Here is a 57,671-nt window from a genome sequence, read left to right on the forward strand (position 1 = left end):
TGACCGGTGATTCCGGGATATCACCCAAAATCGGTCACGATAAAACGGAATGAGCGGTCACGTTAGCCCGGAACAGGCGGTCACGTTCAAACGGAATGGGCGGTCACGATGGGCCGGAATATGCAAACGCTCCGAACCGTCTTCAACCAGATAGTTTTGCACACTGTGATCGGCAGAAAATTGGCTCTTTGACTGGCTACGCAACATGTCCTTGAAGCGCTTGGAGCCATCCTCGACCAAATAGGTGTTCACGTCGCTAGGTGTAGGCAAGGCAGATAGCGATGCTCTGCTCTCAGCTGTCTTTGTGCGTAATTCAATAAGACGCTGCGCACCATCCTCAGCATGAGCAACACTAAAAGCGGAGCCAATCAGCACGGCGGCTGATACCAGCCCTGCCAAGACATTAGAAGTTGGGTGATTTGAAACTTTCATTTTGTGTACCTCCAGAACCATTTCGACTTGAGGCGGACTTCTTATATGAGCGCCTTCAAGATTCCTGCAGAGCAAGCGCTTTGGCTTTCTGCTTGGTTGGTAATGTAAAGAATCGGCGAAAAACGCGGTACACACATGCTGTCGAGTGAATGCCTAATCCTGTGAGGTTGGATTTTATTTGGTTCTGGTGGTGACGCGATAGCGCCGTTTTACGGGTCTTTAAGGCAAGATAAAACAATGCTCCCCAATCGTTGCCTATTTCTGGTTGCCTATATGTCCCAAGAAAGCGCTCTGGTATCGCCGTGATGCAAGAGAGACTTGGCTATCCGCTGACGGAGAAAAATCAATGGGGGTTGTGCAGGTTTTAACGGTGGAATAGTGATTGGTTATGCCACAGCCGCCTGATGTAAATGGCTGAGGTAATTACGCAATGTGGCAGGTCGTTCCACATCGGTAGGCCTGAGTGACGCGGGTAGTGCCGAATAGTCTCTCTCATCCTTTACTAGTACGAGGGCTGAGATGTACGGTATTTTTTAAAATTCTCCGCTTGCTCAAAGATCTCTTTATACACTTCATCCCTATCCACCGGCGGGTAGCCATGCTTGGCCAGCAGCAGTATCAGGTCTACTTTCAACTCGGCTTTGATGTCCTCGCGTTGACTCCAGTCGGTGTACCGCACCTTGTCGTCCACCACGGTTTTGACTTCGGCGGCGAGGGTTAGCAGCTTGTCTTCTGGGTAGCTGAAGTCGTACTTGGCGGCTAGCTCTTTGAGAATGTCGTAGAAGGCTTTTTCTTCCAGATCAATGCCCAGATCGGCGTAGGAGTCGCGCTCTGATTTCAATGCTTGAATCAGGTCAACGATCTTGTTTGAAAAGTCTTCAAGCACAATGCTATCCAAGACGTCATCTTCCTTGCGCTCGTTGTAATGCTCCACCAGGGCCTTGAACTTCTTGGCAAAGTCGATGCCCTTGGTTTTATTGGTCTTTCTGAAATCCTCGATGGCCTTGGCCAGCAGTTGCTGCAAGACTTTGATCCGAGTGTGGGGTAGTTTGATTTTCTCGATCTTGGCCAGATAGTCATCATCGAAGAGATCCATCTCACCGGCACCGCTTTCACCGAGCCTGAAAATCTCCTCAACGCCGTCAGCCTTCAGCGCTTCAGCCACCATCTCGCGCACGCGCGCGTTCATCTGGGCGATATCCGGAGCACTACCTTTGGTGAGCTTGAACACGATAGAGCGTACAGCCAGGTAAAAGTGAATCTGGTCACGTTCGTTTTGGCTCACACCCTCCGAGCCGCAGCAAATGTCGTAGGCGGCTTTCAGGCGTTTTACCAATGCCATAAAGCGCTTTTCGATCTTATCGGTAAGCTGCGCATATTCGGCTGCCATGTTTAGACAGTTCAACTGCTGCAACGGCGTGCCGGAGTAATAGAGTTTTGCATCAAAGCGGTGAAACAGTTTGTGGAGTAAGTCCAGATGATCCCTGACCACCACGATCGACTGGTTGATCTCTTCGATATTCTGCTGGTCCGCCTTGTTGTAGTGGGCGAGGGCCAGATTCATCTGCTTTTTGATGCCGATGTAGTCGACCACCAGGCCCTTTTCCTTGCCCTCGAACTTGCGGTTGACCCGCGAGATGGTCTGGATCAGGTTATGGCGCTGGATCGGCTTGTCGATATACATGGTGTCGAGAAAAGGCACATCAAAACCGGTCAGCCACATATCCACCACGATGGCGATCTTGAAGTTGGACTTGGCGTTCTTGAACTGGCGATCCAGTTCCTTGCGGTACTCCTGGGTGCCGAGCATGTCGTAGAGCGCTTTGGGATCATCCTTGCCGCGCGTCATGATCATCTTGATCCGCTGCATCGGTTTTATGTCCTTGCGCTCCTGCTCGGTTAGCGCCACCCCGGCTTCAGCCGCCAGCACCTCGTTCCAATGCGGTCTTAGCTCAATCACCTGCTGCCAGAACGCATAGGCAATCTCGCGCTTGCTGCATACGAACATCGCTTTGCCCTTGAGCGTTGAGCCCTCTTCGATGCGCCGCTCATAGTGATGCACAAAGTCGATAGCCAGCGCCTTGATACGATCCGGGTCACCGAGGATCGCGGTCATGTTGGCGCTGGCCTTTTTACTTTCTTCTATCTGATATTCATTGGTGCCGTCTTCCGCGCACTTGGCGTAGTAAGCCTCTATCTCGTTGAGCTTGTCGTTATCCAGCAGCACCTTGGCAGCGCGGCCTTCGTACACGATGCGCACGGTGATCTCGTCTTTCACCGATTCGGTCATGGTGTAGCTGTCCACTACCTCACCAAACACATCCAGCGTTGCGTCGATAGGCGTGCCGGTAAAGCCCACATAGGTGGCGTTAGGCAGCGAGTCGTGCAGGTACTTGGCGAAGCCGAAGGTGCGCTTTATACCTTTGTCGGTTACTCGTACTTTCTGTTCCAGATTGACCTGGCTGCGGTGCGCCTCATCCGATATCACAATCACGTTGCTGCGCTCGGTGAGCAGCTGGGTGTCTTCGGTAAACTTGTGAATGGTGGTCAGAAACACACCGCCGCTGTTACGGCCCTTGAGTAGCTCGCGCAACTGCGCGCGGCTTTCCACGCTGGCAACCGTCTGGTCGCCGATATAGCCCTTGGCATTGGTAAATTGGCCGGCTAGCTGATCATCCAGATCGGTGCGGTCGGTAATCAGCACAATGGTGGGGCTCTCGAACGCCACGCTCTTCATCAACAGGCGGGTGAGAAACAGCATGGTGTAGCTTTTGCCACAGCCGGTGGCACCAAAATAGGTGCCGCCCTTACCATCGCCCAGCGGTTTCCGGTGCTGGAGGATGTTGTCATATAGCTTGTTGGCGGCGTAAAACTGCGGGTAGCGGCAGAGGATTTTATCCTCCTTACGCGACACATCCGGAAAGTAGATAAAGTGGCGAATAACCGCGCGCAGCCGATCCGGATGAAACAAGCCCTCGATCATGGTGTGCAGGGCGTTGATGCCGTCCTGCTCGATGCTCTCGTTGCCGGTGACCTTGCGCCAGGTGTAGTAAAACTCGTAGGGCGCAAACAGCGAGCCCATGCGTGAATTCACGCCATCGCTGATCACGCACAGGGCGTTGTACTTCATCAACTCCGGTATATCGCGTGCGTAACGGATAGTGAGCTGTTCCCAGGCGTTATAAATGGTCGCGTCTTCGCGCACCGCGCTCTTGAACTCGAACACCACCAGCGGGAAACCATTGATGTACAGAATGGCGTCTGGGATGCGCTTCTCTGTGCCTTCAATCACCAGCTGATTGACCAGTCGATAGATGTTGCCGGTGTGGTAAGCGGCGGCGGGTTCAGCCACCAGGGTTTCAACCTCACCTTCGGCCGGCACGCGCTGTTGCGGCAGGCCGCTGTAATCGATCAGCTGTATATAGAGATCTTTCTGGCTTTGTTGGGAGTGCTCGCGCTTGAGCAGAAAGCCATCGGCCAGGCGCTTGTGAATGGTCTTATTGGAGTCGTACAGGTCCAGCGCGGGCAGGCTTTCCAGTTGCTGGATAACCGATTCGATTTCGCCGGGGGTGATGTTGTCGGCGGCATATTGCGCCGCGAGAAACTGGCGCAGATCATCCTTGAGCAGCACCTCGCTGTTGCTACCGCGCTGCAGGCTCTCACCGGTAAAGTGCGGGTAACCCTGCTGCCCCAGCAGCTCGATAATCGCCTGTTCCAGTTTGGCTTCGTTGAAACTCATTGGGTACTCCCTTATCCCGTACTATCAGGTTCTTCCAGCCATCTGGTCCAATAGTGCCAGCATTGTCCTGATTGGCCAAATAAAGCCCTTGCTGCCCTTCAAGCCGCAGTAGCTGCCAAGCGTCTCTTGGGCTTGAGCGGGCCGCCTGACGAGGTTGCTACTGTTTAAAAAGTATAGGCAGTATGCCTATACTTTGTGCCATGAAAGGACCTTTCATAGAAACCTCTATTTTCACCGCGCGGTTGGCAACTACCTGACTGACGACCAGTATCGGCAGTTGCAGATTGAGATGCTGGCGAATCCTGAGTGCGGTGACGTGATGCCTCGCACGGGTGGTTTTCGCAAATTGCGTTGGGCTGATAGTAGAAGAGGGAAAGGGAAGCGTGGCGGTCTGCGCGTGGTGTATTACTGGCTAATGGGTGACGGTCAATTCTGGATGTTTTCGATCTACGACAAAGACGAAATGGAAAAGCTGACTGCCGACCAAGAGAAACAGCTCAAACAAGCGATCATGGTTGAGTTGAATAAGCGAGGTGCCAAATGAGCAAGCGCAATTTGTTCGACGAAATGATGCAGGGCGTCGACGAGATGGCGGCGCAGCGGGAGGGCAAGATCACCCTGCGCCAAGTGAAGGTCGAGAGCCGACCCGCGCCCGAGGTAACGGCTAATGACATCGTCGCCCTGAGGAAGAAAATGAAAATGTCACAAAAGGTCTTCGCCATGCGCGTACGAACCAGTGTCGAAACCCTGCGCAACTGGGAACAGGATAAGGCCAAGCCTAACGCTCAGGCGGCTTTGCTGATTAAATTGGTTGAGCAGTACCCTGATATGGTTGATCGGCTGGCTAAGGTATAGGCGCTACCGCTGTGCGAATCGATCAGCCATCTGACCCTTTTTTCTACATTGGTTTGTAATATCTGAAATACCAACCCTTTGAGTATGACTAATCTGGATAAAATAAACTGGCTGATGAAGAAAAACGCACGGCGGTGATGTTTTCATACTTCAGACGCGGGCAGCTGGTGCGGCTGATTGGCGCTGTCCAACAGGGCGAACATGGCGCGCTGCGGCCAGATACAGTCTTTAACGCCTTTGGCCATGCAGGGTCTTTGCGCCAGCCAGCCGCCAGCGCTATAGGGAGCGAGGTCGGTGATTTGCAGCTGGTCATACCAGAGCAGGTGATCCAGGTCCTGCTTCATGTGGTTCAGGGTGCCTTGCACCGAGCGGTCGCATTGGGTATCGCAATGCAGTGGCGTGAGGGCATTGGCAGCCGCATCCAACTGCGCCTGATTGGCGCCAACCTTGAGCAGGGTATTCATCAGGCCGTCCTGAAAATGATAATCCAGCTCGGCAAAGTCAGGCTTGGTCAGGCAGGTGAGCAGCACTGGAAAGCGCGTGGCGCTGTGCACAAAGAGCACGCAGTTGCGTCGCTGCCAGGTAATCAGGTTGGCATGCCAGCCGCTCAGCAGGCTCTCGCCTGGGTCATTGGCTGCAATCGGGCGGGCTCGGGTGTTTGGCAGCCGATCCACGGCGTTGACCGGGAGTTTGGCGTAGAGCTTTTGCGTGCAATGTAAGTGAATCATCCATTCAGGCCCGGTGCGCTTAGCATGTTCATGATTAACCGAATCAGCGTTTCTTTCTGTTTGGGGTCAGATTCGGCGACCAGCAATGTCAGTGCGGCCAGGCCGGTGTCATTGATGATCGGCTGGTCGTTGGCATTGAGCAGCCTGCCGTTACGGTGCAGAAAATCGACAAACAGAAAAGCGCCACTGCGTTTGTTGCCATCAGAGAAGGGGTGGTTCTTTACCACAAAGTAGAGCAGATGGGCCGCCTTGCTCTCGACGGTAGGGTAGGCCGGCTCGCCAAATATGCTCTGATCCAGATTCCCGAAAATACCGGCTAGGCCAGCCTCGCGCACCTGGGCAAAGAGGGCGGTTGCCTCGCCGCGTGACATCAGTTGCTGTTTGAGTTCAGTCAATGCTGCCATCGCTTCGTCTGGGCTGGGTAGCTTGCCGCCGGACTCGCCTTCGGGCTCTTCCAGCAAGCCTTCATCGTAGCGCTGTAGCCACAGAAACGTTTGGGTGTAGCGCGATACGATATCTACCAGACCGCGCCCGGCGTCGCCGCTCAATTCAGGGCTTTGCGCGGCTTTCTGGATTAGCTTCAGCGCCTGTTCCAGTTCGGCGGCGTTTTTTTCGAAACGGGTTTGATTGAGGGTATAGCCGCGTACCATATGCTCTTTCAACCGTTCGGTCGCCCAAATACGGAACTGCGTGCCCTGAAGCGATTTGACCCGGTAACCGACCGAGATGATCGCATTCAGGTTGTAGTGCTCTACGTGACGTTCAACGTACCGGCCACCTTCTTTTTGAACTGTCGCAAATTTTGCGACAGATGCCGCTGCATTCAGCTCGCCTTCACGAAATACATTATTTAGGTGTTTACCGATTGTTTTAACATCCCGGCCAAACAGTTCAGCGAGCTGCTGGCGGTTGAGCCACACGGTATCGCCTGCCAGGCGCACTTCGATTCGTGCCTGGCCGTCTCCGCTTTGAAAAATTTCGATCTGTTTGTCGTTGGTCATCGGTCGTTCTGCCTCATTGGCGCATGGTGATTGGGTTCGCTGTGGCGAAACCGATCACCCGCCTGAAGCGCATGAATTTGCCTTTGCAGTGGCATATCCTGCTCCCGCTCCAATCTGTCGTCCGTCACCTTGCGCAACATCAAATCACCTCAGCGACCAGCTGTTCAGCTTCGGGGATGCGTAGTTGGCCGGAGAGGAGTTTGGGGAGGAGGGTGTCTCGTACGGAAGCTAGTCTTGCAGTCTCATGGTTGAGTGCCGTCATCTTCTTGAAAGTCGGTGAGCATTGAGCGTCAAACAGTTTCAATACTGTTTCGTCTTGCGGTACGGATACAAAGTAACTATCAAAGCATGCGTTTTGGACACGCTGGCGACCTGAAGAGCCAACCATGCTGGTTACACAGTGCAGCCTGAAGTTGGCGTCCCGAGCTAAGCAGGCGACATACGGGCTTGAGATAGCACCTTTACCTCTCATCACAATGAATTCTGTTGATCCGAAGCCCGGCTCGTTGCCTTCCAGAAAATCCACGAGCCCGGTTTTTCCATTTTCGAGACATGGGGTAATGCGGGCTAGTAAAACGTCGTTATTTAGGAACTTCGCACCACCGGCATAAGCCTTCCACTCGAATTGGTCGATTCCGTACCCGCTTGTCGGCAGCGCTTTCATATCTGCATATTTTGCTACATGTCCCTTTCGCAGGGTCACCTTAGGATTGATCTGGATTGCGCTGGAGAGATCAAGGGGCTCCCACCCCTCCGGCACCCAGCCCATGGTGTCGGTAAACACAAAACAATCCGGAAACTGCTGGCGGATGGCGGCGGGGAGGGTGTGGGTTTGTTCTGATGATGTTTGCTGTGCGGCTTGGGCACGGCGTGCGGCGTGGGCGGCCAGTTCTGGCGGAATCTCGTTACCGGCGGCCAGGGCGTTATCGATCACCGGATCGAAATCCACAAACCAGCTTTTGAACAACGCCTGCGCCATGGCTTCGAGCGTGGTGTTCATCTGGCGGTTGAGTTCGATTTTTTTCTCGAAACTAAACAAAAGGTCCCCAATTTTTTTTTGGGTCAGAAAGCTGGGGTATGGGACAGGCTGTGCGACTAAATCGGAAGCGGTGATGCTAGCAGCTGCAGTTTGTTTCGCGATTTTTTGTATTAGTTCGCGGCCGTAAGAGGATTTAAAAAAATAAAAGTAGAAAAGCGAATATGCTTTCTCTGAATTGAACCTTAATCGAAAGAGGTTTGACTCAAATACTGGGGAGTCAGTCACGTCACCGACCAAAAGGCATTTGCCGACTCCATCTAGGACTAAAGATGTTCTTCCAAATAGCAGATCGCCCGGCTCGCAAGAAAAACGTCGTAATTCACTTTCAGTCACTCTCAGAAGCTCTGTCTCATGCGATAAAAAGAAATCACTTCCAAAAATGCTCGACATTTTTATCCAGCGATGACCGGAACCTTGGAACTCCTTACTTTTATAGAGACCGTTTCTCGGAGGCTCTTTTAGCAGCGTTGAGAGTTCAACCAGCTTGTAACACTCACTCCCCATAACCCAACCCCTCCAGATTCCGCCGAATCACCGCATCCAACTCCGCTGATTCTTTCATCTGCCGATACAGCGTCTGACTCAGCTCAGCCATCTTCTCTTCAAACAACACGCCGTCATCTTCCACCTCAGCAGCTCCCACATAGCGGCCGGGCGTGAGCACGTAATCTTTGGCCTTGATGTCATCCAGGGTGGCGGATTTGCAGAAGCCGGGTATGTCTTCATAGGCGGTATCGCTCCCGCTTTCCCCATCAAACTCGCCACGCCAGGCGTGGTAGGTGCGGGTGATCTCGGCGAGGTCGTCGGTGGTGAGTTCCTTGTGGGTGCGGTCGATCATGCTGCCGTGGTTGCGGGCGTCGATAAACAGGGTTTCGCCACGACGGTCGCGGAAATGCTTTCGGCCATCGGTAAACTGCTGGGCGCCTTTGCTCTTGGTGATAAACCACAGACACACGGGAATTTGCGTGGTGTAAAACAGCTGACCGGGCAGGGCGATCATGCAATCGACGTGATCGTTCTCGATCAGCTTTTGACGAATCAGGCCTTCGCCGCTGGTGTTGGTGCTCATGGAGCCGTTGGCCAGGACAAAACCGGCCACGCCGTTGGCGCTGAGCTTGGCCAGCATGTGCAGAATCCAGGCGTAGTTGGCGTTGCCGGTGGGCGGCACCTCATACCCGGCCCAGCGTGCGTCATCGGTCAGCTCGGTGCTGGCGCGCCATTCCTTCAGGTTGAAGGGTGGGTTGGCCATGATGAAGTCGGCTTTCAGGTCTGGGTGCTGGTCCTTGAAGAAGGTATCGGCGGGTACGTCGCCCAGGTTGCTGGCGATGCCGCGAATGGCGAGGTTCATCTTCGCCAGTTTGTAGGTGGTGGCGGTTTGTTCCTGGCCGTAGATGGAGATGTCTTTCTTGTTGCCCTGGTGGTTTTCGATGAACTTGATCGACTGCACAAACATGCCGCCGGAGCCGCAGCAGGGGTCATAAATCTTGCCCTGATAGGGCTCAATCATTTCGGCAATCAGGTTAACCACGCACTTGGGCGTATAAAACTCGCCGCCGCCCTTGCCCTCGGTGGCGGCAAAGTTGCCGAGAAAGTATTCGTATACCCGGCCGACAATATCCTGCTCGCTGGCCGCGCCGTCTTCGCGCGCGACTACGGTATCGATATTGTTGATCGAGTCGATCAGCGCGGCCAGCTTGGCGGAATCGAGCCCCAGACGGGAGAAGTAGTTATCCGGCAACGCGCCGCGCAGGGACGGGTTGTTCTTCTCTACGGTGTGCAGGGCGGTGTCGATCTTCACCGCGATGTCGTCCTGCTTGGCGTGCTTTTGAATATGCGACCAGCGCGCCTCTTCCGGTAGATAGAACAGGTTGCGCATGGTGTAAAACTCGGCTCGGTCTACATAGTCGCCCATGCTCTGATCGAGCAGCTCTTGCCTGCGTATTTCAAAGGTGTCGCTGACAAATTTGAGAAAGATCAGGCTCAGCACTACGTGTTTGTATTCCGAAGACTCAACGCTACCGCGCAGTTTGTCGGCGGTGTCCCAGAGGGTTTGTTCGAAGGATTTGGTCTTCTTGCTGGAGGCAGCTTTTTTGCTCATGTGTTTCGGCTTTGCGAGAGGGCTAATAGTGCGGGGCAGGCAATCCATTGCTTGGCTGGCCGGGTCCCTGTTGGCACAGAGCATAAAGCAGCCGGTTAGGTGTGCCAAGCAAGGGTGGTATCGCCGGTGCAGGTGGCTTTGGTATTCAGTGCTGCGAACGTCCCCGCTGGTGCGCTTTCTCTCTCGCCGCTCCTTATTAGTGCGGTGTATAAACCATGTGGCGCGCCTTGCACCATTTCCTTGCGCTCACCGACCACCCCTTGCTCTATTTTCACTGGCATAGGTTTTGCTGGCAGTAGTGCGCGTATCAGGGTGAGCTGGGTTTAGGAGGACGCCTGCTTCGGTGGTCGCCGCCGAGTTATCTGCTAGCGCTTAAATGGCGTTTATGGTCCCGACTCTATTCCTTTCTGCTTTGTGCCGGGTGAGTGGGATGACGCTCACCATGGACGGCTCTTCTGCAACGCCTACCTGTATCAGCTACATTATTGAGCAAGGTGCGTTCGCTTCAGGTCAGTGTTAGCGGCTAGCGGGTGATCAATGACCTTTACTCAATAAGAAAAACCATAAGGATTCAAGATGTCTATGAACATGCGAGTAGCAGGCGGTTTGTTTACCATGGCCTTCGGCCTGTTGATCAGCGGCTGTGCTCAGACTGCAAGTACGCCAACTCCGGTGGCGAGCGACTCAGCCATGCACACTAAACCCACCTATATTGGCCGCGCGCAGGACCTGTACGATTTGACGCCGCTCTACCAGCCGGACACTTACCGCAATATGGACCAGCTGTATTTCACCCGCAATGTGGCGCGGGGTGAGCAGGTCTATCCGCTCCCGCAGTTGCCCAACATGGACGTGACCTACGAGGCTGATGGCAGCGAGAAGAACGTCGATGACTTTATGCGCCGTAACCGCGTTGGCGGTGTGCTGATCATCAAGGACGGCAATGTGGTGCTGGAAAAATACGGCCTGGGTAGCGATGCCAATACCCGCTGGACGTCCTTTAGTGTGGTCAAGTCCATCTCCTCGACGCTGGTTGGCGCCGCCGTGGAGCAGGGCTTGATCGACGTGCAGGCACCTATCACCCAGTACGTGCCGGCCCTGGCGGGCGGTGCCTACGATGGCGTGACCGTAGAGCAGGTGCTACACATGAGCTCCGGTGCGGACTGGAATGAAACCTACCGCGACCCGACCTCTGACCGCCGCGAGCTGTTCACCCGGCAGCTATCCAATACGCCGGGCTCACTGGTTGAGCAGATGAGCCAGCTGGAGCGCAAATATGAGCCCGGCACGGTGTTCAAATACAGCACGGGCGAGTCGCACCTGCAAAGTGAGCTGATTCACGCTGCCACCGGCATGACCACCAGTGATTACTTGTCTGATCGCATCTGGGCGCGCATGGGCATGGAGCAAGCGGCCTATTGGCAGCTTGATGCGCAAGCGGGTCAGGAAATCGGTAGCAGTGGTTTTTCCGCCACGCTGAAAGACTATGGTCGATTTGGCCAATTCATCCTTAATGATGGCGTTATCGACGGTGAGCGTATTTTGCCCGAGGGCTGGATGGCTAAAGCCACTGAGGTTGATCCTGCGTCTTATCTGGCGCCGGGCAAGTTGTACGGCGGGGATTACATCCTCGGTTACGGCTACCAGTGGTGGTTATTCCCTACCGGCGAGCAGGCACGTGATCAGCACGATGGCGCGTTTGAAGCGCAGGGTATTTTTGGGCAGTTTGTTTACGTGAATCCCAAGGAAAATGTAGTGGCGGTGATCTGGAGCGCGTGGCCAGAACCTGAGATGGATAAGCAGGAAATGGAGACCTACGACTTTATTGCAGCCGCGATCAAAGTGTTGAAATAACGGGGCCTGCACTGCGAGGCATTCAGCCTCCCAGTCGCTAGCGGTTTGATAGCGCCCGATGCCTTGCGTCGGGCGTTTTCTATTGTGGTCTCATACTCAGGCATGGAGCGGGTTCACTGACATGCCTGCCAGGGAAAATTGGCTGTTTTACGGCCAACGCTGATCTATGTCATCGAACGTTCTGCCTTAGCTGCTACACTCGTACCTCTCATCTAGACCTATCTAGCACGCGGCTTTTCATTAAATTGAAGGAATTGGCATGCAACGGGCTTCTCCCAGAATTATCCGTATTCTTGCCGCTGTGGTCATTGCGTTGCTGCTGCTGGGCTTTTATGCCTGGTTTGAGCTACGACAAACCGGCTATGGCGAGGCATTCGTCAGCGGTAACGGGCGCATCGAGGCGACCGAGATTGATATCGCGACCAAGCTGGGCGGGCGGATTGAAAGTATTACCGTCAAAGAGGGCGACTTTGTTAAGCCCGGCCAGCTGCTGGTGCAGATGGATACCACCACCTTGCAGGCGCAGTTGAATCAAGCACAGGCGCAGCAGCAGCAAGCTGAGAACGCAATCGCCACGGCGGTATCTCAAGTGCGACAGCGTGAAAGTCAGAAAACCGCAGGTGAGGCGCTGGTGACGCAGCGTGAGGCTGAGGTTAATGCGGTCAGCAAGCGCTATGAGCGCGTGCGGGTGTTGGTCGAGCGCAACGCCATGTCGCGTCAGAGTCTGGATGATGCCTTGGCCACCTTGCAGAGTGCCAGGGCGGCGCTGGCTGCAGCGCAGGCGCAGGTGCACGCCGAGGAGGCTGGTATTGCTGCGGCGCAGTCGCAGGTGTTTGGTGCGCAATCGGCAATGGCGGCAGCTGGCGCTGCGAGCAACCGGGTAAGTGCCGAGATTACCGATAGCCAGTTGCTGGCTGATCGGGTGGCGCGTGTGCAGTTCCGCACGGCTGAGCCGGGCGAGGTGCTGGCAGCGGGCGGCCGGGTAGTCAATCTGGTTGACCTGGCGGACGTCTACATGACCTTTTTCCTGCCCGAACGTGAAGCTGGGCGGGTAGCCATGGGCGCTGATGTGCGCCTGATTCTGGATGCAGTGCCGCAGTACGTGATTCCGGCCAAGGTTAGTTATGTGGCCAGCGTGGCGCAATTCACGCCGAAGACGGTAGAAACCGAAAGTGAGCGCGAAAAGATGATGTTTCGGGTCAAGGCGCGGATTGATCCCGCGCTGCTGCGCGAGCATATGGAACAGGTCAAAACCGGCCTGCCCGGTATCGCCTGGCTCAAGCTGGATGCGGACGCGCCGTGGCCTGATGAGTTGGCAGTGAACGTGCCCCAGTGATCGCCTGCCGATGAGTGCCATCGCCGACATCAAGCAGATCACCCTGCGCTACGGCAAGACTTGCGCGCTGGATGACCTGACGCTGTCGCTGCCTAGCGGTCAGATGGTGGGCTTGATCGGGCCGGATGGCGTAGGCAAATCCAGTTTGCTGGCGCTGATCGCGGGTGCACGCAAGCTGCAGGAAGGCCAGCTACAGGTGCTGGATGGCGACATGCGTGACGCGGCGCATCGTCGCCGCGTATGTCCGCGTATTGCCTATATGCCGCAGGGCCTGGGTAAAAACCTGTATGCCACGCTGAGCGTGCGCGAAAACCTGGATTTTTTTGGCCGCTTGTTCAACCAGGGCAGCCAGGAGCGAGAACAACGCATTGCGTTGCTGCTGGCGAGTACCGGGCTGACCGACTTTATTGAGCGTCCGGCGGGCAAGTTGTCTGGCGGCATGAAGCAGAAACTGGGTTTGTGCTGCGCACTGATACACGACCCTGACCTGCTGATTCTGGATGAGCCCACCACCGGGGTAGACCCGCTGTCGCGCAGCCAATTCTGGGACCTGATCGGGCGTATACGTGAGGGGCGGCCGGGCATGAGTGTGCTGATCGCCAGCTCCTACATGGATGAGGCGCAGCGCTTTGATCATCTGGTGGTCATGGATGACGGCAAAGCGCTGGCTTGCGGCAGCCCCGACGAATTGCTGCAGCGCACCGGTACCAGCGATCTGGAACAGGCGTTTGTGGCCTTGCTGCCGGAAGAGAAACGCCAGAATCACGAAAAGCTGGTTATTCCACCGCGTACCGCTGATGGCGAGATTGCGATTGAAGCCCACGACCTGACTCGGCGATTCGGCGACTTCACTGCGGTAGACAAGGTCAACTTTCGTATTGAGCGCGGGGAGATTTTTGGCTTTCTGGGCTCCAACGGCTGTGGCAAATCTACCACCATGAAGATGCTGACCGGGTTGCTACCGTCCAGCTCCGGCGAGGCTTCGCTTTTTGGCAAGCCGGTGGACCCCAAGGACATCAATACCCGCAAGCGGGTGGGTTACATGTCGCAAGCCTTCTCGCTCTACAGCGAGCTGACGGTGCGGCAGAACCTCAACCTGCATGCGCGGCTGTTTCAGTTGGCGGCCGGCTACCGCGATGAGCGCGTTGCTGAACTGATCGAGACGTTCAATCTTGCAGAGGTGGCAGATAGTCTGCCCATGAGTGTGCCCCTGGGGGTCAGGCAGCGCCTGTCGCTGGCGGTCGCGGTGATCCATAAACCGGAAATTCTGATTCTGGATGAACCCACGTCTGGCGTAGACCCCATCGCCCGCGATGCGTTCTGGGCGCTGCTCGTTAAGCTATCGCGGGACGACGGCGTGACCATTTTCATCTCGACCCACTTCATGAACGAGGCTGAGCGTTGCGACCGGATGTCGTTGATGCACGCAGGCAAGGTGCTGGCCAGCGATACGCCCGAAGCGCTGCGGCTGGAGCGTGGCAAGGATACGCTTGAAGAAGCCTTTATCGATTGGCTGCGCGAAGCCAGTGACCCGCAGGCAACTCCGGATGCTGAGGCCGCCTCGCCAACACCGCAGGTGGTCAGTTCAACGGCAAGGTTGCCGCGTTTCAGCCTGCGCAGGCTGATGAGCTATGCCCGGCGCGAGACGATTGAACTGCGTCGTGATCCGATCCGCGGCCTGCTGGCGTTGTTGGGGTCGGTTTTTCTGATGTTCATCATGGGCTATGGCATCAATCTGGATGTGGAAGATCTCACCTTCGCGGTGCTCGACAACGACCGCACCACCTACAGCGAGCGCTACATACAAAACCTCTCTGGCTCGCGCTACTTTGTTGAGCGACCGCCGCTGGTCAGTCATGCCGATCTGGAGCAGCGCATGCGCGAGGGCAGCATCAGTCTGGCGTTGGAGATTCCACCCAATTTTGGCCGCGACTTGCTGCGCGGCGACACGCCACAGGTGGCTTATTGGGTTGATGGTGCCATGCCCATGCGCGCCGATACCCTGCGTGGCTATGCGCAAGGTATTCACCTCAACTACCTGCGCAGCTTGGCAGCAGAGCAGCCGTATACGGTCAGTATGGAATTCAGCAAGGTGGCCACGCGTTACCGCTATAACCCGGATGTGAAAAGCCTGCCGGCGATGGTGCCGGCGGTTATCCCCATCCTGCTGATGCTGATTCCGGCAATGCTGACGGCGCTGGCGGTAGTGCGCGAAAAGGAGCTGGGCTCGATCATCAACTTCTACGTCACGCCGGTGACGCGTCTCGAATTTCTGCTGGGCAAGCAGTTGCCCTACATCCTGTTGGGCTTTATCAATTTTCTCACCTTGCTGCTCTTGGCGGTGCTGGTGTTCAAGGTACCGGTGAAGGGGAGTTTGCCTACGTTGCTGTTGGCGGGGCTGGTCTATATCACTTGCGCGACGGGCGTTGGCTTGTTCATGTCTTCACTGCTGAAAAGCCAGATTGCAGCGATTTTCGGTACGGCCATCGTCACTATCGTACCGGCGGTACAGTTCTCAGGGCTGTTGCACCCGGTATCCAGCATGGAGGGCTTTGGCGCCATTATCGGTGAGCTATATCCCACCACCCATTTCCTCATCATCAGCCGGGGTGTGTTCTCCAAGGCGCTGGGGTTGAGCGAGCTTTATCCGTTCTTTATTCCAATGTTGCTGGCCATACCCGCCCTGACGCTATTCAGCGTGCTGGGTCTCAACAAGCAGGAAAAATAACATGCGCTCCCTCGGCAATATTATCCAGCTAGGCATCAAGGAACTGCGCAGCCTGTGGCGCGATCCGGCGCTGGTGTTGCTGATCATTTATGCGTTCAGCGCCAATATCTACTCCAGCGCCATGGCCATTCCGGAAAGCCCGCATCGAGCCAGTATTGCGGTCGTCGACGAGGATCGCTCACAGCTCTCCGGGCGGCTGCTGGATGCCTTTCAGCTACCGTATTTTGTGCCGCCGGTGCGTATCGATCAGGCCGCCATGGACGCCGGTATGGATAGCGGTAAATACACCTTTACGCTGGATATTCCACCGAATTTTCAGCGTGACGTACTGGGGGGTAAACAGCCGACCATTCAGCTTAATGTCGATGCCACGCAGATATCCCAGGCGTTCAGCGGCGCCGGCTATATTCAGCAGATCATCCAAGACGAGACGACGACCTTCGTCAGCCGTTACCGGACAGATACCGTGTTGCCGGTCGATGCCGTTGTGCGTATGGCCTTCAACCCGAACCTGGAGCGGAGCTGGTTTGGTTCGCTGACCGCGGTAATCGATCAGATCACCATGCTGTCGATTATCCTGACCGGCGCGGCGCTGATACGCGAGCGTGAACACGGCACCATAGAGCACCTGCTGGTGATGCCGGTTACGCCGCTGGAAATCATGCTCGCCAAGGTCTGGTCGATGGGGCTGGTGGTGCTGGTCGCGTCAGCGCTGGCCCTGCGCTTTGTTGTCGAGGGGCTGTTGGCGGTGCCGGTGCAGGGCTCTATTGCGCTCTTTCTGCTGGGCGCTGCGCTGCATCTGTTTGCCACTACCTCGATTGGCATCTTCTTTGGCACTGTGGCGCGCTCCATGCCGCAACTGGGCCTGCTGATCATTCTGGCGTTGATTCCGCTGCAGATACTTTCCGGCGAAGTCACACCGCGCGAGAGCATGCCGATGCTGATTCAAGTGATCATGCTGGCCGCACCCACCACGCATTTTGTCGAGTTGGCCCAGAGCATTTTGCTGCGTGGTGCCAACCTGGCTATTGTCTGGCCGCAGCTGTTGGGGTTGCTGGCGATTGGTAGCGTCTTTTTCCTCAGCGCTTTGGCGCGGTTACGACAATCGCTCCAGTAGTTTTTTATCCTGACGGCCATGTGGCTGACCGCCGTACTACCGATCAACCCTGGGCAGCAACCCGATCTGCGGCGCATGCTGCTGCACCGCAGCGCCGTAACCATGGCTGATGATCTAATTGCGCCCACTCTCCCTCGAAGCGAGTTAATAATCCGGATACGGGTATTTAGCACGGCTGGGCATGTTATGGGTGTTGGCTCTGACGGTAACGAGCCTGGGTCACGCTCGTTGAGATTCAAGTCTTCGCAGCAATTCATCAGCTCACGCTACTCTGTAGGCGCTTTGCTTGAACTATTCCACGGTTGGGCATTTGTGTTTCAGGCCGCGTGTGACAGATGACAGGATCGTCACTCGCATGAAACAATCTCGCGCCTTAATCGTTGAAGGAATTGGTTATGCCCCGTTTGTCTACTGAGCAGCTTTCTATGGAATGGGGGGCGTTGAACCAGCGCTTCAGCGCACACAGCCGAGTATTTATACTCGACTTTTGCCAGCGCCATGCGCAGCCGCTGGCTGAGCATTTTTATCAACAGATGCTGCAAGACCCTGGCGCTTCCCCTTTTCTGTCCCATGACCAGGTTAGTAGTCGCCTGCATTCATCCATGCAACGCTGGGTCGCTGGGCTATTTGCTCCGCAAACCCATGAGGATCTGTTGCGGATCATCGCCGAGCAACAAAAGATCGGCGAGGTACATGCCCGTATCGATATTCCGGTACACCTGGTTCTGCGCGGCGCACGGGCAATGAAGGTTGAGTTTATCCGACTGCTCTTGGCCGATGGCCGCCTCTGCGGCGATGAATACCTTGAAGTGGCCCGCCTGATGTCGGACACCATCGATCTGGCGATGGAGGTTATGAGCCAGGCTTATGCCAGCTCTCACGACCGCAACTCCCGCACCGAAGAAGCCTATCGACTGTTTTCTGTCACCCAGAATATTGCCAGTGAGAAAGAGCGCCAACGCGGCGCACTGCTGGATTGGGAAAACCAATTGATGTTTGGTTTGGCGACTGGTTTGAGTATTGCGCAGTTGCCGCGGATACGAACTTGCGAGTTTGGTGTGTGGTTTCGTCACAAGGGCGCTCATGCGTTTGAAGGGACGCCGGAGGCCAGCCAGATTATCCACGGCATGGTGCAGATCGATGACGTACTGCTGCCGTTATTCGCTGAGGAGTGGCGAGACCGAGTGCCGCAGCTGCGTGAAATGCGCGATCTGGTTAGTACTATCCGGTTCAACCTTGATCATCTGTTTGAGCAGAATAGCGAGCTTGAGGCCGGACGCGATGTACTTACCCGGCTACTCAACCGCAAGTTTTTGCCGGTGGTGCTGAGCAAACAGATTACTTATGCGCGCAACCATGGAGCTGAGTTCGCCGTGCTGGTGCTGGATATTGACCACTTTAAGCGCATTAACGATGGCTACGGGCACGAGGCTGGAGATCGCGTATTGCAGCAGTTGGCCGCTTTACTGGTTAACAATAGCCGGGCAGGGGACTACCTGTTCCGGCTTGGCGGCGAAGAGTTTCTGATGTTGCTGGTGGATACCGGACTGAATGGCGCCAGGCGTGCCGCGGAAAAGTTGCGTGCCAGCGTTGAGCGTGAGGTGTTTCGTTTGCCACAAGAGCAGACGCTCAGCGTGACGATGAGCATCGGCCTGGCCTGTTTTGATGGCCATCCCGATTACCAGCAGATGATGCGCCGTGCAGACGAAGCACTGTATAAAGCCAAAGAGGGCGGGCGGAATCAGGTGGTTCAGGCTATCTAGGTAGTTGCGCTCAGAGCGCACCAGTCCTGATTTGATCAGGCGGCACGTTGCGGCTGCGCTGATACCTGATCAATCAGCACGTCCATGACTCTTGGCTCTGGTTGGCATCCCTAACGGGCAGGCTTATGCTGTTTCATCTACGAGACATAAGACCTACAAAGGGCTTCTAATGACAACAGCACTGCCCGATGGCCTGATTGTAGTGGCCAAGGCCGATTGCCCTACCTGCCGCTTGGTCGAACCACTGCTCGCCGAAATGGCGCAAGGCGGCCCGCTGACTGTTTACGTGCAGGACTCAGTCGATTACGCCGCAGATTTGTCCGGCTCGCTTTACGACAAGACGCTGGAACACTCCTATCGCCTGGGCATCGAGTTCGTGCCCACACTGATCCGTGTTGAAAACGGACAGGAGGTCGAGCGTACCTATGGCTGGCACAAGGAAGACTGGCGACAGCTGAGCGGCGTGGCTGAGCTGGGTGAGGCGCTGCCGGTGATGCGCCCTGGCTGCGGTTCCAAAACGCTTGAGCCGGGCATTGCCGAGGAACTGGAACTGGCCTTTGGCGACATCCAGCTACAGTCCCGTGAGATCGACATTGCGGGCGCTGATGACCCGATGGAGGCTTGCTACGAGCGGGGCTGGAGCGACGGTTTGCCGGTGGTGCCACCAACGCCGGTGCGGGTGTTGCGGATGCTCAAGGGTACCGAGCGCAAGCCCGATGAAGTCGTGGGTTTGATGCCGCCTGATCTGGTGCCTTGCACCGTGGAGAAAGTCGCGGTAAACGCCGTGCTCGCGGGCTGCAAGCCCGAGTACATGCCGGTACTGTTGGCCGCGCTGGAAGCCTCACTGACCGATGAATTTGGCTTGCACGGGCTGATCTGCACCACCATGTTTGGTAGCCCGATGATCATTGTGAATGGCCCGGCGGCCAAGGCCATCGGCATGAACTCGGGGGTGAACGCACTGGGGCAGGGTAATCGCGCCAATGCCACTATCGGCCGCGCGCTGCAGTTGATTATTCGCAACGTAGGCGGCGGCCGGCCCGGTGAGATCGACCGCTCCACGCTGGGTAACCCCGGCAAGTACAGTTTCTGTTTTGCTGAAGCAGAAGACAGTGACTGGTTGCCGCTGGCGCAGGAGCGCGGCGTCGAAGCAGGCCGTTCGGCGGTGACGATCTTCCCTGGTGAAGGCGTGCAGGGCATCGTTGACCAGAAATCCCGTGATCCTGAGTCCTTGGCGCGCTCCTTTGCGCTGTCGCTGCGCACCGTTGACCACGCCAAGCTGGCGATGGCCGGTGATGCGGTGTTGGTGGTATCGCCTGAGCATGCGCGGGTCTTTATCGACGCTGGTTGGTCCAAGCAGCGTTTGCGCGAAGAGCTGGAGCAGCTGCTGATGGCGCCCGGCGCGCAGCTTGTTGCTGGCTCCGACGGCATTGCCGAAGGTATTCCGGCGCGTTTTCAGGATCAACAGGTTCCCAAGTTTCGCCCCGGCGGTCTTTTGATCGTCCGGGCAGGCGGTACAGCAGGTCTGTTTTCCGCCATTATTGCTGGCTGGGCCGCGTCTGGCCCGGTTGGATCTTCTCCGGTAACACGTGAGGTAAATACATGAACGACAGCATATTGCTCGATCCGACGGCCGAGCAGGCCCCGGCTCAGCGCTCGCGGCTGGCACGACCTGCCAGCCTTGAGGGCAAGGTAGTTGGCCTGCTGGATATTTCCAAGCCGCGTGGCAACGTCTTCCTTGATCGTATCGAGGAGCAACTGGCGGCGATGGGGATTGAGGTCAAACGCTACAACAAGCCGACCTTTACCCGTGTGGCGCCTACCGAACTCAAACAACAGATGGCCGCCGAGGTTGATCTGCTGGTAGAAGGGCTGGCTGACTGAGGGTCTTGTACGTCGTGCTGTATGCATGACATAGCAGACCTGGAGTCACGCCAGATCCCAGGAGTAGGGGTTGCTTCCAGTGAATTTGTACAAGCGGCTGCCTTGCAGTCCAAGGCGCTTGGTTTTGATCCGGCGATGGTTTTTGTGCCACACCCGATCCAGGACCGTACCGATGATGAAATGCGCGCGCTGGCCGACGGCGCTCTGGCGGATATTCTGCGCCTGCTGCGTGCCGATGCAGAGGATGCCAGCGACTGAGCCGAACGGGAGGGCAGCCGCATGACCGAGGTTGCCCAACCGATGCACCGCCCGCCGGCGGTAGACAAGGCGCTGAAGTGGCCCGACATGCAGGCGCTGGTGGCTATCCATGGCCGCGCGCTGGTGCTGGAATGCCTGCGGGTGGCACTGGAATCATGGCGCCAAGGCCACATCAGTGATGAGGCTGATGTGTTGCACGCGGTGCAGCGGCAGATCGAGCAGCTATTGGCGCCGTCCATGCGGGCGGTGTTCAACCTGACCGGCACGGTACTGCACACCAATCTGGGCCGCGCGCCCTTGCCGCCAGAAGCCATTGAGGCAATGACGGCGGTAGCGGTGGGTGCCAGTAATCTTGAATTCGATCTTGAGACCGGCCAGCGCGGCGACCGTGACGATCATGTCGAACAGTGGATTTGCCGGCTGACTGGCGCTGAAGCGGCGACCGTGGTCAACAATAACGCCGCCGCCGTACTGCTGGTGCTCAACGCCTTGGCCAACCGTCGTGAAGTAGTGGTGTCGCGCGGTGAGTTGATCGAGATTGGCGGTTCTTTCCGCCTGCCAGACATTATGGCGCGCGCTGGCTGCAAGCTGCACGAAGTTGGCGCGACCAATCGCACGCACGCCAAGGATTATGTCGAGGCCATTGGCCCGCGTACTGCCTTGCTGCTCAAGGCGCATACCAGTAATTACCGGATTGAAGGCTTCAGCACGGCGCTGAGCGAGGCGCAGCTGGCCGAGATTGCGCGTGCGCATCAGGTGCCGCTGATGGTGGATCTGGGCGCTGGCTCACTGATCGACCTGCAGGCATTGGGATTACCTGCGGAGCCGGTGGTATCGCGGGTGCTGCAGCAAGGGGTTGATGTAGTCACCTTTAGCGGCGATAAGCTGCTAGGAGGGCCGCAAGCCGGCATTATCGCCGGGCGCGCAGACCTGATCGCGCGCATTCGCAAGAGTCCGCTCAAGCGGGCACTGCGTTGCGACAAGATGACCCTTGCCGCGCTGGAAGCGGTATTGCGTTTGTATGCTGACCCGCAAACGCTGGTGCAGCGCATTCCGGCGCTACGTTTGTTGACGCGCAGTCAGGCTGATATTCAGAGCACCGCAGAGCAGCTGTTGCCCAGGTTACAGGCCTGGGTGGGTGAGGCGCTTGAGGTCGACGTCTGTGCGGTCAGCAGCCAGATTGGCTCGGGCTCGTTGCCACTGGAGGTGCTGCCCAGCGCCGCCTTGCGCCTGCGCAGTCGCAGCGCTAATAAACGTACCCGCAGCCGCGATCTACGCACCCTGGCCGAGCGCTTGCGCCAACTACCGCAGCCAGTGATCGGGCGCATCGCCGATGACAGCATGCTGCTTGATTGCCGTTGTCTGGAACACCCGGAAACCCTTCTGGCGCAGTGGGTCACCGAGGCGTGATCATTGCCACTGCCGGGCACGTGGATCACGGTAAGACCACGCTGATCAAAGCGTTGACCGGCGTCGATACCGACCGTTTGGCCGAAGAAAAGCGCCGTGGGCTGACCATCGAGTTAGGCTTTGCCTGGTTGCCGACCGAGTCCGGCCTGCCGTTGGGATTTGTCGATGTGCCAGGCCATGAAGGGTTCATCAGCACCATGCTGGCGGGTGTGGCTGGCGTCGATATGGCGCTGCTGGTAGTGGCCGCTGACGACGGCGTTATGCCCCAGACCCTTGAGCACCTGAGGATTCTGCGCCTGCTTGGCGTTAGCGAACTTGAGGTGGTGCTGAGCCGCTGTGATTTGGTGGATGGCGCGCAGCAGCAACGGGTTGTCGCGCAGATTGCTGAGTTGCTGCACGAGGAGGCTTGGCCGCTTGCCCCGGTATGGCGGGTTTCCAGTCTGAGCGGGCAGGGCATCGCCGAGCTCAAAGCGCATCTGTTGGCGCGCGCCGCCGAGCAGGTTGCGCAGAAGGTAGGTGGCCATGCACGGCTGATGGTGGATCGCCGCTTCAGTATTACTGGCGCTGGGTGCGTGGTAACCGGCACCCTGGTCAGCGGCGAGCTTAAGCCAGGGCAGCGCTTGCTGTGCGGCGACGTCGAGTTGCGCGTGCGCGGTCTGCAGATGGCCAGTAAAGAGGTGACGGCGGTTCAGGCTGGTCAGCGCTGCGCCGTCAACCTGACAGGCGCGATCACTGAGGACGTGCCACGTCGTGGCGATTGGCTCAGCAGCGCCCTATTGCCAGCAAGCGAGCGGCTGGATGTCGCCTTGCATCGGCTACCTGATAGCCGCTGGCACCGGGGCGTATTGCAGTTGCACCTGGGCACCGGGGTTTATCCGTTACGGGTGGTGATGCTGGATGACAGTGCCGAGCCGGTCATTGCTCAACTGATGCTGGAGCAACCAGTGCAAGCGGTCTGGGGTGAGCGTTTTATCATCCGCGACCCGGCAGCCAATACTACCTTGGGCGGTGGTCAACTACTCGATCCGCAAGGTTTGCGGCGTGGCCGCAGCAAGCCACAACGCATCGACTTGCTGCGCGCCTGGCACGCGGCGAGGGATGCAGAACAGACATTCGCTGCTGCGCTGGCGCGGGGTGAGGTGGAACTAGTGAGCTTTGCCCAGCGCTTTAATCTGAACGATACCGAGCTTGAGGCACTGCTGGAGCGCAGCGAAGCGTTGCAGCTGGCCGGCTATGCACTGAGCGCAGAGCGCAGCGAACATGCCTGGCAGCATTTACACCTGCGTTTGAGCGACTGGCACAGCGGGCATCCGGAACAATTGGGGCCAGGGGAGGGCGAGCTGGCGCTGGTTTCTACTCTGCAGTTGCCCCTGTCACTGGGGCGCACATTGTTACGTCGCTGGCTGGATGAGGGCAGGCTGCAGCGCCAAGCCTGGGCCTGGTATCTCGCGGGCCACAAACCGCAACTGCAAGCGGGCGACCAGGTGTTGTTGGCGCAGGTCAGTGAGCAGTTGCAGCCCGCTGGGCTGAGGCCACCGATTATTGGTGAGCTGGCCACCCAACTAGCTATGCCGCTGGATCAGCTCAAGCCGTTTTTGCAACGTATGCAGCGCGCGGGTGAGCTGATAGCAGTGGCGCCAAATCGTTACTATTTGCCAGACCAGGTTGCGGGTCTGGTGGCCGTTGCAAAGGAGTTGGCGGCGGGCTCCGCCTCTGGTAGCTTCAACGCCGCGCAATACCGGGACGCCTCGGGTATCGGCCGTAACCTGACGATTCAGGTACTGGAATATCTGGACCGCGCGGGGGTTACCCGTTTCGTACGTGAACAACGTTTTCTTGCCGCAGGCTGATTCTCAGGCCTGTATCGCATAGGAAGGACATCGTCCCCGGTGGGGCGCCCGGATTTCAACTCCGGTGAGATGCGCAACGCGTGTCTGGTGGGTTCGACTCCCATGTCCTTCCGCCATTTCATTCTTTGTCTCTCAATGGGCCATTTTCTGTTTTTGTTTGGCGCGGAAATGTGCGTCATTTGTTTCATGAATATCTAATGATGGCGTACTTTTTTACGGCTTAGCCTTGCCTGTTTTTGTCTCGTTAGGCGTCGTTCAACGACATTGGCCAGCGCCGATATTGGCTCCATAAATATGCCGTTGTACCCGCTAAAGAAGCGCCTGATTTCGTGCCTTGAGTGCACAGTTGTATACTCATTTATATCAGGCGGCAGGGTTCCCATACCTCAATCTGACCCATTGGTCATTTATTAGAAGTGTCTCCCTAATCGTGAGCTCGGCGCTGCATGCAGAACCCTGCAATAGGCGCCTTTGCGCTTTTGCGAACTGCCTAAATCGAGGTCTATGCTCTGAGCCGATTGACGGCTAACCGGTTTGATTGCGTTGGCCGTCAAGCGCTTAGCGTGGACGTGCGATAGTGGATCAGCAGTGCTGCGCCAAAGATGTGCAGCGTTGGTGAATGTCACTCGTGACGGCGCTCTGAATGACTCCATTACAACAATAAACCGGAGATCTATATGAACGTTTTCAGTACCCAGGTTTCGGTGCGCTCAGCCTTGTTGACCGCCTCTCTACTTCCGCTGGCCGTTGCACTGACAGCCTGTAATAGCGGCTCAGGCTCCGATGACGACGAGGAGGTATCCAGCCGCACCGGTATCTTTGTTGACAGTGCAGTAGCCGGACTGGATTACGAGGGTGATGCCAGCGGCAGCGGTACCACCAATGCCAACGGCGAATTTACTTATGCCAGTGGTGAAACCATCCGCTTTGCGTTGGGTGAGCTACAACTCGGTTCGGCCGCAGGCGCTGAAACTCTGACGCCCTTAAGCATTGTAGAGGGTGCTGCCGGGGTCACCGACCAGCGTGTGAGCAATATGTTGGTGCTGCTGCAGACGCTGGATGCGGATGGCAACCTGAATAACGGCATTCAGTTGACCGAAGCCATTCGTGATGAGGTATCGCTTAATGCTGGCAGCCTGATGCTTGATCAGGCGCCTGCTGATTTTCGTGCCGGTTTGACCACGGTCGTAGCGACGCTCGAAGCTGGCGGCGCTTTCAGCGATACCGATCCTCGGGCCCGCACGCTGGTCAGCAGCGCCGACGCTCAAGAGCACTTTGCACGGTCAACCAGCGAGCGTTTGGTGGTCTCCACCACGGGTGGCGATCTTCGTGGTTTTGCAGCAGATGAGGCTACCTGGCAATTTCTCGGCGTGCCTTACGCTAAACCCCCACTGGGCGACCTGCGCTGGCGTGCGCCAGAGCTGCCGGAGCCTTGGCAGGGCGTACGTGATGCTGTGGCCTGGAGCGATCAGGCGGCGCAGAATCCTGGCCTGGAGCGCTTTGGTGAAGGCGGTATGAGCGAAGACTCGCTGTATCTGAACGTCACCGCGCCCAAAGATGCAGAACAACTGCCGGTGATGGTCTGGTTTCATGGTGGCGGCTTCACTTCGCTGACCAGCAATACGCTGCCTTTCAATAATCCCAAGGCGGTCGCCAGCAAGGGTGTAGTCCTGGTCGCGGTTAACCAGCGGTTGGGGCCATTCGGATATATCGCGCACCCTGAGCTAAGTGCTGAGAGTGGCTATAACGGCTCTGGCAATTACGGTCAGATGGATCTGATCATGGCGCTGCAATGGGTGCAGGACAACATCGAAGCCTTCGGTGGTGATCCGGATAATGTCACTATCTTTGGCGAGTCAGGCGGTGGCCGCAAAGTCCTCTCGCTGATGGCCTCGCCCAAGGCAGCAGGGTTGTTCCACCGGGCGATCAGTCAGAGCGGTACGCTCTATCCGGATACCCGCAGCCTTGAGTCCGCAGAGGCTATCGGCAGCGACCTGCAAGATAATCTGAATGCCAGCTCACTGGCAGATATGCGTGAGAAGAGCTGGTTACAGGTTGTTTCTGCCGCGGCGGCGCTGGTGCCCTACACCAATGTGGATAACAACTACCTGCCGACCACTGAGCGAGTCAGTTTCGAGAGCGGTGTCGATAACGATGTGCCCTTCATGTTTGTGATCAACACCAACGACACCATAGACCCGATCAATACGGTAAAAGATGTCTTCCCGTGGATGGCTCCGCTGAAAGACTCGCCGACCTACGCCACCTTGTTCAGTCAGCAGCCCTCGGGTTGGAAAGCGCGGGGCGTGCAGGCTTATCACGGGGCCGAGCTGGCGTACATGTTCAATATGCCTACCAGCGTCATTACGCATTACCTTCTGGGCTTGGTGATCGACCCCGCGACCGGCACGTCGCTGGTCATTGGTGATCTGAACGGCAACGGCGTGTCTGGTTCGGCTGGCGATCCTGCTGATATCTACGCCTCCGCTGGTTTCGATGAAACCGATGAAGTGGTCATCGACCGCATGCTGACGATCTGGACCAACTTTGCCAAGACCGGTAATCCCAGCATCGCTGGAGAAATCGCATATCCCGAATATGACGCCCAGGCCCAGCAGTATGTAGAGCTGAGCGATGTCGCCGAAGTGAAGACGGGTATTGCTGACGAGTTTGCAGACTAAGCGATTTATAACAATAAAAACCCAGGCCTGGTGCTCCCGTATACGGCAACGCCGCTATGTACGGGAGTGTTAGTGTCTGGAAGGAGAAGGACATGAACAATCGCAGCAATGAGAGATTTCCCCTGCGGATGACACTGCTGAGCGCTGCTTTGCTGCCGCTGCTGTCGCTGAGTGGGTGTAACGACGGTGATGGTGACGATGACAACACCGATGCGACTCCGGCAACGGGCACCTTTGTCGACAGTCCGGTAAGCGGGCTGGATTATCAGGGCGACGAAAGTCGGCAGCGGCCAAACCGATGCGACTGGGCAATTCGATTACTTCCCGGATGAAACCATCACCTTTGCCATTGGTGATCTGGAGCTGGGTGCGGCAGCCGGCGCGGAGCAATTGACGCCGCTGAGCATTACAGAAGGTGCAACAGAAGCAGGTGATCCACGCGTAAGCAACATGCTGGTACTGCTGCAGAGCCTGGATGCCGACGGCAATTTGAACAACGGTATTCAAATTACGCAGCAGATCAGTGATGAAGTCTCCTTTAGCGCTGCCGAACTTGATCTGAGCCAAGCGGCTGCTGATTTCAACAGCAAGCTGGCTAAAGTGCTGGACACCCTGGAAACCGCTGGTGCCTTCAGTGATACCGATCCGCGTGCTCGCACGGTCACCAGCGCAGCTGACGCGCGCGCGCACTTTGACCGCTCGACCAGCGAACGTATTGTGGTTGCTACTGAGGGGGGAGAGCTGCGCGGTTTTGCGGCCAGCGAAGATACCTGGCAGTTTCTCGGTGTGCCCTATGCCAAACCGCCGGTGGCCGAGTTGCGCTGGGCACCGCCCCAGCCTGCTGAGCCTTGGGATGGCATCCGCGATGCTGAGCCTGGGCTGACCAGTCGGCACAGGATACTAACCTGGAAGGTGTCAACGAAGGAGGCATGAGCGAAGACTCGCTTTATCTGAATATTACGGCGCCCAAGGATGCGGAAAACTTGCCGGTCATGGTCTGGTTCCATGGTGGTGCTTTCGCCATTCTCTCGGCTAACTCGCAGCAGTACAACAACCCGGATGGGCTGACCGAGAAAGGCGTAGTGCTGGTGACGGTAAACCATCGCCTAGGGCCGTTTGGCTATATTGCTCATCCTCTGCTGACCGCAGAGAGTGGTTACGGCGGTTCCGGCAATTACGGGCAGATGGATCTGGTGATGGCGCTGGAGTGGGTGCGTGACAACATTGCGGCCTTCGGGGGTAATCCGAGCAATGTCACGCTGTTCGGCCAATCCGGCGGCGGTGGTAAAACCTATTCACTGATGAACTCGCCTCAGGCCACCGGCCTGTTCCATAAGGCGATAGTACAGAGTGGCGTAGCACCAATGGACGAAGAGGGCGGGCCAGAGGTATCGCTGGCTGCGTCCGAAGCGGTCGGTGAGGCAATGTTCGCTCGCGCAGGCGTGAGTACTCTGGAAGCGGCGCGAGCACTTCCCTGGAATGAGCTGATCAGGTCTGAGCAGCAAAATAAAATTCCGCGCGAGATCTACCGGCCCAATTCTGACAATTACTATCAGCCCAATACCTATTACCAGAACGTGGTTAATGGCATGCCGAGCGATGTACCGCTGATGTCGGGCGTAACCTCGGGTGACTACACCACCATTCGCGCAGCCTTGCCTATCTGGCTTGAACAGCGCTGCGCGCAGTATCAGTCTGAACAGTTTATCTACAAGTTCAGCCGCGTGCCGCCGGGTTGGAGTGCCATGGGTTTGGCCAGTTGTCACGGTTGTGAACTGCCGTATTTGTTCAACTATCCGGCAGCTATGGTGCAGAATTACCTGCTGGGGCTGGTGTTGACACCAGAGGGCAAACGGCCGCCGATTGGTGATCTAAACAACAACGGCGTGAGTGGCTCGCAGGGTGATGCGGCGGACGTGTTTACCTCAATGCAATACGGTGCCACAGACGTAGCCATTGCGGATCAAACCATGACCATGTGGACCAACTTTGCCAAAACCGGTAATCCGAGTAGCGCCGGCTTTGATTGGCCAGCCTACACCCTGGCCAACGATACGTTTGTAGAGATAGGTCCGGAGGGTGACGCGACCGTGGAAACGGGTCTGGCTGACGCCATAAAGTAGGCTGTTAGGTTTGCTGCAGCCCCGCCCGCGATGTTTCGCGTGCGGGGTTTTTTATTTCACCATGACTCCAGCACCGTACTTCGCTGGACTACGCCTAAGCTCGCTACAGCAGGTTTATCAATAACTTAGGCTAATTCATCATATGCCGGTGCTTTCCGAAACTTGACCCGGCTTCCATCCGCTTGGCTCCTAACAGGCTCCTGGAAACGGGTCTTTCCAAGGAGTCAGCTATGGCCAAGATCAAGCTCACCAAGTCCGCAATCGATGCGGCAAAACCCCAAGCACAGCCCGTCGAGCTGCGTGACACCCTCGTTCCCGGCTTCCTGTGCAAGATTACACCTGCCGGTCGCAAAGTCTTCATGCTCCAGTATCGGACGAACGCCGGCGAGCGGCGCAAGCCTGCATTGGGTTTGTACGGAGAATTGACCGTTGAGCAAGCCCGATCATTGGCACAGAGTTGGTTGGCTGAGGTACGCCGGGGTGGCGATCCCGGAGCTGCCAAGGCCGAAGCGCGCAAAGCGCCGACGGTCAAGGAACTGTGTGTGAAGTTCATGGAGGACTACTCCAGGCACCGCAACAAACCCAGCACTCAGAGAGGCTACCAAGGCAATATTGACCGCAACATCATTCCAATCCTGGGTCGTATGAAGGTACAGGATGTGAAGCGCGCTGACGTGGCGGCGATGATGAAGAAGCTTGACTATAAGCCAGGCGAGGCCAATAAAGCTCTGTCCGTCCTGCGTAAGATGTTCAACCTTGCTGAGATTTGGGGCTACCGCACGGATGGCTCTAACCCGTGCCGACACATTCCGCTGTACACCGGCGGCAAGACAACCCGCCTCATTACTGACGAAGAGATGGTCAAGCTGTTCAAGTATCTTGACCAAGTCGAGGCTGAACGCCTAGTGCCTTAGTCATCCCGTTGGCTATTCGTCTGCAATTCGAGTTCGCAGCCCGACGTTCCGAAATCGTATTGCTCGAATGGGAGTGGATCGACCTAGAGAAACGCCGGGTAGTTTGGCCGGATAGCAAAACCGGTGGCATGTCTAAGCCCATGAGTGAGGAAGCCTATCGACTGCTTTCCACGGCACCTCGACAGGTAGGCGCACGCTATGTACTGCCATCGCCGCGCAACCCGCTCACCCACTTGACCTATGGGGAGTATTACGGCGGTTGGACTCGTACGCTCAAGGCGGCTGGCGTCACGCACGTCGGTACGCATGGCATCCGACACCGCTCGGCCACAGACATCGCCAACTCTGGCATTCCGGTCAAGGTAGGCATGGTTCTGACGGCGCACAAGACCGTGACCATGTTCATGCGCTATATCCACACCGAGGACGATCCGGTGCGCCAAGCAGCTGAACTGGTGGCGAACCGGCGCAAGACGATTACAGGAGCCTCATGCGTGAAGGAAACCGCAGTATGAGCAGGCTCAATATCGCGGCGTTTCGGTTTGCCGATCCAATAGTCGCAACGCTGTTGCGGCTATTGGGCATGGACGACCTCTGGGGGCGAGTGGCAGCCTGCCACTTGCAAGGGCTAGACAATCATGCCCGTTACGGGTATAGTTTTGATGGTGGACGAGTATGAACATCTTGAAGCGAAAAGACTTTGCGCGGTGGCAGACAGGCGAGAAACTGTCCGATGCGGCTCTATGCAAGGCGGTCCAAGAAATGGAAAGTGGACTGATTGATGCCGACTTGGGCGGCCACCTCTACAAAAAACGAGTCGCCCGTCCAGGTGCAGGTAAGAGCGGTGGCTACCGCACATTATTGTCGGCCCGTGTTGGCCACCGTTATGTATTTCTGCATGGGTTCCCGAAAAGCGACAAGGCGAACATCACGCGCGACGAGAGAAAAGCGCTGCAATATGCGGGCAAGGTATTTCTGGAGCTATCAGCCAAGGGGTTGGTAAAGGCATTGCAGGCGGGTGTTTTACTGGAGGTGTGTTGTGACGAGCAAAATCATTGAATCCCTGCGCGGTGACCTGGACGCATTGCACAACGCTGGCGCTATCAGCAAGGTGACGATGCGCGAGTTTGACGAGATCTGTCCGCCGCCAGTACGCGAGTTCAGTGCTGACGACATTAAACGTCTGCGTGAGGGACTGCACTTCAGTCAGCCAGTGTTCGCTCATCATCTGCACACCACCGCCTCGACGGTGCGCAAGTGGGAACAAGGCGAAACGCGTCCAGCCGGTCCTGCGCTCAAGCTGCTTAATGTCATCGCCGACAAAGGCTTGCAGGCCATTATCTGATGAGTGTGCGATGGAGATGTAGATAGTGGCGTCACAAATTGCCCCATTCAGTTCTCAGCACCTGGAAGCTGCCTGCCGCGTTCTTGCCGATACGGCACAAGGTCTGACCGGCACGCAAATCGGGCGTTTGTTGCAAGAAACCCAGGTAGCCGACCCCTCACCAGATATGACCAAGTGGAAACGGCTGTTCAATGCGTTGGCAGGCGCTCAGAACCAGCATCAGGTTGGCAACCATCTCATCATGTTCATCAATCGCGCGATGAATCCGGTGAGTTACGCAAGCGATCCCGGAACATTTGCTTGGCGCCGTGATGAACTCAATGTTGTTTTGGCTTTCTCGGGTTTCTACGTGCGTGAAGATGGCAAAGTCGGATATGCCGATAAGGCCAATACGCTGGACGAAGCCCGTGCGCGAGCCGGGCGACTCAAGGCGGCGCTGGAAAGTCGCGCTGTGCATGTAGAAGTCCTGAACTACTGTCGCGCAGAACTCATGGACGAGAACTATTTTCACGCGGTATTTGAAGCGACCAAGGGCGTTGCCGAGCGGATTCGCCAGCTCTCGGGTCTGAGTGGCGATGGTGCTGACCTTGTGAATAGAGCATTTGGCGGTCAGCAACCTGTACTTGTCTTGAAGACACTGAGTACGGAGTCTGAAAAAAGCGAGCAGAAAGGCTTTGTGAACCTGCTGATCGGTCTGTTTGGAGCGGTACGCAATCCGCTTGCCCATGCCGCGAAAACGAATTGGCCTATGTCCGAACAGGACGCCTTGGACATCCTGACGCTGGTATCGCTGATTCATCGTAAGTTGGATGGTGCCACGAGACTAACTGCCGTATCGGCGTAACCGGGGAGAGAAAATGGACGAGGCGATTGTAGTTTTCTCCCGGAAAGGAATTTTCCAAACCACAATCTTGGCACGTGGTGTACGAAGCCGTGAACATGCGCGCAAGCTTTGGCCATTAGTCTCTCCCGACGGATCGCGACAGATGGTGACGTGGGTCAGCCCCTCTTTTGAAAATGGGAAATTGCGTCGGCGATCCCACTTTCGGGTACTCCCTGCCCAACACACCTTTAACCCTAAAGCGCACTTCGATGATGAAGAGGCCAGCCGGGGGCGTGTTGTGCAAGAAAGCCCTGAACACCGGCGGGCGAAAGAACTTGTCGCGGACGAACTCTCAAGGCGTTTGCGTGCTGGGCTTGCTATGCCCTGGGCGTTCAAGGATGTGGACTCATCGGATTATTCGCTGGAGGGGAACTTGCTGCTTGGCGCCGACCGAGTGGCAACAGAGCATCCCCTGGAGACGCCTTTCGGCAGCAAGTTCCGGCTCGATGTGGCTGTGCTTGGGCCGCCGGTCCAGGCTGAGCCGATGGTGCTTGGCGGTGTTGAAATCGAACTTGGCCACGCCTTTGACGGCCGCAAGGCGCTGATCGGAAAGTCTCTCGGCTTTCCACTCATCTCCATCGATATCACCGAAATGACCCTGCCCGAACTTACGCCGGAATGGGCACAGCGGGTATTGACTGCGACCACACGCAGCCATGAGCAAGGGCGCCGGCAAACCTACATCTATCTCCATGACTTGCTATACCCACTCTATGCGCAATTGCCGGCGTTTCTCGACGACGAGCAGCGCCATCAGTTTCTGGTGTTTGTCGACGATAAAACGCTGAACAAATTGGTGAGCTGGATGAATCTGCTGGCTGAAAAGCTGGAGTATCCGAAAGGAACGGTTGCTGTGGCGATAGTCAATGGTAAGAACGACCAGGCCCGTAAGATGCTGGAGCGTGCCGGACAGGTTGTCGGGCCTGACTGGAGGGACTTCAATGATCAGAAATGTCTCCGCTTGACTCTCCCTCGTCCCAAGGGACCAGCAGACCTTCAGGCGCACCGTTTCCACATGACCATGGCGCGTATCTTGCTATCGCATACTGATGCACTTGTTGGCTATAAGTATTGCAACGGTGTGGACAACAATCACCCCGAAGACGATATATGGGTTGCGAAGCGCTGGATTGCCAGTGAAAAAATATTTTCCGAGCATCGTGTATTACCGAAACGATTGGCCGAGCCGGTCAATAGATTGATCGCCGTAGTTTCGGATCTCAGACGTAATTACACAGCAGCCCGCCACGAGGTGTGAAACCCCTTAATAAGCACTCCGGCGTAGCCAGGCCAGGCTTCCCTACGTGACTGACGTTGCATGGTGCTTGGCACTATGCAAGCTTGGCATACAGAACGCTATTTAAAGGTTCATCGCGGGTTAGCGTGAAAAAGTAGGAGGCGGCGGTAAAACCGGTTAGTTTTGAGTTCGCCAAAACAACAATCCAAACCGACTCACCGCCGCCGCTATGAATGCTAATCCTCTTGCCCTGTTCTGGGAAGGATTCACGATAGAATCCTATAGTCAGCCCGATGCTCAATCCTTGCTCATACGGTTGCAACCTGCCGATGGCTACCTGCCTTGCTGCAGTGGCTGTCACCAGCACACGCATGCCATCCATGACTCTAGTATCCGACGCGTTCGCGAGCGCGACCTGCTTCACTACCGTGTTTGGCTGGAAGTCCCTGTCCGTCGAGTCCGCTGCGCCACGTGCGGCCCCAAGCTTGAGCAGATTCGCTGGCTACCCGGACGTCAGCATCTGACTGCAGGCATGATCCAGTGGGTTGAGTCGCTCGTGCGCCTGATGCCGATTCAGCACGTGGCCCACCTGCTCGGGTTGCACTGGCATACGGTCAAGGCCATTGACCATCAACGCCTGAAACGGGAAGTGACAGAGCCCGATAAGTGCCGGATTCGACGGCTGGTCATGGATGAGCTTGCTCTGTTCAAGGGCCACCGCTACGCCACCGTTGTGATCGATGCCGATACCCAGCAAGTGCTTTGGGTAGGAGAAGGCCGCAGCCGAGCGGCGGTGCGGCCCTTCTTCGAATGGTTGGGGTGAGGGGGAGTGAGATAAGTAATACAGGAAAGGCTAGATAATTGCGGGATATTGGGAGCGTTAACGGGTAATAGCGGGATGGGAATTGAAAAAGGATTTCAAAAATGGGCAGTCAAAATAACTTTGGCTGCCGGTAGTCCAGGTCGCGTTTGCGAAGTTGTTCTCATCTATGGTGAGAGGATGGCCCAGCTCGCTTCGATACCGGTAGGTAATGTTGTTCGTGTCTACTATGTTGTCTAGAAGCACTCCGTCCACAGTGCCATCCGAGCCGGCAAAGCCTTGCAGTAGCCCTTGAAACAAGCCAAAGCTAACCTTATACATCGGGCGTTCACCGCCACTCAGGTTTTTGAGTGCCTGGTAGAAAATGTCGCCTCGCGCAGTTAGCCCAGTCTTGCCGGGATTGCTTGCGTAGTTGGTCCATAGGGTAGATCTGGCCAGCTCTAGCTTTGCTTCAACGTCGGTAGGGGGGATTGGAAAGGGACGTTTGCGGCTGAATCGGTAGTGAAGGCCAGTAGCGAGATAGTGTAGCCCGCAAAAAAGTTAAATAGCTCGGTATCGCCGACAACGCCGCACATTGGCGCTGCGCCAGCATAATTCACGACGTGATTTGCTGTTTCCTTGGTTTCTTTTTCAACTGCTGCGGCAGTCACATGGCCACCCATGGATACGCCGGTGATGTAGTACTTGTCCGGGGCATCGAGTACTCGGTCATTTTCAGCAGCAATATCGTTGAATGCCAAAGCCAGGGCATTGGTGTCTTCTACACCGGCACGTACATCATAAAAGTTGGTGCTGTAGCTGGATGCGGCCCAAGCGTAGCCATTATCAAGCAGATAGCGCCGCATTGGCGGGTTGTCTACGCGTAGCTCTTTAGGCGCCGAAGTACGGAAACCGTGCGCATACATGACCAGCATGCCGTTCCAATTCGTAGGCACTTCTATGCGGTACCCTGCGCCATTCAATACACCGCTCCAGCGACTGGTGTCTTCATAGGATACTACGCTTGGCGCGAATGAGGCCGTTGGACTTTCCAGGGCATCAAATGGCAGTTCATCTTCTTGGACAACGAAAAATCCTTCATTCATGCGCTGTTGCTGCACCCGCACTCGGGTGTCTTGCTCGGCGTCGTCATTGCCGCCGCCCCCGCCTCCGCTGAGACACCCAGAAAGGGTAAGACTGCTGATAGCTAAACCGATCAGCGCGGTTTTCTTGAATTCAAACATTATTGTTGTTCTCCGTAGCGCAAGCCTTGTTGTTATGTTCCCCGTCCTGGGGTTTGGCATTGCTTGCCGAAGTAAAGCGGTGTTCTGATTGTCTCGCAAGTTATTGTTGACTCATTATGAGACGGTTTCGCTTTCCGGCATGATGGTCCATAGGGTTCAGTGATGTGTGTAACTAAAAAGACACCCATTTGGGTGATGTGGCAGCATGATCTCTCCCGATAGCGTCTTATCTTTGAAGAAAAGCCTCTGGAATAACCTATTCAGGGGTTGCTGCTAGATGGCAAAATCGTGACAATCGAAACAAATGCGCAGTCTGTTTCAAACTTATAACAATAATTTTGCAAAGAAAGGTCAGTATCCTTCTGCTCACTGGCCCGGCCGCCGTCCCCCGGCCGCTTTGCTATGGAGAACGCATGCCTTTGGTCGCTCGCTTTTCAGCGGATATCGTCATCAGGCTGACGACCGCTATTGTGGTGCTGTTCAGCGCATGGCTGTTGGCCCACATCACATGGATGTTGGTTGAGCCTGATAGCGTATTGCCGGCACCTGCGGTGCTCGGTTACCCCACCTCCAGTAACGAGCCAAGTGAAGGCCGCCCCGGCTTTCGTGAGCTCGCCGTACTGTCTGTTTTAGGCCGCGCGCCTGCGGCCGATGGTCCAGTCGTGGTCAATGCACCGGATACCAAACTTAGTTGGACCCTTAAGGGTGTCTTGTCTGATCCTGATCCGAAACGCAGCGCTGCGATTCTGGCTACTCAGGGCCAACCCGAAAAACTCTACCGTGTGGGCGCCGAACTGCCAGGTCAGGTTCGTCTTGATCAGGTCCTGTCTGACCGCGTCATGCTGGTGCGTGATGGTCAGCTTGAAACCCTGCGGCTCAAGCGTCACGACGCAGGTAGTAGCGTGCGCAGTGCCGGCCGCCAGGCGGCGCTGCCGACTACGAACTCTAATCTTACTCTGGCCCCCGATGGCGGTGTGGCGCGTATTGATCGCAGCGCCTGGCTTAACGACCCTCAGCGTTTTATGGAGGTTATCAGTGCAACGCCGGTAATGGTTGATGGCGGCATGTATGGCCTTGAGGTTTCTCCGTCGCGCAACGTACGCGAGTTTGAGGCGGCCGGCTTACAGTCGGGTGACGTGATCACCGATGTGGACGGAACACCTATCTCAGATATCGAGGATTATCGCGACATTCTCAAAGAGTTGTCTGACGCCAGTTCGGTGTCGATTTCGCTTGAGCGCGATGGCGAGCCTATGAACATTACGATAACAATGGATTGATATACGATGCCCATGCAGTTTCGTCTTAACCGTTTTACCCTTTCGTTGGCATTGAGCCTGTGTTTGAGCACTACGCCGCTGGCGGCGCAGGCGCTGATTGAGCCACAGGGGGATGGTTCCGAAGATCTGGTGCTAAACCTGCGCGGAGCCGACATCAATGGCTTGATTGAAATCGTTAGTCAGGAAACCGGCATCAACTTTATTGTTGATCCGCGGGTGCGTGGCGAGGTCAATGTGGTGTCGGGTAAGCCAATCCCGCGTGATGAGCTTTATCCGCTGTTTCTCGGCGTGCTCAAGTCCTACGGTTTTGCTGCTGTGCGTGGCTCTGATGGAGTCGTGCGCATCGTGCCTGAGGTGCAGGCCAAGGAAAACGAGCTGGCCGGGCTAACCAGCAGTACGCCGGGCGATGAGGTCATCACTCATGTGATCAACGTGAAGAATATCAACGCCGGTCAGTTGGTGCGTATTCTGCGTCCGCTGGTACCCAAGGGCGGCCATCTCGCCGCGGCAGCGGAATCCAATACCCTGGTGATTGCCGATACGGCGGCCAATGTGCGCCGTATCCAGTCCCTGGTTGAACGTATCGATCAGGAGTCCATGGAAGACTTTGAAGTGTTGCCGTTGGAGCATGCTTCAGCCCTGGACGTGGTTCGGATAGTTCAAGGTCTGGAAAGCAATTCTCCCAGCGAAGAGTTCACCAAGGGGCCGCGCTTGATCGCCGACGAGCGCACTAATACGGTGATCCTGCGCGGCGATCCGCAGAGCCGCATTGCCCTGCGTAGTGTGGTTCGCCAGTTGGATGTGCCCGGACAGGATGGCAATACTCAGGTGCATTATTTGCGTTACGCCAATGCTGAAGAGGTGGCAGAGGTGCTACGCGGTATCGCCGAGGGGCGCGAGCAAAACGCTGGCACCTCATCGCAAGCGGGCGGCGCACCTACGACCAGCAGTATGAGCAATCAGACACGGGTACGCGTCGAGGCGCATGAAAGTACCAATTCGGTTGTGGTCTATGGCCCGGCTGAGTTATCCCGCGAGCTATCCAGCATCATTCGTCAGTTGGACATCCGTCGCGCGCAGGTACTGGTCGAGGCCGTTATCGCCGAGGTGTCTTACGAGCGGGCCAAGGAGCTGGGCGTGCAGTGGGGTTTTGGTAGTGAAAACTCGAGCGTGGGTATCATTAATTTCAACCGCAACGGTCGTGGCATTGTTGATCTGGCCGCAGGTCTCAATGGGTTTCTGGAGGGTGATCTGGCCTCACCGCCTTCGCTGGGAAGCGGTCTGAGTTTGGGCGGCGTAGGTAGCATCGGCGGCGCGCAAATTGCGCTGCTGATCAATGCACTGCAGGGCGACACCGCCAGCAATATTCTGTCTACTCCCAGTCTGCTTACGCTGGATAATGAAGAAGCCGAAATCGTCGTCGGTCAGAATGTTCCCTTTATTACCGGCCGCTCGGTTGAAGATTCAGGGCAGGCGTTCGATACCATCGAGCGTGAAGACGTGGGTATCAAACTGAAGATTCGTCCGCAGATCAACGAGGGCAACGCAGTGCGTCTGGAGATCGCGCAGGAGGTCTCGCAGATTGCACCCGGCACCAGCGGTGCGGCCGATATCATTACCAATAAGCGCAGCCTGACCACGCATGTCATGGTCGATGATAATCAGTTGATCGTGCTCGGTGGTCTGATTGACGATCAACTGGTTGAGACTGCCGATAAAGTGCCTTTGCTCGGTGATATTCCCGGTTTGGGGCGTCTTTTTCGTTATGACACCTCAAACGTGCAGAAGCGCAATCTGATGGTCTTTCTGCGTCCCGTGATCATTCGCGATACGGCCGTTGCTGAAAGCCTGACCCACAGCAAATACAGCTACATCCGCGATCAGCAACTGGCCGAGCAGAATCGTCGGGGCCGCGCGTCGGATGTAGTGGTGCCAGTATTGCCCGATTGGAACTATCTGCTGACTTTGCCTGCGCCATTTGAGAATGCCATGCAGGGCGCCGCCAGACCGTCTGCTATTTCTGCACCGCCGTCAGCGCTTTAGGAGCAGGTCATGAGTGAGACCGAATTCAGCCCTGGGGCAACGCTCGCCAATGCGCCCGCGGAAACCGGTTATCGTTTTGCTCGCCGCTTTGGCGTGCTGCCGGGCAATGTGCGTGAGGATGGTCAGCTGGAAGTGTTCGTGCGCGCGGATTGCGATCCGCAAGGTCTGCTGGAGCTGCGACGTCACAGCAGTCATCCGCTCAGCCCGACCTTGCTGGACGACGACACCTTTGCCGCGCATCTGCGCAACAAGTACGAGCGCTCGGCGAATGACGCCATGCAGTTTGTTGAAGGCCTGGGTGATGATGCTGACTTGATGTCGGTTGCCCAGTCGCTTGCCGAGCCGGAAGACCTGCTGGAGTCGCAGGATGAAGCGCCGATCATTCGCCTGATCAATGCTTTGCTGTCCGAGGCAGTGAAGGAAAACGCGTCGGATATTCATATTGAGCCGTTTGAAAATAGATTGTCTATCCGCTTGCGGGTCGATGGCGTGCTGCGTGAAGTACTTGAGCCACCGCGTGCCTTGGCACCGGTCATCGTTTCGCGCATCAAGGTAATGGCAAAACTGGATATCGCCGAGAAGCGCCTGCCGCAGGATGGCCGTATTGGTTTGCGACTGGTTGGCCGTGCAGTGGATGTGCGCGTGTCTACCTTGCCTTCGGGGCATGGCGAGCGTGTGGTGTTGCGTCTGCTCGACAAGCAGGCCGGACGGCTGGAGCTGCGTCAGCTGGGCATGTGCAGCGAACACTACGATGCCATGGAACGCGTGATCAGCCGGCCGCACGGCATTGTGCTGGTTACCGGGCCAACCGGCTCGGGTAAAACCACTACGCTATATTCCGCACTGATGCGGCTGAATGACCGCACGCGCAATATTCTCACCGTCGAAGATCCGATCGAATATTACCTCGATGGTATCGGCCAGACGCAGATCAACAACAAGGTCGATATGACCTTCGCCCGTGGTCTGCGGGCGATTCTGCGGCAAGACCCGGATGTGGTCATGGTCGGCGAAATTCGTGACGTGGATACGGTGCAGATCGCGATTCAGGCCAGCTTGACCGGTCACCTGGTGTTTTCCACGCTGCACACCAATACCGCTGTGGGCGCCATTACTCGTCTGCGCGATATGGGAATAGAGCCCTTTCTATTGTCGTCCACGCTCAATGGTGTGCTGGCGCAGCGACTGGTGCGCACGCTCTGTCCTGAGTGTCGCGCGCCGCATGAAGCGACAGCCAGTGAATGTCGGCTGATCGGCGTTGCACCTGAACAGGCGCCTACGCTGTATAGCGCCGTAGGTTGTGATGCCTGCAATGGTGGGGGATATCGCGGCCGTACCGGCATTTATGAACTGATTGAAATCGACGATACCCTGCGCGGCCTGATTCACGATGGTGCCAGCGAACAAGCCATGGTCAAGCACGCTCGACTCGGGCAAATGGGTATTCGGCAGGATGGTTTGCGGCGTGTTCTGGCGGGTGATACCACGCTGGAAGAAGTCCTTCGCGTTACCCGGGAGGACTGACCGTGCCCGCTTTCGAATATGTCGCTCTGGACAATGCCGGGCATACCCGCAAGGGCGTGGAGGAGGGTGACTCCCCACGGCAGGTACGCGGGCGACTGCGTGATCAGGGCCTTACGCCTATGTCGGTCAATCAGGTCGCCGAAAGCACCTCGCGCCTGCGCATGCCTAGCATGCAAAAACGTATCAAGCCGCTGGAATTGTCGCTGGCGACTCGTCAAATGGCGACCTTGGCAGGTGCTGGGCTGCCGATTGAAGAGGTATTGGGTACCGTCGCCCGGCAGAGCGAGTCACCGCGCGTGAAGTCGGCACTGTCCGCCGTGCGCACGCGCGTAATGGAAGGTTTGCCGCTGGCCCATGCGCTGAGCGAGTTCCCCTCGGTGTTTCCGCCGATTTATCGCACTACCATTGCTGCAGGTGAGCAGGCTGGGCGCTTGGACATCGTATTGGAGCGCCTGGCTGATAACGTGGAAGCGCAAAACGCCATGCGCCAGAAAATCCAGCTGGCGATGTTCTATCCCGCCATTCTGACCTGCGTGGCCCTGTTGGTGACGGTGGCATTGCTCACCTATGTGGTACCCGAGGTGGTGCAGGTGTTTGATGGCATGAACAAGGAACTGCCGCTACTCACGCGCTCGCTGATTGCGGTCAGTGACACGCTGCGTGAGTGGGGTTGGCTGATGTTGCTGGTGATGGTTGCCATGGGCTTTGGTGCCAAGACGTTACTGAAAAAAGACAGTAATCGGCGCCGTTGGCATGAGCTATTGCTCAAGCTGCCGCTGCTTGGCCGGCTGAACCGCGGCCTGAATACCGCCCGCTTTGCACGGACGCTGAATATCCTGGCTGGCAGCGGCGTGCCATTGCTGGACGCGCTCAATATGAGTGCCAGTGTGATTAGCAACCTGCCCATGCGGGAAGCGGTCTCCGAGGCGGCGCAGCGGGTGCGCGAGGGCGCGGGGATTGGTTACTCGCTGGAGCGCAGCGGCTACTTTCCGGCAATGACGCTCAGCCTGATCAAGAGCGGGGAAAGCAGCGGCACCCTGGACCAGATGCTGGAACGCGCCGCCGAAACCCAGGAGCGAGAACTGGAAGCACGCATTGCCATGGTCATGGGGGTTTTTGAACCCTTGTTGATTCTCGCCATGGGGGGCGTGGTACTGCTTATTGTGCTGGCAATTCTGTTGCCTATCTTTGAACTCAACCAATTGGTGAACTGATGATGTGTATTGCAAACAAGCCGGCGCGCGCTGCTCAGCGCGGTTTTACCCTGATTGAGATCATGGTGGTAGTAGTTATCCTGGGCATTCTTGCTGCAGTGGTGGTGCCGCGCGTTATGGATCGTCCGGATCAGGCCCGCATCACCAAGGCGCAGAGCGACATTCGAGCGCTGGAAAGCGCCCTTAATCTGTATCGTCTCGACAACTTCAACTACCCGACCACCGAGCAGGGGCTGAATGCGCTCGTGCGCTTGCCGACGGGCCAGAACGCGCCGCGTAACTGGCGTACCGGCGGGTACCTTGATCGCTTGCAGAAAGATCCTTGGGGCAACGACTACCAGTATCAGACCCCAGGTCGCGATGGCCGTCAGTTCGATATTTATAGCCTGGGGGCCGATGGTCGTCCGGGCGGTACCGAAGCCAATATGGATATTGGTAACTGGGATCTGGATCAGACGAATCAACCCTGATGAAACAACGGCGGCTATCTCGCGGGAGCGCGCAGACGGGGTTTACCCTGATCGAGCTGCTGGTCGTGATGGTGCTGATTGGCGTGATTGCTGGGCTGGCAACGCTGGCCATTGGTGATGGTGCTGATCGTGAACTACGCCAGGAGGCGCAGCGGCTGGCCGGTGTGCTGCAATTGGCCCATGACGAATTGCTTATTACCGGTGGCGCTGATCGCGCGCTAGGGTTGCGCAAAGAGGGTTACAGCATGCTTGATCTGGTGTTGCTCGATGACGCTACCCGTGAATGGCAAGCGCTGCAGGACCCGCAGCTAGGGCCGCACTACTTCACTGAAGGCGTGGTGGAACTTGAGTATGAGACTGACGGCGCGCGGCAGAGTCTGTCACAAACCGACAGCTGGAAGCCGCATGTACGACTGAGTAATACCGGAGAGCTGACACCGGGGCTGATTGTGTTGCGGGTGCCAGGCAAGGACCTGGTGCAGTACCTGAGTATCAGCCTGGAGGGGAGTATTGAGGTGAGTAATGAGCGCCCGTAAATCCGGCGGCTTTACCCTGCTTGAAGTCATGGTTGCGTTGACCATCCTGGCGGTAGCGCTCGCAGCGCTGGTCAAGTCCGGCAGTGATCATGCGCGCAATACCATCTATCTTCAGGAGCGCACCATGGCGCATTGGGCCGGAGAAAATCTGCTGGCGGAATATCAGTCCGGCATGCGGCCAGCGGCGGTGGGCGATCTGAATGGGCAGACCGAGATGGGACCTTATCGCTTTGGCTATAAGGCTCAGGTCAGCGACTACAGTGCCACCTCGCCATTTCCATTGCCTGCGGTACGCCGAATCGATATCCGGCTCTGGTTGTTACCGGGCGATGAAAGCGGACAACGGGCTGTTGTCAGCGGCTTTGTGCTGCCATGAAAACGCAACAATCCCGAGGGTTTACCCTGCTCGAACTGCTGATTGCCATGGCGGTATTCGCGATCATGAGTGTGGTGGCCTATTCCGGTCTGCGCGCGGTGCTGGATGCGGATCATGTGACGCGTGCCAGTTCCAGTCAACTGGCAGATTTGCAGGTTAGTCTGAGTGTGCTGGAGCGAGATTTGGCGCAGATGGTTGATATTCAGGTGCGCGATGAATTTGGCGACCGGTTACCGCCATTGCGTTTGCTGGCCGGTACCGAGCAGCCGCTGCTGGAAATTGTGCGCGCCGGTTCCGGCGGAGATCAGCGCTTGCGACGCACTGCCTGGCGACTCACGGAAGCCGGGCTGGAGCGCGAGCTTTGGCCCGGTGTTGATATTACCGATGCCGAGCAGCGGCGTATTCAGCCCTTTGCTGATCTGGTGGAAGAGGGCGAGCGCTTGGGTGTTGAGACGGGCTTTGCTTTCGTGGTACGCGGTCCCAGCGGCCTGGAGCGGGTCAATAATTGGCCACCGGAAGGGCTTGATCCCAGCAGCAGTCAATTGCCCTTGGCGGTTGAGCTTGTGCTGGATGTGCCGCGCCTGGGGCTGATTCGACGCCTGATTCCGGTAGGCACGCTATGAAGCCGCAGGCGCAGCAGCGCGGTGTGGCGCTGATTACCGCTTTGCTGGTGGTGGCGCTGGCGGTGACAGCGGCCGTGGGTATGGTTTTGCGCGGGCAGGCCGATATTCGCCGCAGCAGCGCGGTATTCGAGCGTGATCTGTCACGGCACATAGCGCTAGGCGCGGAAAAAATGGTGCTGCAGGTGTTGGAACAGGCAGATGGACCTGATGATTTGCTATGGGATACCTGTCTATCACCTGTTTTGCCCTTCGAGGTTGACCAGGTAAAGCTCCAGGCCACGTTGGATAACATGCGGTGTCGCTACAACCTGAATGCGCTAGCGGGCGGTGACGAACAGCAGCAAGCCGATTTCGCGCGACTGGTTGATCGGGTGGCGCAGGATTCAGGTGTGACTATGCCATCAGGGGCGCAGCTGGCCGTGGCGGTCAGCGACTGGATGGATCCCGAGACCGATGACCCGCTATACCGCCTGCAGGATCCACCGAGGTTATCCGCCAATCGCACCATGCTGGTTGCCTCTGAATTGAACTCGGTGGCGGGTATGACCAGCGAAGCCTGGCAAGCGCTGGCACCCTATGTGACGGCTTACCCCGCACAGGAAAGTCCGATCGACCTGGAGCGAAGCCCGGATCTGATGAAAGAGGTCTTTGCTGACCGCGCATCAGGTGATGATGCGGCCTGGTTTATGCGCCTGCAAATAGTCGCTGAGTTTGGTGAGCGGCGCTTTTTTCAATGCACCTTGCTGGATGCGCCCAACGGCAAAGTGGTCCTGCGAGAACAAACGGCTTGTGAGCCATGATAATAATTGGATCAGACAATCTATGTTGATAGTGCTTTTACCTGAACAACCGCTGCTGGCGGACGATGCTGATCCGGCGCTGTACTGGTGGCGTTGTGATCGCGATGGTAGCCAGCTGGACAACGGTCTGGACGGGCTGGGTGCGCTGCGCCAACGCTTTGGCAATGAGCGTATTCGGGCGTTGGCGCCAGCCTCGTCGGTTAACCTGTTCCGGGTGCGACTGCCCACACAGCGCGCCGCTGCGGCGCGCGCCGCATTGCCCTATGCGCTGGAAGAGCTGGTCAGCCAGGAGCTGGATGAGCTGCATATTGTCATGGGGCCGCGTCGTGCCGACGGCCAGACCAGTGCGGCGGTTGTCTCGCACACGCCCATGCAAAGCTGGCTTGAGCGTTTTCGCCAAGCCGGCTGGCGGCTCGAAGGGCTCTTGCCGCAGGCTACGCTGCATACGGATGAGAGTGCGCAGCAGGCACTTTTGGTTGCCGCGTCACCGTGGCCCCAGCAAACAGAGCAAGTATTGGTGCTGTCGGCCACAGAGGAGCCAGTGCTGCTGGACCGCAGCCTGGCAGGCATCTGGATTACACGCCGCTTGGCTGCGCTGGAAGCTGGCGCCCAACAGCTTGGTTTGTCGGGGTTGACGCTGGCAGAACTCAATCTTTCGTTGCCCGAGACGGTACAGATAACGCAGCTTCCGGTTAGCGACCGCCTTGCTCCAGCCTTGCATCAGGCCGTGCGCAACCAACCACCATTCAACCTGCTTTGTGGGACCTATGCCGTCAGTATGGCCGCACCGCCCTGGCGCAAGTTGCGGCCGTTGATGATCGCCAGCGGGGTCTCGTTGTTGTTGGCCTTGGGGTGGCTCGCTGGAGAGCACATGATTCTCAGCCAGGAGCGCGACAGTCTGCGGGCCGATATTGACCGTCTGTTTGATCGCGGCATGCCGAACAGTCGGCGTAGTGATCCGGTCATGCAGTTTCGCCAAACCCTGCAGGGGGGCGCGCAGATTAGCTCGGATAGCGGTATGGGGCCCCTGTTGCATGCGTTCTTCACGGTGCTGGCAGAGCACCCGAATGCTGAGGTGGTGAAGATTCGCGGTAACCAGGATAGCACTGAAATTGAGCTGCGCGTGGCCTCTTTCTCGGACCTTGAGGCTATCAGGGCGGAGCTGTCAGCGTTACCGGGCATAAGCGAGAACCTGGAAGGAGCTGATTCGGAGAATGACGGCGTTTCCGCGCGCGTGAAAGTACAAAGGAGTGGCTCATGAAAAGCTGGTGGGCAGGACTGGCCCCGCGTGAACGACTGATTTTGCTGGCAGGATCGGTGTTTTTGCTGGTTATGGCTTTCTGGCTGGTTATCTGGGAGCCGCTGATTGCCGGGCGTGCAGAGCTCAGGCAGGAAGTGCGGACGCTGTCAGCCGAGCGTCTCTGGATGGAGCAGGTAGTGGACGACGTTAGGCGTCGGGCGCGGATGTCACAGGGCGAAACCAGTTCGAGTGGCTCAGTGTTGACGCTGGTTGAAGTGTCGGCTCATGCGGCTGGTTTGAAGGAGGCGCTGTCGCGGGTGCAGCCGGAAGGTCAGGGCGCGCGGTTGAGCTTTGATCAGGTTGGTATGGACGCGTTATTGAGTTGGCTGGCCGACCTCGAGCAGCGCCAGGGATTGCAGGTCACACAGTTGGCGCTGGACGTAACAGAAGCCAAGGGCATCGTCTCTGCCAGATTGCTTGTGGAGCGTCCCTGATGCAGCGTCTTTTGCGACTCAGAACCCTTTTGGTGTTGTCCTTGCTGGTGTTTGTATTGACTCTGCTGAGTAATTTGCCAGCGAGTCTGGTCTGGCGCCAGGTGGCGCCGAGCTTGCCGGCGGAGGTAGAACTGCAGGGTATTTCCGGCAGTTTGTGGCAGGGAAATGTTGCCAATATGCGGGTAGATGGAATAGACCAGGGTGCCTTGCGCTGGGATTGGTTGCCGGCGGCCATGCTCAAGGGTCAGTTGGCGCTTGATCTGGATTGGCGTCCGCGAAATGGCCAGGTATACGCCACCTTGCGCCTCGGGCTGGATACGCTGGTACTGGAGCAGGTTCATGGCCGGCTGGATGCGCGCAGTATGGCGGCGGTGAACAAGGCGCCTTTTATCCTGACCGGCGACTGGCTACTCGATGTTCCCGAGCTTAGGCTGGAGGGGTTTGAGCGTGTAGCCCAGGCGCAGGGACGTATTGTTTGGCAACAGGCGGGCGGCGGCCTGCCGGAACCACTGGCGCTGGGGCATCTGGCTGCAGATCTGAGCAGTGAAAACGATTGGTTGATGATGACGCTTTCCTCTGACCTGGATGGGCCGTTGGCGCTCGATGGAACGGCAAAATGGCGTCCGGCGCAGGCCATGCAACTGGATACCCGGCTAAAGGCTCGCCAGCAGGCTGATCCAGGCTTGATTCAGGGCCTGACGATGTTGGGACGACCCGATGCTGATGGTTGGGTACACTGGCGCGCAAGGCTGCAATGACAATGTTAACGCAACAGCATAATAGGATGGGCGCGATGCGCGGAGTATGGTTACTGGCAGTGCTTTTGGGATTAGCAGGTTGTGCCAGCTCAACGGTAAAGCAGCAGGAACAGAGTTCGGCCGTTGCCGATGCGCGAGCGCGCCTGGGTATGGGGCAATGCAATATGAATCTGGCGCAGCAGGTACATCAACTTAGTGACCCACAGCTCGACCTGGAGGCGGCCTATCTATGTTTGCAGCAGGGTCAGCTGCCGCCGCTTGAATTGGTGTTGGAGGATTTTGCCAAGCGCCACCCGGATGCGCCGTATCAGGATTACGCCTCGTACCTGCAGGCGATGGTGCCCTTCGCGCGCTTTGAAATGGCAGCCGGTGATGACCAGGAGCGCTTACGAGTGGGTCGCGAGGCCCATGCCCAACTGACTGGCTTCATTCGGCACTACCCGGAGTCTGCTTATCGCAGTGAGATTGTGCCGCGCCTGGAGACCCTGCTGGAAGGTATGGCGCAAGCTGAATACGACCTGGCCATGCTGGATGTGGAAACCGGACAACGCGAGCGAGGCGAGGCGCGCTTGCGTTACTTGACGCAATATTACCCACGAAGCAAGGCTGCCGTTGAGGCGCAACACTGGTTGGGTACGGCGCCATCGTCGACGTCAGATTAGTTACTGCTAGGTCAGAGTGTGGGGTCAGGTCAAGCGATTTTGTAGCGATTCGGCCGGCTTTTTTTGCGCTTATTCGGGGCGCCTCGGGTTGACATTGTGCACAGATATGGGGCGGGCTGTCATTGAACCGTAAGATAACTCTGTAAGTGCTTGAATTTGGGTGTTGAATTTGTAAGTTGTTGATTTTATTGGATAAAAAATAGGTTAAAAAATAACCATTTTGCAGCGTCGCCCCAGCTACCCTAGCTCGGCGCGCTGTTCAAACAAGCTATCCACAAAGTTATGCACAGATTTTGTGGATAGCTTTTCGCAGGCCGGGCCAGTTACGCGTCGTTTCAGATCCCCTGCGGGATATCCTCGCCACCGAGGGCGTTGGTAAGCGCGGGAATAAGTTCACTGAGGGTGCTGGACATGATGCTGAAGCTGGCGTCCAGCTGGCTTGCCATGTCATCCCCGGCGTTATCATCAGCTTCATCACGCAGCAGGTCTTCAAACTTCAGGCGCTTGACGGTGAGCTTGTCGTCCAGGCTGAAGCTGAGTTTCTCCTGCCATTGCAGCGCCAGTTGACTGACTTGCTTACCGGCTGAGAGGTGCAGCTGAATTTCATCGCTGGCCAGATCCTGACGCTTGCAGCGCACTACGCCGCCATCCTCACTGGTGTCGCGTAATTCACATTCGTCGCCGATCACCATCTGCTCGGGTGCGCTGCCATCTTTCACCCACTGGGTCATGCAGGCAGCGGGAGCCATCTTAACGTTCAGCGGACGAACCGGCAGAGTCCCGGTGCATTCGCGCAGCAGGCTCAGAAGGTCCTCAGCGCGCTTGTGGCTGGAGCTATCGACCGCGACCCAGCCCTCACCCGGGCAAATGCAGGCATAGGTCGTCTGCGTGCGCGTGAAGGCCCTTGGCAGCAATGACATGATGATGTCGTCTTTCAGGGTGTCGCGCTCTTTCTTGTAAACCTTGCGCGAATCACGGTTCTCGATTTCCTCGACTTTCTCAGCCAGCGCTTCCTTGACCACGCTACCGGGCAAGATGCGTTCTTCTTTGCGCATAGCGATCAGCCAATAACCGTTGCTGGTTTCCAGTCGGTTCTCTGAGTGACGGCCATAGGGGGTAGTCCAGCCCAGTGTATGGGTTTCCTGGCTGGCGCAGGGACGTGATGGCTTTTCCTCAAGCGCATCGAGCAGCTCGGTTTCGCTGAAAGGAATCGGTTGACTGAAGCGATAGAGAAGCAAATTACGAAACCACATTGTGCTGTCCTTCTGTTGTTGCCTTGGGGCAGTGCGCCCGAGAAAGCGAGCAATTTTGCCTGAGCCCATGCGTCACGACCAGTATTTACGGGGCTGATGAATAAGATATTGAAATAGTCTGATTTTTTTTTGAAAAAGGTGTTGCCATAATCGAAAAAGCTGCCTAGAATGCGCCCCACTTCGAGAGCAAACGGGTGATTAGCTCAGCTGGGAGAGCATCTGCCTTACAAGCAGAGGGTCGGCGGTTCGATCCCGTCATCACCCACCACTCGAGGTATATAGCGCAGCGGTAGTTCAGTTGGTTAGAATACCGGCCTGTCACGCCGGGGGTCGCGGGTTCGAGTCCCGTCCGCTGCGCCATTTCCCCCTCAGATGTAAATCCTGTTTATCCCCTGAATCGTGTAGCAGTTATCACTGCGCTGATTCGCCTGTCCGTTTATCTCTGATCCTGTAGCCTGCCCCTTCAAGCCCTGTTAAGCTGATTGCTTTATTTCGCCCTGTGTGGGCCTGTCTATTGAGGTAAGCATGAAGCGTAATCTGCTGGCAGTCAGTGTTGCAGTCGGTGTCTTGATATTGTCCGGTTGCGAGAAGGAACCAGAACTTACTACCCCTATCCAGCAAGCCTCCTATGGCATTGGTTTGAACATGGGGCAGAGCCTGTTGCAGGATGGCCTGGATGATATTGATGCTCAGGCATTGGCGCTCGGTCTGGAAGATGCGCTATCCAAGGCTGATCATCGGGTAGGTGATGAGGAGCTGACTGCTGCTTTCACCACGTTGCAGGAGCGCGCGCAAGAGCGTGCCAAAAACCTGGCTGACAAATCCCTGGAAGCCAATAAGAAGTATCTGGAAGAAAATGCCGCGAAAGACGATGTGGTAACCACCGAGTCTGGCTTGCAGTATGAAGTCTTGACTGCTGGCGATCAGGATTCTGCGCAGCCTGCTGCGGATGACGTGGTTGTCGTGCATTACGAAGGTCGCTTGGTTGATGGTACTGTTTTCGACAGCTCTGTCGAGCGCGGTGAGCCAGCAGAGCTGCCGGTCAATGGTGTTATTCCTGGCTGGATGGAAGCACTGCAGCTAATGCACGTGGGTGATAAGTGGAAAGTGACCTTGCCGAGTGAGCTGGCCTACGGTGAGCGCAGTCCTAGCCCGGTTATTCCGCCTAACTCTGTCCTGGTGTTTGAAATGGAGCTGATCTCCATTGCTCCCACAGAAGAATAAGCGGTAACACGTAGGAATGCCCGAGGCAAGGCCTTCGGGCATTCAAGTGTTACCCTTATGCACAATTTCCGGTAACACTTTCTGTTTACTTCCTACTTATTTTCTGATCCTTTCCTTCCTTTGTAACTGGCTGAAAAATATCGCTTTTTTCTCTGGTTAAAATATACCCTTTTTGACTGCAAGCGCTTTCTAACGGGCGTTTGAAGCACTTTTCCAGTTTTTTTACACAGAGTTATCCACAGGTTCTGTGGGTAACCGATCAAGATGCACCAGGTGTAAGGGGTTGCTCAGTCGAAGCGCTGGACTATGCGTTGCATTCGGCCATCTTCAATCATCTGATCAATGCTTTGGGCCAGTCTTTGGCTGTTGTCTTCAGTGGGGTTGGTAATGGCGCATTGCAGTGAGAAGGTTTCTACCGCCCAGTTACTGATACGAAATGATGTTTGGCCGGTCGGTAGCAGGTGTTTTACTGCGCGACGCAGGTCGATGGCGGCATCCAGTCGACCTCGTTCAAGCATCTTTAGTCTGGTTGGCAGATCACGTACGTCGTGTCGCGTGATGAGCTGCTGTTCAAAGGCAAGGGTTGCCTGGGGGGAGTAGTGGTAGCCCTGCGTGGTCCCGACTATTGCCCCTTTGAGCTGGCCGAGTGATGCGGGGGCAGGAGTATCCAGCCGCGTTATTATCACGTCCGCATCCTCATAGAGGCTTTTCGTCCACAGCAGGGATGTCGGTGAACCCAGCCACGTTGGTTGCGTATTGCAGATGATATTAATCCGGCCGTTTGCCAGGGATTCTTCAATTCGGTTATTTGGGGTCGCAACAAAGATAACGTCGCGCTCGACTACGGCGGCGACTTCGATACCAATGTCGTGCGTCAGGCCTGCTTGCAAGTCGTTATTCTGGACAATCACATAAGGAGCCGGGTCTGCTGGGGAGTATCCCCATAGCAGCGGCTGAGCCTGACTAAGCTGCGTTGTAAGGGCCAGTCCAGCCAAAGCCAGACCAGAGGTGAAATTGGACACAGTTAACCCGCTATCAGTGATACCGCTTTAATCTTAGCTCATTGGCGAGCTAAATAATCTGACAGTGATGATCTTCTTTTTGCTCGGGCGCCTGCTCAGTGCTCGCTAGCTGCAGTGCGTTCGACAGTGCAATACTGAAGCCGCGTATCTTTTTTGCATCGTGCTTGGCGCGGGAGGCGTGCTCTGCCAGATAGGCTGGGTCTATCTTCTCGGCGTGTTGTCCCCTTAGTTGAAGTACGCCGATGGAGAGGTTGAGTAGGTCGTGTTTGCGCCAATTACCTTCCCTGTCTGGCGCGCTGAAGCCTTGATCTTCTATATGCTCGGGGCGATAAAGGGTCAGGCATAATTGCTGGAAGCGCTGATCTAGTTGATTAAGCCTTTGGCGCCAGTCTTTGCTGCGCATGACCAGCATGAAGTCATCACCGCCGATGTGCCCGACGAAGTCTTTCTGTGGGTCGCATAGCTCGCGTAATAGTTGGGCCAGGGCTAGTAGCACTTCGTCACCTTTGCCATAACCATAGAGGTCGTTAAAGGGCTTGAAGTTGTCCAGGTCGACGTAGCATAGCTGTGCGTCTTCCTGCTGCTCCAGCAGGCGCTCCAGGCACTGCTGGATAGGGATGTTCCCGGGCAGCAGGGTTAGCGGGTTGGCGTGTCGCGCTTGTTGTAGCTTGAGTTCGGTGATTTGTCGCAGTACGTCAATGCCGCGTCCCAGCCCTTTATAAACGCCTTGGTCGATAATTATAAAGTCGTCTTCCAGGCGCTGGCGCGCTCGGCTGGTAAGCAGCCGGCTCACACGCTGCAGGCTTTGCCGTATATCTACCAGCAAGCAATCGGTATCCATTAATTTACGGATGGGTTTGCGACTGTAAATTTCCTGCGCAAAGGGCTTGAGCATGGTTTGGCTTAACGCATGGCGTTGCACCGCGCCGATCGGGCGCTGATGGTCGTCCAATATGGCTAGTGTGTTTAGCGTGGGTTGTTGCTGAAAAAAAGCCAGTACGTTCTGTACCAGCGTATTTTCGTTCAGCCCGGCTACGGGCAGCAGCAGGCTGTGGATTGGGGCGTCGTCGCTGCTGGTCGATTTACGCTGATTCAATCGCTCTGCCAGCAGCTCGGGATTTATCTCTGGCACACTCGCAGGACGACCCAGCCAATACCCTTGAACCCAGTCGATACCGATTTCTTCCAGAACGGCAAGTTCTTCGGGTTGTTCAATGCCTTCGGCGATGACTTGAGCTCTTGAGGCGTTGGCCATTTGCAGAATGGATACGACGAACTCGCGCTTGATAGGGTCCTGATGTATGCCATCAACAAAGTGCCGGTCTATCTTGACGTACTCTGGGTGTAATTCGGACCACAGGCGCAGGCTGGAGTAGCCCGCACCAAGATCGTCCAGCGCAATGGAAAACCCCATGTCGCGGTAGTGGTGGAGCGCAGTCTGGAGCAGGTTCAGGTCTTCTATGGGGGCTTGCTCGGTCAGCTCGATCACTACACGATCAGGCGTTAACCCCTTGGCTTCAAGCATTGCCAGTGTGCCGCCGGAGTAATGCTGCTGCTCGAGCAGACTTTCCGGTGAGACGTTGAGAAACAGCTTGCCAGGCAGCCTTAAGGCACAAAATCGGTCGATGGCGTGGCTGCGGCAGAGCATTTCCAGCTCGGTTAGCATGCCGTGGTAGCGAGCGGCAGCAAACAGGGTAAGAGGGGAGTGCAGGGGGCTGTTGGAAGGGCCTCGGCTCAGCGCCTCATAGCCTATGACGCGTTGTTCCAGGCTGGATACGATGGGCTGAAACAGGCTGGATATAGCGCCTCTGTTGAGGATGTTCAGCAGCGCTTGGCGTTGTTCGGAGACGGTCATTGGCGATCCCGGGCGAATGGATTTTACTTTGCCCGGCAGCCTGAGAGGCTCTGGATAGGCACACTGACGGGCAATTGTACTGACCCGAGGCAGTGTGCCATCACTATATTACAGAAAAGTTACAGTTGTTGGCCGCGCAACTTAGTTGGCCTTGGCCACCTGATGCTCCAGTTGCAGGAGATCCACCAGAATTTGCCCCGTTTCGACCAGAAAGGCATCGGGCTCTTCGTCCGATGTGCTACTGTGCAAAGCTACCTCGTCTGCAGGATCTTCTTTTTCCAGAGAGGCTAGCGGCTCCTCACCGTTTGCCGTACGCCGCGTATTTTCCATGACCAACAGACGTGACTCGTAGTCGTTCAGCTGTTGCTTACGCTTGTCCTCATTCAACGGCAAGGTTTTGCGCGCCTTGATTTCGTCGTCCAGGCCCAAGCGGGCCAGAGTGTAGACAAAGTCAGGGTCGTTTGCCGCGCGCGCTTCATGGTCGATCAGCAGTTGCTGGACGAAGGGTTTGAGCTGCTGGCTGCTGCTGTAGCGCGCAGGCGGAATGGTATCCCACGGCATGGCATGAGGCAGGGCGCTTTCGCCTATTTCCTTACTGTCCAGCAATGATGGATAGCTGATGTCGGGTACCACGCCGCGATGCTGAGTGCTCTGACCGGAAACACGATAGAACTTGGCCAGGGTCAATTTCAATTCGCCATGATTGAGCGGTTGAATCGACTGCACCGTGCCTTTGCCAAAGGTTGGCTCACCAATGATGAGCGCGCGGCCATAGTCCTGCATGGCGCCAGCAAAGATCTCCGATGCGGAGGCGGATAGGCGGTTTACCAGCACGGCCATGGGGCCGTTGTAGGTGACACCTGACTCGGGGTCGTCAAGCACCTGTACATCGCCTTCAGTATTGCGGACCAGTACGGTAGGTCCTTGGTCGATGAACAGGCCGGTCAATTCGGTGGCTTCTTGCAGGGAGCCGCCGCCATTGTCACGCAGATCAAGGACCACGCCATCAACGTTCTCTGCTTTCAGCTCTTCGAGCAAGCGACGTACGTCACGCGTAGTGCTGCGGTAATCCGGATCGCCCTGACGGTAGGCTTTGAAGTCGAGGTAAAAACCGGGTAGATCAATGACGCCGATGCGGTAGTCATGGCCCTGGTTGTTTAGCTCGATCACACGTGACTTGGCTGCCTGGTCTTCCAGCTTGATCGCTTCGCGAGTCAGGTTGACCACTTTGCTGGCCATATCGCCGGGTGGGTTGCTGGCAGGGATGACTTCCAGGCGGACGTTCGAGCCTTTGGGGCCGCGTATCAACTTGACCACTTCGTCCAGGCGCCAGCCGATAACGTCGACCATTTCTCCATCAGCCTGGGCAACACCGACGATACGGTCGGCCGCGGCAAGTTGCTGGCTGCGCTGGGCCGGTCCGGCGGGGACCAGGCGCATTATCTTGGTGTATTCATTATCGCTCTGCAGGACGGCACCGATACCTTCCAGAGACAGGCTCATGTTGATATCGAAGTTTTCTGCATTTTCCGGTGACAGGTACTGGGTGTGGGGATCGTACACCTGCGCCAGTGCGTTGATGTAATTTTGGAAAATATCTTCCGAGCGGGTCTGGCTGATGCGTATCTGCTGTCCCTTGTAGCGCTTCACCAGCTGGGTCTGGATGTCATCCAACGTTTTGCCGGACAGCTTCAGGCGCAACACCTCATCTTTGATTTGGTCGCGCCAGAGTTGGTGCAGCGCGTCATCATCTCTGGCCCAGGCAGCGTCTTCGCGATCAACCAGTATCTCTTTGTCGGTGGAGAAGTCGAGAGTTGATAGCTGATTTTCCAGCAGACCCAGGGTGAATTCCAGCCGTTGCTCCAAACGCTCCAGCTGGCGCTTGTGCATATCAAAGCCAACACTCAGATCGCCGCTGAGCAGCAGGTCATCCATGCGCAGACGGTTTTTGGCAAAACCATCGATGTCCTGCTGACTGAACAAGCTGCGCTGACTATCCAGGTGCGTCAGGTAGGTGTCGTATACCTGCGCTGAAAGAGCATCGTCCAGGCGTGTACGGTTGTAGTGATGGCGGCGTAGCAGCTCTACTGTGTTTAGGCTGGCGATGACTTGATCACGAGTGGGCTGCAGCTGATCAAGGTCGAGCGGCTCGGCCTTCTCTGCGGCAAAAACGGTGGCGCTGATTGACATAAAAGCAATCAGGCATGACTGGCGCAGGGTGTTGGAACCTTTCATCTGGGGTATCGTATCCGGAGAGAGTATGCTTTTATAGAGGTTGTGTGGGAGCCTGAGTTCCCGACTGTATTTACCTATTAGTAGATGAACTATGGAGGCAGCGTGAGAGGATTGCAAGCCGAGGGCGGAGCACTGGTTTGGCAGGAACAGGCAGCAGAAACACTGCAACCTGGCCAAGTTCGCGTGAAGGTCATGGCCGCGGGGTTGAACCGCGCCGACCTGTTGCAAAAGGCGGGTATGTATCCGCCACCCGCTGGCGTGACCAGCGTGCTGGGGCTGGAGTGTGCCGGTCAGGTGGTGGAAGTCGCCGAGGGCACGCGCTGGAAAGTGGGTGATCGGGTCTGTGCGCTGCTGGCCGGCGGCGGTATGGCTGATGAAGTCGTGGTTGATGAGCGTCACTTGCTTACCGTACCCGCTAATCTCGACTGGGCTGAAGCCGCTGCCATTCCGGAGGTGTTCAGTACTGCCTGGTTGAATATCTTTGAGCTGGCGAACGCACGGCCGGGCGAAAAGGTATTGATCCACGCGGGTGCTAGTGGTGTGGGTACTGCAGCCATTCAGCTGTGCAAGGCGCAGGGTAATCCTTGCTGGGTGACTGTCGGCAGCCAGGAAAAACTGGACGCCTGTATCAAGCTCGGCGCTGAAGGCGGCGTATTGCGTCAGGGTGGTATTGCTGCATTAGCCGACCAAGGTCCGTTTGATGTGGTGTTGGATCCGGTTGGTGCTAACTACGCTGCTGATCACCTTGATCTGCTGGCTGTTGATGGCCGCTGGGTGCTGATTGGTCTTATGGGTGGCCGTGAGGCGACACTGGACCTGGGCAAGATGCTGGTCAAGCGTGCGCGCCTGATCGGCTCAACGTTGCGCACCCGCGATGCTGGCTTTAAGGCAACCTTGCTGGCTGATATGGAACAACGCCTGATGCCGTTGTTTGCCAAGGGCGATCTGCATCCGTTGGTCGCCAAGACATTTGCTTTTGAGGATGCCGAGGCGGCGTTTGCCGAGCTGGCAAGTGACAAGATCGTTGGTAAAGTGATACTGCTGCGCGAGGCTTGATCGAGCAGACTAAAACCCCGCTGTGCAACATGCGCAGCGGGGTTTTTTGTGCTCGCTAAATGAGCTGCGCGCAGTTGTAGAAGTGACGCAACACGCTGGTTAGATAACCTGGATCGCGGCTGCCAGCCAGCTCCCTGATGGAATGCATGGCAAAGGTGGGCGCGCCTATATCGACGGTGCGCACGCCCAGGCGGCTCGCGGTAATTGGGCCGATGGTGCTGCCGCAGCCCATGTCGCTGCGCACAACAAAGCTTTGCACCGGAATGTTCGCGGCCTCGCAGAGGGAGCGGAAAAAGGCCGCTGTCTCGCTGTTGGTGGCATAGCGCTGGTTACTGTTGATCTTGATAACCGGCCCGGCGTTCAGCTTGGGGCCGTGATTGTCGTCGTGTTTTGCTGCGTAGTTGGGGTGTACTGCATGCGCGTTGTCCGCGGACACCAGCAGTGAGCGCTGAAGTACCTGAACGCGCTGAGCGGCGTCCGGTACTATGCGGCTGAGTACGTCTTCCAGGAAGGGGCCGTCGGCGCCGCAGCTGGAGCTTGAGCCTATCTCTTCATGGTCGGTGCAGACCAGCAAGCAAGCCTGTTCGGACTCTGCACTCAATAGTGCGGTTAGGCCGACGTGGCAGGACAGCAGATTGTCCAGTCGAGCAGCGCTGAAGAAGTCATTGTCCAGGCCGATAGTAGCTGGCGGCTGGGTGTCATAGAAGCTCAGCTCGTAATCGAGGATGTCCAGGTTGGCGCAATCGGCATGCTCGCGCTGCAATTGCTCAGACAGCAAGGCGCGCAGGTCGCGTGCCGGGTCCAGGCTGTGGGCCAGCAACGGTGGCAGATCGGTTTGTGGGTTGATCGGCAGGCCGTCGTTGACGCCGCGATTGAGGTGGATAGCCAGACTGGGGATTATTGCAATGGGTCGTTTGAAGTTGATCAAGCGACTGGCTATGCGTCCTTCTGCGGTACGAAAGCTGACGCGGCCGGCCAGGGACAGGTCGCGGTCGAACCAGGGTGCGAGCAGGGCGCCGCCATACACTTCTACGCCTAGCTGCCACATGCCTTGCTGATTGAGTTCCGGTTGCGGCTTGACCTTAAGGCACGGGCTGTCGGTATGCGCGCCGACTAGGCGAATTCCGCGCTGCAGGCTATCAGCGCCCCCCATCTGAAAGGCAATCAATGACGAGTCGTTGCGCGTCACCAGATATTTGCCGCCGCTTTCAAGCTGCCAGTCTGCGCGCTCATCCAGTGCCTGGTAGCCGGCATCGAGCAGGCGGCTGCGCAATGTCGCGGTGGCGTGAAATGGAGTAGGTGACTGACTGATAAAGTCAGCCAGGTCCTGATTCAAGTCGGTATGCGACATGCCGTATTCCTCGCGGGCAGTGTGATTCAAAAAGGGCAGGGGCACTCAAAGGACAAGCGTTCGGCTGTCTCTGGATGACTTATCACTAGCTTGGCGGCATGCAGTGCCAGTCGTGGGCAAGCTGCCAGCGCCTGCTCGTGCGCATACAGGCGATCACCTAGCAAGGGATGCCCGATCGCCAGCATGTGAACGCGCAATTGATGTGAGCGGCCGGTAATCGGAGTTAGCTCTACTCGACAGTAGTCACCGTGTCGCTCTAGTATCCGCCAAAAGGTTTGCGCGTGCTTGCCTTGCTCATGGTCGACTATGTGCCTCGGTTTGTTGGGCGGGTCATAGC

The 57,671-nt window shown here is 56.8% G+C and carries 47 protein-coding genes, 3 tRNA genes and 3 pseudogenes (1 of these 53 running past the window's edge); 40 read left to right on the forward strand and 13 right to left on the reverse strand.

Features of this window, described 5'->3' with window-relative positions:
• Nucleotides 1–57: 57 nt before the first annotated feature.
• Nucleotides 58–432: a hypothetical protein gene (locus EF096_RS15245; RefSeq protein WP_123890665.1), complete on the reverse strand. Its 375-nt coding sequence runs from the start codon at nt 430–432 to the stop codon at nt 58–60.
• 502 nt (nt 433–934) lie between these two features.
• The gene (locus tag EF096_RS15250; RefSeq protein WP_123890666.1) at nt 935–4,171 is read right to left on the reverse strand and encodes a type I restriction endonuclease subunit R; all 3,237 of its coding nucleotides are present in this window, start codon (nt 4,169–4,171) and stop codon (nt 935–937) included.
• A 200-nt stretch (nt 4,172–4,371) separates the two neighbouring features.
• Here EF096_RS15250 and EF096_RS15255 point away from each other — a divergent pair.
• A pseudogene (locus EF096_RS15255) lies at nt 4,372–4,715 on the forward strand (toxin).
• Entirely contained in the window at nt 4,712–5,026 is a 315-nt protein-coding gene (locus EF096_RS15260) for a helix-turn-helix domain-containing protein (protein WP_123890668.1), read from the forward strand. Before EF096_RS15255 ends, EF096_RS15260 begins: the two are co-directional and overlap by 4 nt.
• A 143-nt stretch (nt 5,027–5,169) precedes the next feature.
• Here EF096_RS15260 and EF096_RS15265 read toward each other — a convergent pair whose 3' ends face one another.
• From EF096_RS15265 to EF096_RS15280, 4 genes are all read right to left on the reverse strand, one after another.
• Entirely contained in the window at nt 5,170–5,754 is a 585-nt protein-coding gene (locus EF096_RS15265) for a DUF6933 domain-containing protein (RefSeq protein WP_123890669.1), read from the reverse strand.
• On the reverse strand, nt 5,751–6,755 hold the full coding sequence (rhuM, locus tag EF096_RS15270) for a virulence protein RhuM/Fic/DOC family protein (protein ID WP_123890670.1): 1,005 nt from the start codon (nt 6,753–6,755) through the stop codon (nt 5,751–5,753). Before rhuM ends, EF096_RS15265 begins: the two co-directional genes overlap by 4 nt.
• A 139-nt stretch (nt 6,756–6,894) precedes the next feature.
• Complete coding sequence (locus tag EF096_RS15275; RefSeq protein WP_158611295.1) at nt 6,895–8,184, reverse strand: restriction endonuclease subunit S; 1,290 nt, start codon at nt 8,182–8,184, stop codon at nt 6,895–6,897.
• Between the two features lie 103 nt (nt 8,185–8,287).
• Nucleotides 8,288–9,892: a type I restriction-modification system subunit M gene (locus tag EF096_RS15280; RefSeq protein ID WP_123890672.1), complete on the reverse strand. Its 1,605-nt coding sequence runs from the start codon at nt 9,890–9,892 to the stop codon at nt 8,288–8,290.
• A 690-nt stretch (nt 9,893–10,582) separates the two neighbouring features.
• On the opposite strand from EF096_RS15280, the gene EF096_RS15285 reads away from it, so the two are divergent.
• From EF096_RS15285 to EF096_RS15380, 21 genes and pseudogenes are all read left to right on the forward strand, one after another.
• Complete coding sequence (locus tag EF096_RS15285; RefSeq protein WP_235869761.1) at nt 10,583–11,746, forward strand: serine hydrolase domain-containing protein; 1,164 nt, start codon at nt 10,583–10,585, stop codon at nt 11,744–11,746.
• A gap of 259 nt (nt 11,747–12,005) precedes the next feature.
• The gene (locus EF096_RS15290) at nt 12,006–13,082 is read left to right on the forward strand and encodes an HlyD family secretion protein (RefSeq protein WP_123890673.1); all 1,077 of its coding nucleotides are present in this window, start codon (nt 12,006–12,008) and stop codon (nt 13,080–13,082) included.
• A 10-nt stretch (nt 13,083–13,092) separates the two neighbouring features.
• Nucleotides 13,093–15,810, forward strand: coding sequence for a ribosome-associated ATPase/putative transporter RbbA (gene rbbA, locus EF096_RS15295; RefSeq protein WP_123890674.1), 2,718 nt, complete (start codon nt 13,093–13,095; stop codon nt 15,808–15,810).
• Between the two features lies 1 nt (nt 15,811).
• Nucleotides 15,812–16,927: an ABC transporter permease gene (locus tag EF096_RS15300; protein WP_123890675.1), complete on the forward strand. Its 1,116-nt coding sequence runs from the start codon at nt 15,812–15,814 to the stop codon at nt 16,925–16,927.
• Nucleotides 16,928–17,322: 395 nt separating this feature from the next.
• Nucleotides 17,323–18,690: a diguanylate cyclase gene (locus tag EF096_RS15305; RefSeq protein WP_123890676.1), complete on the forward strand. Its 1,368-nt coding sequence runs from the start codon at nt 17,323–17,325 to the stop codon at nt 18,688–18,690.
• A gap of 169 nt (nt 18,691–18,859) precedes the next feature.
• A complete protein-coding gene (locus EF096_RS15310) occupies nt 18,860–20,296 on the forward strand; it encodes a thioredoxin family protein (RefSeq protein WP_123890677.1) in 1,437 nt (478 codons plus the stop codon).
• On the forward strand, nt 20,293–20,832 hold the full coding sequence (locus EF096_RS20805) for a UGSC family (seleno)protein (protein WP_305955063.1): 540 nt from the start codon (nt 20,293–20,295) through the stop codon (nt 20,830–20,832). Before EF096_RS15310 ends, EF096_RS20805 begins: the two co-directional genes overlap by 4 nt.
• Before the next feature lie 21 nt (nt 20,833–20,853).
• Entirely contained in the window at nt 20,854–22,242 is a 1,389-nt protein-coding gene (selA, locus tag EF096_RS15325; protein ID WP_123890680.1) for an L-seryl-tRNA(Sec) selenium transferase, read from the forward strand.
• Nucleotides 22,239–24,092 carry a selenocysteine-specific translation elongation factor gene (gene selB, locus EF096_RS15330; protein ID WP_158611296.1) on the forward strand — a complete coding sequence of 618 codons (1,854 nt, stop codon included), beginning with the start codon at nt 22,239–22,241 and terminating at the stop codon, nt 24,090–24,092. Before selA ends, selB begins: the two co-directional genes overlap by 4 nt.
• Nucleotides 24,093–24,113: 21 nt before the next feature.
• Nucleotides 24,114–24,208 (forward strand) — tRNA-Sec (locus EF096_RS20320).
• A 561-nt stretch (nt 24,209–24,769) separates the two neighbouring features.
• Entirely contained in the window at nt 24,770–26,773 is a 2,004-nt protein-coding gene (locus EF096_RS15335; RefSeq protein WP_123890682.1) for a carboxylesterase/lipase family protein, read from the forward strand.
• A gap of 92 nt (nt 26,774–26,865) precedes the next feature.
• Nucleotides 26,866–27,105, forward strand: a complete 240-nt coding sequence (locus EF096_RS15340; RefSeq protein WP_123890683.1) for a hypothetical protein — start codon at nt 26,866–26,868, stop codon at nt 27,103–27,105.
• A gap of 58 nt (nt 27,106–27,163) precedes the next feature.
• The gene (locus tag EF096_RS20750; RefSeq protein WP_123890684.1) at nt 27,164–27,706 is read left to right on the forward strand and encodes a carboxylesterase family protein; all 543 of its coding nucleotides are present in this window, start codon (nt 27,164–27,166) and stop codon (nt 27,704–27,706) included.
• Entirely contained in the window at nt 27,703–28,896 is a 1,194-nt protein-coding gene (locus EF096_RS20755) for a carboxylesterase family protein (protein WP_123890685.1), read from the forward strand. The genes EF096_RS20750 and EF096_RS20755 overlap by 4 nt, the downstream gene beginning before the upstream one ends.
• Before the next feature lie 230 nt (nt 28,897–29,126).
• Nucleotides 29,127–30,325, forward strand: a pseudogene (locus tag EF096_RS15355) (tyrosine-type recombinase/integrase).
• Nucleotides 30,322–30,489, forward strand: coding sequence for a hypothetical protein (locus EF096_RS20325; RefSeq protein ID WP_158611297.1), 168 nt, complete (start codon nt 30,322–30,324; stop codon nt 30,487–30,489). The pseudogene EF096_RS15355 and the gene EF096_RS20325 overlap by 4 nt, the downstream one beginning before the upstream one ends.
• The gene (locus EF096_RS15360) at nt 30,486–30,869 is read left to right on the forward strand and encodes a type II toxin-antitoxin system RelE/ParE family toxin (protein WP_123890686.1); all 384 of its coding nucleotides are present in this window, start codon (nt 30,486–30,488) and stop codon (nt 30,867–30,869) included. The genes EF096_RS20325 and EF096_RS15360 overlap by 4 nt, the downstream gene beginning before the upstream one ends.
• Nucleotides 30,850–31,155 carry a helix-turn-helix domain-containing protein gene (locus EF096_RS15365; RefSeq protein ID WP_011716325.1) on the forward strand — a complete coding sequence of 102 codons (306 nt, stop codon included), beginning with the start codon at nt 30,850–30,852 and terminating at the stop codon, nt 31,153–31,155. The genes EF096_RS15360 and EF096_RS15365 overlap by 20 nt, the downstream gene beginning before the upstream one ends.
• A 25-nt stretch (nt 31,156–31,180) precedes the next feature.
• A complete protein-coding gene (locus EF096_RS15370; protein WP_123890687.1) occupies nt 31,181–31,999 on the forward strand; it encodes a TIGR02391 family protein in 819 nt (272 codons plus the stop codon).
• Between the two features lie 13 nt (nt 32,000–32,012).
• Nucleotides 32,013–33,296 carry a hypothetical protein gene (locus EF096_RS15375; RefSeq protein ID WP_123890688.1) on the forward strand — a complete coding sequence of 428 codons (1,284 nt, stop codon included), beginning with the start codon at nt 32,013–32,015 and terminating at the stop codon, nt 33,294–33,296.
• 208 nt (nt 33,297–33,504) lie between these two features.
• A pseudogene (locus tag EF096_RS15380) lies at nt 33,505–34,095 on the forward strand (helix-turn-helix domain-containing protein); the annotation flags it as partial.
• Between the two features lie 440 nt (nt 34,096–34,535).
• Here EF096_RS15380 and EF096_RS15385 read toward each other — a convergent pair.
• Entirely contained in the window at nt 34,536–35,318 is a 783-nt protein-coding gene (locus EF096_RS15385; RefSeq protein WP_123890689.1) for an alpha/beta hydrolase family protein, read from the reverse strand.
• Nucleotides 35,319–35,731: 413 nt separating this feature from the next.
• Between EF096_RS15385 and gspC the strand changes: the two genes are divergently transcribed.
• Genes gspC through bamD form a run of 13 tightly spaced genes read left to right on the forward strand, consistent with a single transcriptional unit; the run spans nt 35,732 to nt 47,338 of the window.
• Nucleotides 35,732–36,598: a type II secretion system protein GspC gene (gene gspC, locus EF096_RS15390; RefSeq protein ID WP_123890690.1), complete on the forward strand. Its 867-nt coding sequence runs from the start codon at nt 35,732–35,734 to the stop codon at nt 36,596–36,598.
• Nucleotides 36,599–36,604: 6 nt separating this feature from the next.
• Nucleotides 36,605–38,641: a type II secretion system secretin GspD gene (gspD, locus tag EF096_RS15395; protein WP_218565777.1), complete on the forward strand. Its 2,037-nt coding sequence runs from the start codon at nt 36,605–36,607 to the stop codon at nt 38,639–38,641.
• A 9-nt stretch (nt 38,642–38,650) separates the two neighbouring features.
• Nucleotides 38,651–40,165, forward strand: coding sequence for a type II secretion system ATPase GspE (gene gspE, locus EF096_RS15400; protein WP_123890691.1), 1,515 nt, complete (start codon nt 38,651–38,653; stop codon nt 40,163–40,165).
• Nucleotides 40,166–40,167: 2 nt separating this feature from the next.
• Nucleotides 40,168–41,379 (forward strand): type II secretion system inner membrane protein GspF, encoded by a 1,212-nt coding sequence (gene gspF / locus EF096_RS15405; RefSeq protein WP_123890692.1) that lies wholly within the window; start codon nt 40,168–40,170, stop codon nt 41,377–41,379.
• Nucleotides 41,380–41,381: 2 nt separating this feature from the next.
• Nucleotides 41,382–41,849 carry a type II secretion system major pseudopilin GspG gene (gene gspG / locus EF096_RS15410; RefSeq protein WP_218565778.1) on the forward strand — a complete coding sequence of 156 codons (468 nt, stop codon included), beginning with the start codon at nt 41,382–41,384 and terminating at the stop codon, nt 41,847–41,849.
• The gene (locus EF096_RS15415) at nt 41,849–42,385 is read left to right on the forward strand and encodes a type II secretion system protein (RefSeq protein WP_123890694.1); all 537 of its coding nucleotides are present in this window, start codon (nt 41,849–41,851) and stop codon (nt 42,383–42,385) included. The genes gspG and EF096_RS15415 overlap by 1 nt, the downstream gene beginning before the upstream one ends.
• Nucleotides 42,372–42,761, forward strand: coding sequence for a type II secretion system minor pseudopilin GspI (gene gspI, locus EF096_RS15420; protein WP_123890695.1), 390 nt, complete (start codon nt 42,372–42,374; stop codon nt 42,759–42,761). The genes EF096_RS15415 and gspI overlap by 14 nt, the downstream gene beginning before the upstream one ends.
• The gene (gene gspJ, locus EF096_RS15425) at nt 42,758–43,384 is read left to right on the forward strand and encodes a type II secretion system minor pseudopilin GspJ (RefSeq protein WP_123890696.1); all 627 of its coding nucleotides are present in this window, start codon (nt 42,758–42,760) and stop codon (nt 43,382–43,384) included. Before gspI ends, gspJ begins: the two co-directional genes overlap by 4 nt.
• Nucleotides 43,381–44,184 carry a type II secretion system minor pseudopilin GspK gene (gspK, locus tag EF096_RS15430; RefSeq protein WP_123890697.1) on the forward strand — a complete coding sequence of 268 codons (804 nt, stop codon included), beginning with the start codon at nt 43,381–43,383 and terminating at the stop codon, nt 44,182–44,184. The genes gspJ and gspK overlap by 4 nt, the downstream gene beginning before the upstream one ends.
• Before the next feature lie 22 nt (nt 44,185–44,206).
• A complete protein-coding gene (gspL, locus tag EF096_RS15435; RefSeq protein WP_158611298.1) occupies nt 44,207–45,445 on the forward strand; it encodes a type II secretion system protein GspL in 1,239 nt (412 codons plus the stop codon).
• Nucleotides 45,442–45,918: a type II secretion system protein GspM gene (gene gspM, locus EF096_RS15440; RefSeq protein ID WP_123890699.1), complete on the forward strand. Its 477-nt coding sequence runs from the start codon at nt 45,442–45,444 to the stop codon at nt 45,916–45,918. The genes gspL and gspM overlap by 4 nt, the downstream gene beginning before the upstream one ends.
• Entirely contained in the window at nt 45,918–46,676 is a 759-nt protein-coding gene (locus EF096_RS15445) for a type II secretion system protein N (protein ID WP_123890700.1), read from the forward strand. Before gspM ends, EF096_RS15445 begins: the two co-directional genes overlap by 1 nt.
• A gap of 35 nt (nt 46,677–46,711) precedes the next feature.
• Nucleotides 46,712–47,338 carry an outer membrane protein assembly factor BamD gene (bamD, locus tag EF096_RS15450; protein ID WP_158611299.1) on the forward strand — a complete coding sequence of 209 codons (627 nt, stop codon included), beginning with the start codon at nt 46,712–46,714 and terminating at the stop codon, nt 47,336–47,338.
• A 335-nt stretch (nt 47,339–47,673) separates the two neighbouring features.
• On the opposite strand, the gene rdgC is transcribed toward bamD, so the two are convergent.
• Nucleotides 47,674–48,591 (reverse strand): recombination-associated protein RdgC, encoded by a 918-nt coding sequence (rdgC, locus tag EF096_RS15455; RefSeq protein ID WP_123890702.1) that lies wholly within the window; start codon nt 48,589–48,591, stop codon nt 47,674–47,676.
• 192 nt (nt 48,592–48,783) lie between these two features.
• On the opposite strand from rdgC, the gene EF096_RS15460 reads away from it, so the two are divergent.
• The 3 genes from EF096_RS15460 to EF096_RS15470 all read left to right on the forward strand — a co-directional run bounded on the left by EF096_RS15460 (nt 48,784) and on the right by EF096_RS15470 (nt 49,815).
• Nucleotides 48,784–48,859, forward strand: a tRNA-Val gene (locus tag EF096_RS15460).
• Nucleotides 48,860–48,874: 15 nt separating this feature from the next.
• A tRNA-Asp gene (locus EF096_RS15465) sits at nt 48,875–48,951 on the forward strand.
• A 165-nt stretch (nt 48,952–49,116) separates the two neighbouring features.
• Nucleotides 49,117–49,815, forward strand: coding sequence for an FKBP-type peptidyl-prolyl cis-trans isomerase (locus tag EF096_RS15470; protein WP_123890703.1), 699 nt, complete (start codon nt 49,117–49,119; stop codon nt 49,813–49,815).
• Nucleotides 49,816–50,102: 287 nt separating this feature from the next.
• On the opposite strand, the gene EF096_RS15475 is transcribed toward EF096_RS15470, so the two are convergent.
• The 3 genes from EF096_RS15475 to EF096_RS15485 all read right to left on the reverse strand — a co-directional run bounded on the left by EF096_RS15475 (nt 50,103) and on the right by EF096_RS15485 (nt 54,927).
• Nucleotides 50,103–50,837, reverse strand: coding sequence for a substrate-binding periplasmic protein (locus EF096_RS15475; protein ID WP_158611300.1), 735 nt, complete (start codon nt 50,835–50,837; stop codon nt 50,103–50,105).
• A gap of 49 nt (nt 50,838–50,886) precedes the next feature.
• Nucleotides 50,887–52,692, reverse strand: a complete 1,806-nt coding sequence (locus tag EF096_RS15480) for a bifunctional diguanylate cyclase/phosphodiesterase (RefSeq protein ID WP_123890705.1) — start codon at nt 52,690–52,692, stop codon at nt 50,887–50,889.
• A 141-nt stretch (nt 52,693–52,833) separates the two neighbouring features.
• A complete protein-coding gene (locus EF096_RS15485; RefSeq protein WP_123890706.1) occupies nt 52,834–54,927 on the reverse strand; it encodes a carboxy terminal-processing peptidase in 2,094 nt (697 codons plus the stop codon).
• 102 nt (nt 54,928–55,029) lie between these two features.
• Here EF096_RS15485 and EF096_RS15490 point away from each other — a divergent pair, with 102 nt between their 5' ends.
• Nucleotides 55,030–55,983, forward strand: coding sequence for an NAD(P)H-quinone oxidoreductase (locus EF096_RS15490; RefSeq protein ID WP_372237915.1), 954 nt, complete (start codon nt 55,030–55,032; stop codon nt 55,981–55,983).
• A 55-nt stretch (nt 55,984–56,038) separates the two neighbouring features.
• On the opposite strand, the gene EF096_RS15495 is transcribed toward EF096_RS15490, so the two are convergent.
• Together EF096_RS15495 and EF096_RS15500 are read right to left on the reverse strand one after the other, a co-directional pair.
• Nucleotides 56,039–57,334 (reverse strand): M18 family aminopeptidase, encoded by a 1,296-nt coding sequence (locus EF096_RS15495; RefSeq protein ID WP_123890708.1) that lies wholly within the window; start codon nt 57,332–57,334, stop codon nt 56,039–56,041.
• A 26-nt stretch (nt 57,335–57,360) separates the two neighbouring features.
• On the reverse strand, nt 57,361–57,671 hold the end of the coding sequence (locus tag EF096_RS15500; protein ID WP_123890709.1) for an RluA family pseudouridine synthase. The gene runs 325 nt beyond the window's last position; the window shows 311 of its 636 coding nt (coding positions 326–636); the start codon falls outside the window, past its right edge; the stop codon is at nt 57,361–57,363.

It is taken from the genome of Pseudomonas neustonica (assembly GCF_003797945.1).
GTDB lineage: Bacteria > Pseudomonadota > Gammaproteobacteria > Pseudomonadales > Pseudomonadaceae > Halopseudomonas > Halopseudomonas neustonica.

What these genes read in the sequence shown, in the direction of transcription:
- EF096_RS15260 (WP_123890668.1), top strand. Translation starts at nt 4,712, where the DNA reads ATGAGCAAGCGCAATTTGTTCGACGAAATGATGCAGGGCGTCGACGAG.
- rbbA (WP_123890674.1), top strand. Translation starts at nt 13,093, where the DNA reads ATGAGTGCCATCGCCGACATCAAGCAGATCACCCTGCGCTACGGCAAG.
- EF096_RS15485 (WP_123890706.1), bottom strand. Translation starts at nt 54,927, where the DNA reads ATGAAAGGTTCCAACACCCTGCGCCAGTCATGCCTGATTGCTTTTATG.
- EF096_RS15290 (WP_123890673.1), top strand. Translation starts at nt 12,006, where the DNA reads ATGCAACGGGCTTCTCCCAGAATTATCCGTATTCTTGCCGCTGTGGTC.
- EF096_RS15300 (WP_123890675.1), top strand. Translation starts at nt 15,812, where the DNA reads ATGCGCTCCCTCGGCAATATTATCCAGCTAGGCATCAAGGAACTGCGC.
- rdgC (WP_123890702.1), bottom strand. Translation starts at nt 48,591, where the DNA reads ATGTGGTTTCGTAATTTGCTTCTCTATCGCTTCAGTCAACCGATTCCT.
- EF096_RS15480 (WP_123890705.1), bottom strand. Translation starts at nt 52,692, where the DNA reads ATGACCGTCTCCGAACAACGCCAAGCGCTGCTGAACATCCTCAACAGA.
- gspI (WP_123890695.1), top strand. Translation starts at nt 42,372, where the DNA reads ATGAGCGCCCGTAAATCCGGCGGCTTTACCCTGCTTGAAGTCATGGTT.
- EF096_RS15275 (WP_158611295.1), bottom strand. Translation starts at nt 8,184, where the DNA reads ATGTCGAGCATTTTTGGAAGTGATTTCTTTTTATCGCATGAGACAGAG.
- gspJ (WP_123890696.1), top strand. Translation starts at nt 42,758, where the DNA reads ATGAAAACGCAACAATCCCGAGGGTTTACCCTGCTCGAACTGCTGATT.
- bamD (WP_158611299.1), top strand. Translation starts at nt 46,712, where the DNA reads ATGCGCGGAGTATGGTTACTGGCAGTGCTTTTGGGATTAGCAGGTTGT.
- EF096_RS15310 (WP_123890677.1), top strand. Translation starts at nt 18,860, where the DNA reads ATGACAACAGCACTGCCCGATGGCCTGATTGTAGTGGCCAAGGCCGAT.
- selA (WP_123890680.1), top strand. Translation starts at nt 20,854, where the DNA reads ATGACCGAGGTTGCCCAACCGATGCACCGCCCGCCGGCGGTAGACAAG.
- EF096_RS20325 (WP_158611297.1), top strand. Translation starts at nt 30,322, where the DNA reads ATGAGCAGGCTCAATATCGCGGCGTTTCGGTTTGCCGATCCAATAGTC.
- EF096_RS15305 (WP_123890676.1), top strand. Translation starts at nt 17,323, where the DNA reads ATGCCCCGTTTGTCTACTGAGCAGCTTTCTATGGAATGGGGGGCGTTG.
- EF096_RS15360 (WP_123890686.1), top strand. Translation starts at nt 30,486, where the DNA reads ATGAACATCTTGAAGCGAAAAGACTTTGCGCGGTGGCAGACAGGCGAG.
- gspK (WP_123890697.1), top strand. Translation starts at nt 43,381, where the DNA reads ATGAAGCCGCAGGCGCAGCAGCGCGGTGTGGCGCTGATTACCGCTTTG.
- EF096_RS15385 (WP_123890689.1), bottom strand. Translation starts at nt 35,318, where the DNA reads ATGTTTGAATTCAAGAAAACCGCGCTGATCGGTTTAGCTATCAGCAGT.
- EF096_RS15445 (WP_123890700.1), top strand. Translation starts at nt 45,918, where the DNA reads ATGCAGCGTCTTTTGCGACTCAGAACCCTTTTGGTGTTGTCCTTGCTG.
- gspC (WP_123890690.1), top strand. Translation starts at nt 35,732, where the DNA reads ATGCCTTTGGTCGCTCGCTTTTCAGCGGATATCGTCATCAGGCTGACG.
- EF096_RS15495 (WP_123890708.1), bottom strand. Translation starts at nt 57,334, where the DNA reads ATGTCGCATACCGACTTGAATCAGGACCTGGCTGACTTTATCAGTCAG.
- EF096_RS15280 (WP_123890672.1), bottom strand. Translation starts at nt 9,892, where the DNA reads ATGAGCAAAAAAGCTGCCTCCAGCAAGAAGACCAAATCCTTCGAACAA.
- EF096_RS15335 (WP_123890682.1), top strand. Translation starts at nt 24,770, where the DNA reads ATGAACGTTTTCAGTACCCAGGTTTCGGTGCGCTCAGCCTTGTTGACC.
- EF096_RS15250 (WP_123890666.1), bottom strand. Translation starts at nt 4,171, where the DNA reads ATGAGTTTCAACGAAGCCAAACTGGAACAGGCGATTATCGAGCTGCTG.
- gspM (WP_123890699.1), top strand. Translation starts at nt 45,442, where the DNA reads ATGAAAAGCTGGTGGGCAGGACTGGCCCCGCGTGAACGACTGATTTTG.
- EF096_RS15415 (WP_123890694.1), top strand. Translation starts at nt 41,849, where the DNA reads ATGAAACAACGGCGGCTATCTCGCGGGAGCGCGCAGACGGGGTTTACC.
- gspE (WP_123890691.1), top strand. Translation starts at nt 38,651, where the DNA reads ATGAGTGAGACCGAATTCAGCCCTGGGGCAACGCTCGCCAATGCGCCC.
- gspL (WP_158611298.1), top strand. Translation starts at nt 44,207, where the DNA reads ATGTTGATAGTGCTTTTACCTGAACAACCGCTGCTGGCGGACGATGCT.
- EF096_RS15245 (WP_123890665.1), bottom strand. Translation starts at nt 432, where the DNA reads ATGAAAGTTTCAAATCACCCAACTTCTAATGTCTTGGCAGGGCTGGTA.
- EF096_RS15375 (WP_123890688.1), top strand. Translation starts at nt 32,013, where the DNA reads ATGGACGAGGCGATTGTAGTTTTCTCCCGGAAAGGAATTTTCCAAACC.
- EF096_RS15265 (WP_123890669.1), bottom strand. Translation starts at nt 5,754, where the DNA reads ATGATTCACTTACATTGCACGCAAAAGCTCTACGCCAAACTCCCGGTC.
- gspG (WP_218565778.1), top strand. Translation starts at nt 41,382, where the DNA reads ATGTGTATTGCAAACAAGCCGGCGCGCGCTGCTCAGCGCGGTTTTACC.
- rhuM (WP_123890670.1), bottom strand. Translation starts at nt 6,755, where the DNA reads ATGACCAACGACAAACAGATCGAAATTTTTCAAAGCGGAGACGGCCAG.
- EF096_RS15470 (WP_123890703.1), top strand. Translation starts at nt 49,117, where the DNA reads ATGAAGCGTAATCTGCTGGCAGTCAGTGTTGCAGTCGGTGTCTTGATA.
- EF096_RS15285 (WP_235869761.1), top strand. Translation starts at nt 10,583, where the DNA reads ATGCACACTAAACCCACCTATATTGGCCGCGCGCAGGACCTGTACGAT.
- gspD (WP_218565777.1), top strand. Translation starts at nt 36,605, where the DNA reads ATGCCCATGCAGTTTCGTCTTAACCGTTTTACCCTTTCGTTGGCATTG.
- EF096_RS20755 (WP_123890685.1), top strand. Translation starts at nt 27,703, where the DNA reads ATGAGCGAAGACTCGCTTTATCTGAATATTACGGCGCCCAAGGATGCG.
- EF096_RS15340 (WP_123890683.1), top strand. Translation starts at nt 26,866, where the DNA reads ATGAACAATCGCAGCAATGAGAGATTTCCCCTGCGGATGACACTGCTG.